Raw genomic sequence first — 40,957 nt, 5'->3', positions numbered from 1 at the left:
CGGCACCGCGCTCTCGCCGGCGGCGGGCGGCGTGGGCGGCGCCGCGCCGCCCTCGGGCCGCTCGAGCGCGGCGACGCTCTTCCCGGTTTCGGGCGCGGGGGCGGCGGGTGCGCCGGCGTCGGGACGCGCGGGCGTTGCTTCCAGCGTGGGGGCGGCCGGGGCCGCTCGCCCATCGGCGCCGGGTGCGCGTGTCACGGCGGGGTTGCTCCCGGTCGAGGCGGGCGCGGGTGCGCCTGCCTCGGCACGGCCCGTCTCGCCAGCGGTGTCCGGCGACACCGCGTCGAGCCCGGCGGCGTCCGAGGGCTGCGGCGGGGTGGGCAGGGCCGTCTCGGCCGGGACGCCGGTCTCGGGCTGGGCGGGGCCGCGGCGCGCCGTTTCGTCCAACAGGGCCGGGGCGTCCGGCGGCGGGGTCGCGGCGCGCGGCGCCGGCCCCTCCGCCGGCGCCTCCGGCGACGCGAGCGCCTCGGGCAGCCGGGCCGGACGGTCCTCCCGCGCGCGGTCGAAGCGCGAGCCCGTCTCCGGCGGGGCGCCCGCGGCGGGCCGGGCCTCGGCCGCGCGCTCGGTCTCGGCGGAGGGCGCCGTCGCCGCGGGCTCCGTCGCCGTCCCGCCTGCCGCCTCGGGGCGCGCGGGGGCGCTGTCGGCGGAGGGCGNCCCGCGGCGGGCCGGGCCTCGGCCGCGCGCTCGGTCTCGGCGGAGGGCGCCGTCGCCGCGGGCTCCGTCGCCGTCCCGCCTGCCGCCTCGGGGCGCGCGGGGGCGCTGTCGGCGGAGGGCGCCTCTTGCGTCGCGTCCTGCTCGGCGGTCTGCGGCGCCTGATCGGCGCCGGTCGCCTCGGTGTCTCCTGTCGCGCCGTCCGTCGCCTCCGCCGCCGGGGCTTGTTCCGCCGCCGTCCCGTCCGCCGCTGGGCGCGCCGGGTCGCTGTCGGCGGCGGGCGGATCCTGCGTCGCGTTCTGCTCGGCGACCTGCGGCGCCTGATCGGCGGAAGGTGCCTCGGTGTCTCCTGTCGCGCCGTCCGTCGCCTCGGCCGCCGGGGCTTGATCCGCCGCTGTCCCGTCCGCCTCCGGGAGCGCCGGATCGCTCTCGGCGGCGGGCGGCGCGCCCTGCCCCGCGTCGCCTCCGTCCGCTGCGCCGGACGCGGGATCACGGTCGCCGTCCCGGGCCCCCGCGTCCTCCTCCGCCTGCGCCGCCTGATCCGCGCGGGTCGCCTGCGTGTCGCCTTCGGCCGGGTCCGCCACGCCATCCGCGCGCGCGTTCGACGGCGCGGCCTCCGGCGGGGCGGTGGCCGTCTCGTCGGGGGCCTCGCCCTGCGGTGCCGCGTCGCCCGGTCCGGGCGCTGCCTCCTGCGAGGGGGCGCCGCCCTGCGCGGTCTCGGCCGGGACGACGCGATCCGGCGGGCCGGCGAGATAGGCGACCACGATGAGCGCGAGCGCAAAGGCCAATGCGCCCCAGATGAAGCCCGAGAGGGTGCGGCGTGCCACGCGCGTCGTCCTTTCTGCCGTCCTGCCTGTCTGCCGCTCCGCCGGAGCGTCGCCGGGCGGGGCCTGCCCCCTTGACGCTCTCCGGCAAGCCTGAGCATGTATAGCGCGATCGGGGCGCGCCCCTCCACCCCTTCGGCCACGGCCCGCGGATGCTGCTGCTCATCGACAACTACGACAGCTTCACCTGGAACCTCGTCCATTATCTGGGCGAGCTCGGGGCCGACGTGGCGGTGCGGCGCAACGATGCGCTGACGCCGGCGGAGGCGCTCGCGATGCGCCCGGCGGGGATCGTGCTCTCGCCCGGGCCCTGCGACCCGGACCGCGCGGGCATCTGCCTCGACCTGACGCGCGCGGCGGCGGAGGCGGGGCTGCCACTTCTCGGCGTCTGCCTCGGGCATCAGACGATCGGGCAGGCTTTCGGCGGGCGCGTCACCGGCGCGGGGCGCATCATGCACGGCAAGACCGACCGCGTGTCGCACGACGGCACGGGGCTCTTCGCCGGGCTCCCCTCCCCGCTCACGGCGACGCGCTATCACTCGCTCGTCGTCGCGCGCGAGGGGCTGCCCGAGGCGCTGCGCGTCACCGCCGAGACCGGGGACGGCACGATCATGGGCCTCGCGCACCGCAGCCTTCCGATCCACGGGGTGCAGTTCCACCCGGAATCCATCGCCTCCGAACACGGCAAGCGGATGCTCGGCGCCTTCCTCGCCGAGACGCGCGAAGCGGCATGAGCGACGGTCTGAAACCGCTGATCGGGCGCGCCGCCGAGGGGCCGCTCAGCGTGGCCGAGGCCGAGGCGGCCTTCCGCGCGCTCTTCGAGGGCGCGGCGACGCCGGCGCAGATGGGCGGCTTTCTCATGGCGCTGCGCACCCGCGGCGAGAGCGTCGACGAATACGCCGCCGCCGCCGCCGTGATGCGCGCCAAGTGCCAGCACGTCGCAGCGCCCCACGGCGCGATGGACATCGTCGGCACCGGCGGCGACGGCAAGGGCACGCTGAATATCTCGACCGCGGCGGCCTTCGTCGTGGCGGGCGCCGGCGTGCCGGTGGCCAAGCACGGCAACCGCAACCTCAGCTCGAAGTCCGGGGCGGCGGACGCGCTCGCGCAGATGGGCGTCAACGTCATGGTGCACGCGCCGGTGGTGGAGCGCGCGCTCGCCGAGGCGGGCATCGGCTTCATGATGGCGCCGATGCACCACCCCGCGATGGCGCATGTCGGCCCCGTGCGCGCCGAGCTCGGCACGCGCACGATCTTCAACATCCTCGGGCCGCTGACGAACCCCGCCGGCGTCACGCGCCAGCTCACCGGCGCGTTTTCGGCCGCGCTGCTCAGGCCCATGGCCGAGACGCTGAAGCGCCTCGGCACCGAGCGCGCGTGGCTCGTGCACGGCGCCGACGGCACCGACGAGATTTCCATCGCCGGGCCTACCCATCTCGTCGCGCTGGAGGAGGACGGCACCATCGCCGAGCGCGACATCCACCCCGAGGACTTCGGCCTCGCCCCCCACCCGTTCGAGGCGATCCTCGGCGGCACGCCGGAGGAGAACGCTCGCGCCTTCCGCGATCTCCTGAACGGCGCGCGCTCGGCCTACCGCGACGCGGTGGTGCTGAACGCCGCCGCCGCGCTGATCGTCGCGGGGCGCGCGGCGGACGCGTCCGAGGGGGTCGCCATGGCCGCCGAAAGCCTCGACAGCGGCGCGGCGCGCGGCAAGGTCGAGGCGCTGGCCCGCATCACGAAGGACGCGCAATGACCGAGACCGTGCTCGACCGGATCACCGCCTACAAGCTCGAGGAAATCGCCGCCTGCAAGGCCGCCAAGCCGCTCGAGGAGGTCGAGGAGGAGGCGCGCGCCGCGCCGGCCGTGCGCCCCTTCGCCGAGGCGCTGCTTCAGGCCTCCAAGACGGGATACGGCCTGATCGCCGAGATCAAGAAGGCCTCCCCCTCCAAGGGGCTGATCCGCGACCCCTTCGATCCGCCCGCGCTCGCCGCCGCCTACGCGGCGGGCGGCGCGACCTGCCTGTCCGTGCTCACCGACGCGCCGAGCTTTCAGGGGCAGAAATCCGATCTGACCGACGCCCGCGCGGCCTGTTCGCTGCCCGTCCTGCGCAAGGATTTCCTCTACGATCCCTATCAGGTGATCGAGGCGCGCGCGCTCGGCGCGGACTGCGTGCTCGTGATCATGGCCGCCGTCTCGGACGCGCAGGCCGCGGAGATCGAGGCCGCCGCCGAGGCCTGGGGCATGGACGTGCTGATCGAGGTGCACGACGCCGACGACCTCGCGCGGGCGGCGAAGCTCTCCTCGCGGCTCGTCGGCATCAACAACCGCGACCTGCACACCTTCGAGACCTCGCTCGACGTCACGCGCAAGCTGATCCGCCGGGTGCCGCCCGACCGGATCGTCGTCTCGGAAAGCGGGCTGTCCACGCCCGACGACCTGTCCGATCTGGCGCGCTACGGCGCGCGCTGCTTCCTCATCGGCGAGAGCCTGATGCGCGAGGCGGACGTCGCGCAGGCGACGCGCGACCTGCTCGCGCGCCCGCTCACCCCCGGCGGCATGTGAGGCGCGCGATGGCCGATCTCACGCATTTCGACGAGAGCGGCGCGGCGCGCATGGTCGACGTCTCGGAAAAGGCCGAGACCGCGCGCATCGCCCGCGCCTGCGCCTGGGTCCGCATGGCGCCCGAGACGCTCGCGCTCGTGGAGGCGGGCGAGGCGAAGAAGGGCGACGTCGAAGGCGTCGCGCGGCTCGCCGGGATCATGGGGGCGAAGCGCACGGCGGACCTCATCCCGCTCTGCCATCCGCTGCCGCTGTCCTCGGTGACGCTCGATATCGAGGCGGACCGGGATCTGCCGGGCCTGCGCCTCACCGCGACGGTCAGGACGACAGGGCGCACCGGCGTCGAGATGGAGGCGCTGACCGCGGCCTCGGTCGCCGCGCTCACGGTCTACGACATGCTCAAGGCCGCCGACCGCGCGATGGAGATCGGCGGGCTGCGCGTGCTTCTGAAGGACGGCGGCAAGTCCGGCCGCTTCGAAGCCGAATGATCCCGGTCGCGGAGGCGCTCGATCAGCTCTTCGCGCTCGTCGGCCCGCTCGGGGCGGAGCGCGTCGCCCTGCGCGACGCCGCCGGCCGGGTGCTCGCCGCCGATGCGGTCGCCACGCGGGATCAGCCGCCCTTTCCGGCCGCGGCGATGGACGGCTACGCCCTGCGCGGCGCCGAGGTCGCGCCCGGCGCGCGCTTCCGCGTCGTGGGCGAGGCGCCGGCCGGCCGCCGCCACCCGGGCGCGGTGGGCCCGGGCGAGGCCGTGCGCATCTTCACCGGCGCGCCCATGCCCGAGGGCGCCGACCGCGTCGTGATCCAGGAGGACACCGCGCGCGAGGGCGACACCATGACCGTGACCGGCACGCCCGGCCCCGGCCCGCACGTCCGCCCCGCCGGCGCCGATTTCAGCCGGGGCGCGCGGCTCGAGGCGCCGCGGCGGCTCTCGGCGGCGGATGTCGCGCTGATCGCCGCGATGAACCTGCCGGAGGTGCAGGTCACCCGCCGGCCCGAGGTCGCGATCCTCTCGACCGGCGACGAGCTGGTGATGCCCGGCGAGGCCGCGGGCGAAGATCAGATCGTCGCCTCCAACGCCTTCGGGCTGAAGGCGCTGCTCGAGGCCGAGGGCGCGACGGCGCGTCTCCTGCCCGTCGCGCGCGACACGGAGGCCTCGCTCCGCGCGGGCTTCGAACTCGCCGCGGGGGCCGACCTGATCCTGACGGTGGGCGGCGCCTCGGTCGGCGATCACGACCTCGTCGCGCCGGTGGCGCAGGCATTGGGGATGGAGACGGCCTTCTACAAGGTGGCCATGCGGCCCGGGAAGCCGCTGATGGCGGGCCGTCTGGGCGAGGCGGCGATGATCGGGCTGCCGGGCAGCCCGGTCTCGGCCATCGTCTGCGGCACGGTCTTCGTCGCCCCGGTTATCCGCAAGATGCTGGGCCTCGGGGCGGCGCCCGCGCAGCGCGCCCGCGCGCCGCTCGCCCGGGGCGTGGGCGCGAACGGCCCGCGCCAGCACTACATGCGCGCGCGGCTGACCGAGGCAGGGCTCGACCCCTTCGACAGCCAGGACAGCGCGCTTCTCTCGCTTTTGGCGGAGGCCGACGCGCTCCTCGTGCGCCCGCCCGACGACGGACCCCGCGCCGCGGGCGAGGTCATGGATTACGTGCCCCTGCCCCGGCCCTGAGCCCGCCGGCGCGCGGGCTTGACACAAAACGGGAACAGGCGTAGAACACCGGCGAGTGACCAGCCGGAGTGCCCCGCGATGCTGACCCGCAAACAGATGGATCTTCTGCGTTTCATCAACGACCGGGTCACGCGCGACGGCGTGCCGCCCAGCTTCGACGAGATGAAGGCGGCGCTGGATCTGCGCTCCAAGTCCGGCATTCACCGCCTGATCACCGCGCTGGAGGAGCGGGGCTTCATCCGCCGCCTCGCCCACCGCGCCCGCGCGATCGAGATCCTGCGCCTGCCCGACAACCTCGACGCCGCCCCGCGCGATGGGCTGCGCGTGATCGACGGCGACCGCGCCGATCCGCCCGCGGGCGCGCGCCCGGTCTCGGAGGCCGAGCCGCGGGGCGAGGTGACCGATCTGCCGCTGCTGGGCCGCATCGCGGCCGGGGAACCGATCGAGGCCATCGCCGACGAGGCGCCCGAGGTGGCGGTGCCCGGCGCGATGCTCTCGGCGCAGGGCCGGCACTACGCGCTCGAGGTCAAGGGCGACTCCATGATCGAGGCCGGGATCAACGACGGCGACATCGTGGTGATCCGCGAAACCGCCGAGGCGCGCGAGGGCGACATCGTCGTCGCGCAGGTCGAGGGCTACGAGGCCACGCTGAAGCGCTTCCGCAGCAAGGGCGACATGATCCTGCTCGAGGCCGCGAACCCGGCGTATGAAACCCGCGTCCTGCCCCGCGGCAGCGTCAGCGTGCAGGGCCGCCTCGTCGGGCTCATCCGCATGTACTGACGCGGGCCGCGCGCAGGGTGTGCCGCGCCTCGGGGGGCGCTCGGCCGGCGTGAGTTCGCGGGGTGATCGTAGGTGAGCGCAGGCCCGCCTTGGTTTCGGGGCCCCGTTACGAAAACACGACTGGCGACGGTCGCTGTCGTCACCAGCACCAGCGGCAGACGTTCGGACGTCGCGCCCGCACCAGCGGCGCAAGACTCTCCCGGAATATCCGGAGAACTTCGGCCGCCGCCCGCGCGCCACGGCGACCGCAGAGCGCCAAGTGCCGACCTCCCCCGCCTCGCCTACCGCGACAGCGCGGCGAGGCTGGCCGAGACCTCGCGCGCGCCCGTCGGGCTCCAGAGGCGGCGGCCCGCGTCGAGGGTCGCGCTTTTGATCCGCACGGCTGCGTCGGAGCGATACAGCGCGAGGCTCCCGGCGGCGCGCAGCCGCGCGCCGTCGAGCAGCACGCAGGGCTGCGGCGGCCCGGCGTAAGGCTCGGTCAGCACGACGATTTCGCCGGGCGCGCAGCCCTCGAACCGCGCCGCGCCGCGCTTGCCCCAGAGGTGGCGCACCGGCCCGTCCTCGGGCCAGCGCGCCACCGCCGCGGCGCGGCCCGCCCCGTCTCCGTCGTTCTCCAGCCAGACGCGCGCCGCGAAGCCCGCGCCGCGCCGCTTGCTCAGCGCGCGGCCCTCCTCGGTCATCACGCCCACGAGCGCGCCGCCCTGCGCGATCAGGATCGGCGGGCGCTCCGCACCGCCCCAGAGGGCGAGCGCCGCGGCCACCGGGGCGAGGCCGGCCCACCGCGTCCGCCCCTGCCAGAGCGCGACGACGAGCGCCCCCGCCGCGAGGAGCGGCAGCACCACGTGCGGCGGCGCCGGCACCGGGCGCACCGCCCCCGGCAGCCCCGTGGCCCAGCTCGCCACGCTGAGGATCCAGTCGAGCCCGAGCCCCATGACCGCGAGCGGCGCGCCCTCCAGCTCGAACGGCATGGCGAGCACCGCGACGAGCCCCGCCGGGATGACGACGGTCCCCATCAGCGGCACCGAGGCGAGGTTCGCGATCAGCCCGTAATGCGCGATCTGGTTGAAATGCGCCGCCGCCACGGGGGCGGTCGCGGCGCCCGCGACGGCGGAGGAGATCACCACCGCCGCCACCGGGCGCGTCCAGCGCGGCAGGGGCGGCGCCTCGAGCTCGCGCAGCGCCCCGAAGACGGCGACGAGCGCCGTGGTCGCGGCGAAGGACATCTGGAAGCCGGGGCCGAGCAGCGACTCGGGCTGCCAGACGAGGATGATCGTCGCGGCGAGCGCGACGGCCCGCAGCGACAGCGCGCGCCGGTCCAGCATCACGGCGACGAGCACGACCGCCGACATGACGAAGGCCCGCTCGGTCGCCACGTTGCCGCCCGAGAGCGCGAGATACCCCGCCGCCGCGGCGAGCGCGCCGCCGGCGGCCAGCTTCTTCGCCGGCAGGTGCGGCCCGGCGCGCGGCAGCATCACGAGCGCGAGGCGGAGCGTCGCGAAGACGACCCCCGCGAGGAGCCCCATGTGCAGCCCCGAGATCGCGAGGAGATGCGCGAGGTTCGCGTCGCGCAGCGCCTCCAGCGTGGGAAAGCCGATGCCGGAGCGGTCGCCCGAGAGCACCGCCGCGGCGAAGCCCCCGGCCTCGTCCGGGAGCGCGGCGCGCACCCGTTCCGAGAGCGCCATGCGCGCCCGCGTCACCATGAGCGCGCGCGGCGCGGGCGGCGCGAGCAGCAGGACCGGCGTGCGCGTGTAGCCCACCGCGCCCAGCCCCTGGAACCAGGCGTGGCGGCGGAAATCGAAGCCGCCGGGCTCCACGGGCCCCTGCGGCGGCGAGAGCCACGCGGTCAGGATCACGCGTGCGCCGACGGGTGGCACGCGGGGCGTCTCCGCCCCGTGCAGCGAGACGCGCACCCGCCCGGGCCGGCGCGCCGGATCGGTGCGTTCCAGCACCACGCGGTCGAGCGTCAGCCGCACCGCGTCCGAGGCGGAGCGGTCGATGCCGACGACGCGCCCCTCCACCGCGCCGTAGTAGCGAAACTCCAACACCGGCGCGGCCTTGAGATGCGCGCGCCCGCCGGCGAGCGCGAGCCCCATCGCCACGAGCGCGGGCGCCCAGAGAAGCGGCGCGCGGCCCGGACCGAGGCGCAGCGCCCCCGCCCCCAGCGCGAGCGCGCCCGCCGCGCAGGCGGCGAGCGCCGCGACCGGCGGCTCCACCTCCAGCGCGAAGTAGATCCCGATCCCGCAGGCGAGCGCCACCGGCACCCACGGAAAGAGATGCCCGAGCTGGCCGAGCCACACCCGTGCGAGCGCGCCGCCGCCCATCGTCCACGCCTCCGCCGGACCGCCCGGCCCGCCCCTCCCATCAGCTCGCAGTTAACACAGGGTTAAGCGCCGCGGGCCCCGCGCCTGCGCCTTGTCCCGGGCAGGCGCCGCGGCTAGACAGGCGCCGCTTTCGATCCGCCCCCAAGGAGACCCTGCGCCGCATGACAGACGAGGTCGTCACCCGCTTCGCCCCCTCGCCCACGGGCTTCCTGCACATCGGGGGCGCGCGCACCGCGCTCTTCAACTGGCTCTTCGCGTGCGGGCGCGGCGGGCGGTTCCTGCTGCGGATCGAGGACACGGACCGCGCGCGCTCCACGCCGGAGGCGACGCGGGCGATCCTCGACGGCATGGCGTGGCTCGGGCTCGACCACGACGGCGAGGCGGTGAGCCAGGCGGCGCGCGCCGAGCGCCACGCCGAGGTGGCGCAGCAGATGCTGGCCGAGGGTGCCGCCTACAAGTGCTTCGCCACGCAGGAGGAGATCGACGCCTTCCGCGAGGCGGCGCGCGCCGAGGGCCGCTCCACCCTCTACCGCAGCCCCTGGCGCGACGCGGACCCGGCCACGCATCCGGACGCGGCGTACGTGATCCGCCTGAAGGCCCCGCGCGAGGGCGCCACGGTGATCGAGGACGCGGTGCAGGGCCCCGTCACCATCGGCAACGATCAGCTCGACGACATGGTGCTGCTGCGCTCGGACGGCACGCCGGTCTACATGCTCGCCGTGGTGGTGGACGATCACGACATGGGCGTGACCCACGTCATCCGCGGCGACGACCACCTGAACAACGCCGCGCGGCAGATGCAGATCTATCGCGCGATGGGCTGGGACGTCCCCGTCTGGGGGCATATCCCGCTCATCCACGGGCCGGACGGCAAGAAGCTCTCGAAGCGCCACGGCGCGGTCTCGCTCACCGAGTACCGCGACATGGGCTATCCGGCGGCGGCGATGCGCAACTACCTCGCCCGCCTCGGCTGGAGCCACGGCGACACCGAAGTGTTCTCGGACGCGGAGCTCCGCGCGCTCTTCTCGCTCGAGGGAATCAACAAGGCCCCCGCGCGCCTCGACATGAAGAAGCTCGACAGCATCTCGGGGCGCCACATCGCCGCGATGGACGACGCGGCGCTTCTGGCCGAGCTCGAGGGCTTTCTCGACGTCACCGGGCGCGCGCCTCTTTCCGCGGTGCAGCGGACGCGGCTCGCGGCGGCCATGCCGCACCTCAAGGAACGCGCCAAGACCTTCATCGACCTGTTGGAAAAGGCGAATTTCGCGCTGGCCGAGCGCCCCGTCGCGCGCGACGAGAAGGCGGACAAGGCGCTCGACGCTGTATCCCGTCGTATACTGAGCGAATTGACGCCGCAGCTGCGAAATGCTAGCTGGACCCGCGACGCGCTCGAAGCGGTCGCGACCCGGGCCGCGGAGGAGAACGGCCTCAAATTCGGCAAGCTGGCGGGGCCGATGCGCGCCGCGCTCGCGGGCCGGACGGTCAGCCCGAGCGTCTTCGACATGATGCTGGTGCTCGGCCGCGACGAAAGCCTGGCGCGGCTCGAGGAGGCCGCGGCGGGCGGCGAATGAACGGACCGGCGCGCCGGCCGTCTCGAGGGATCAACCGCCCGGAGCCCGGGCCCGAGGACGAGGGTGTGCACATGCCTGACAGCACCAAGACCGCCAAGCTGACGATCGACGGCGAGAGCCACGATCTGCCGATGTTCAGCCCGACGGCCGGGCCCGACGTGGTGGATATCCGCAAGCTCTACCAGCAGGCGGGCGTCTTCACCTACGATCCCGGCTACACCTCGACGGCCTCCTGCGACTCAACCATCACCTTCATCGACGGCGACAAGGGCGAGCTCCTGCACCGCGGCTACCCGATCGGCCAACTCGCGGAGAAGAGCCACTTCCTCGAGGTGTGCTACCTGTTGCTCTATGGCGAACTGCCCTCGGCCGCGGAACTCGAGGACTTCGAGAGCCGTGTGACCATGCACACGATGCTCCACGAGCAGATGCAGAACTTCTTCCGCGGCTTCCGCCGCGACGCGCATCCGATGGCGATCATGGTGGGCGTCGTGGGCGCGATGTCGGCCTTCTACCACGACAGCACCGACATCTCGGACCCGTGGCAGCGCGAGGTCGCCTCGATCCGGCTCATCGCCAAGATGCCGACCATCGCCGCCTGGGCCTACAAGTACTCGGTGGGCCAGCCCTTCGTCTATCCGCGGAACGACCTCGACTACGCCTCGAACTTCCTGCGCATGTGCTTCGCCGTGCCGGCGGAGGAATACAGCGTGAACCCGATCCTCTCGCGCGCGATGGACCGGATCTTCACGCTGCACGCCGACCACGAGCAGAACGCCTCCACCTCGACGGTGCGGCTGGCGTCGTCCTCGGGCGCCAATCCCTTCGCCTGCATCGCCGCCGGCATCGCCTGCCTCTGGGGCCCGGCGCACGGCGGCGCGAACCAAGCCTGCCTCGAGATGCTCAAGGAGATCGGCTCGCCCGAGCGCATCCCCGAGTACCTCGAGCGCGCGAAGGACAAGGACGATCCCTTCCGCCTGATGGGCTTCGGCCACCGCGTCTACAAGAACTTCGACCCGCGCGCGACGGTGATGAAGCAGTCCGCCGACGAGGTGCTGGAACTGCTCGGCGTCGAGAACAACAAGACGCTGCAGGTCGCCAAGGAACTCGAAAAGATCGCGCTCGAGGACCCCTATTTCCGCGAGAAGAAGCTCTTCCCGAACGTCGATTTCTACTCCGGCATCATCCTCGAGGCGATGGGCTTCCCGATGTCGATGTTCACGCCGATCTTCGCCGTCTCGCGCACCGTCGGCTGGATCAGCCAGTGGAAGGAGATGATCGCGGACCCGCAGATGAAGATCGGCCGCCCGCGCCAGCTCTACCTCGGCGAGACGAAGCGCGACTACGTCGACATCGAGAACCGGTAAGGCGGCTTGGCGCGGCGCCGCGGGAGGGGGCGCTGCCCCCTCTTGGCCTGACGGCCAATTCACCCCCGGAGTATTTGGGCCAAGATGATGGTTGAGGCCGCCCTGCCCCATCATCTTGGCGAAAATACTCCGGGGAGCGCGAGGGGCAGCGCCCCTCGCACCCTAGCCACACGCGCCGGCGTTAGCGGCCCTCGTAGCGCGCCGGCCGCTTCTCGAGGAAGGCGAGCACTCCTTCCTGAAAATCGCGGGTCTTGCCGCAGTGTCCCTGAAGGCGCGCCTCGAGAAGGAGCTGCTCCTCGAAATCCGCCTCGAAGGCGCCGCGGAGGGCCTCCCGCGCGGCGTTGTAGGCCTGCGTCGGCCCGGCGGCGAGATGCGCGGCGCGGGCGCGCCAGCGCTCCTCGAAGGCGTCGTCCTCCACCGCTTCCCAGATCATGCCCCAGTCGTCGGCCTGCCGCGCGCTGATCTTCTCGGCGAAGAGCGCCGCGCCCATCGCCTTGGCGAGACCCATCTGCCGCGGCAGCGCCCAGGTGCCGCCCGCGTCGGGGATCAGGCCGATCCGGCTGAAGGCCTGCATGAAATAGGCGCTCTCCGTCGCGATCACCACGTCCGCCGCCAGGGCGAGGTTGGCGCCCGCGCCCGCCGCCGCGCCGTTGACCGCGGCGATGACCGGCACCGGGCAGTCGCGGATCGCGCGCAGCATCGGCACGTATTCGTCGCGCAGGATGCGCTCGAGGTCCAGATCGGCGGCGTTGCCCTCGGTCCCGAGGTCCTGCCCGGAACAGAAGGCGCGGCCGTTGCCGGTGATCACGACGACGCGCGCCTCCGCGCCGCCGGCGGCGACCGCGTGGGTGACCTCGGCGCGCATCTGGCTGTTCATGGCGTTCATCACGTCCGGCCGATCGAGCCGCAGCACCGCGATGTCGTCGGCCACGTCGAGCGTGATGGTCTGATACTGCATTGCGTCCCCTCCTCTGCGCCGCTGCGCTTCTATCGCATGCGCCCGCGGAGAAAAGGGGTCACTCCTCTAGGAGCGTCCGCAGCCGCGCCGCCTCTTCGGGGGAGAGATCGTCGTCCGCCACGGCCTTCGCGCGGGCGCGCGAGCGCAGGTAGAGCGCCGCGATCCCGCCGCCGATCAGCAGCATGCCCGGCCCGGCCAGCCAGAGGATCCAGTTCGCCCCGGTCGCGCGCGGATTGAGCAGCGCGTATTCGCCGTAGCGATCGACGATGTACTGCACGACCTCCTCGTCCGTGTCGCCGGCGACGAGCCGCTCGCGCACCATAAGCCGCATGTCGCGCGCCAGCGGCGCGTTCGACTCGTCGATCGCCTCGTTCCGGCAGACCATGCAGCGCAGGCCCGAGGAGATCTCCCGCGCGCGTTCCTCGAGCGCGGGATCGTCGAGCACCTCGTCCGGTTGCAGCGCCGCGAGCGGCGCCGCCGCGAGCAGCGCGAGGATCAGGACAAGGCGCCTCATTCCGCGGGCACTCCGCCGGTGGCCGGGGTCGCGGCCGATTTGCGCGCGCCGGCGGCGACCCGGTAGCGCCGGTCCGACAGGCTGATGAAGCCGCCGAGCGCCATCAGCGCCGAGCCGGCCCAGATCCAGTTGGCGAGCGGCTTCAGGTAGGTGCGCACCGCCCAGCCGCCGTTGTCCTGCGGATCGCCGAGGACGACGTAGACGTCGCGCAGCACGCGGTAGTCGATGCCCGCCTCGGTCGTGGGCATGCGCGCGACGGGGTAGTTGCGCTTCTCGGGGCGCAGCGTCGCGATCTCGCGCCCGTCGCGGGCGAGCGTGACGATCCCCATGAGCGAGTCGTAGTTGCGGCCCTCGGACGGGCTGTAGGGCAGCTCGCGCACCTCGTTCAGGGTCAGGGTGAAGCCCGCCATCTGCCAGCTCTCGCCCTCCTGGACGACGCGGATGTCCTCCTTCTCCCAGGCCATGAGGCCGGCGATGCCGATCATGATCACGCCGAAGCCCGAGTGCGCCACGGCGCGGCCCCAGTCGGCGCGCGGCAGGCGGCGCAGGCGATCCGGCGTGCGCCCGGCGCGCAGCCAGAGGTCCGTCGCCGCGCCCGACACGAGCCACGCGCCGAGGAAGAGCCCCACCGGCCCGAGGAGCGAATTGCCCGTCTGCATCGCCCAGGCGAGCCCGCCGATGGCAAGCGCCAGCACGAGGCCGAACCGGAGCGTGTGCAGCGCCCGGCCAATGCGTGCGCGTTTCCACGGCATGATCGCGCCCACCGGCAGGATCAGGCCGAGCGCCACCATGAAGGGCGTGAAGGCCGCGTTGAAGAAGGGTGCGCCGACCGAGAGCTTCCGGTCGAGGAACATCTCGGCCACCATCGGCCACATCGTGCCCACGAAGACCACGAAGCAGGACACCGCGAGCAGCACGTTGTTCGCCACGAGCGCCGACTCGCGGCTGGCCACGCCGAAGACGCCGCGCGCCTGCATGACGTTGGCCCGCGCCGCGAAGAGCGTGAGCGCGCCGCCCATGAAGACCGCGAGGATCAGCAGGATGAAGACCCCGCGCTCCGGGTCGTTGGCGAAGGCGTGCACGCTGGTCAGGAGGCCCGAGCGCACGATGAAGGTGCCGATCAGCGAGAAGCCGAAGGCGAGGATGGCGAGCAGGATCGTCCAGCTCTTCAGCGCCTCGCGCTTCTCGACCACGATCGCCGAGTGCAGGAGCGCCACCGCCAGCAGCCACGGCATGAAGGAGGCGTTCTCGACCGGGTCCCAGAACCAGAAGCCGCCCCAGCCGAGCTCGTAATAGGCCCACCACGAGCCGAGGGCGATGCCGATCGTCAGGAAGACCCAGGCCGCCAGCGTCCAGGGCCGCACCCAGCGGCCCCAGGCGGCGTCGACGCGGCCCTCGAGCAGCGCGCCGACGGCGAAGCTGAAGCAGATCGAGAGCCCGACGTAGCCGAGATAGAGGAACGGCGGATGCAGCGCGAGCCCCGGGTCCTGCAGGAGCGGGTTGAGGTCCTGCCCGTCGAAGGGCGGCACGGCGAGCCGCGTGAAGGGGTTGGACGTGAAGAGGATGAAGGCGAGGAAGGCCACCCCGATCATCCCCTGCACGGCCAGCACCCGCGCCCGCAGCGTCGGCGGCAGGTTGCCCCCGAACCAGGCCGCCATCGCCCCGAAGAGCGCGAGGATCAGCACCCAGAGCAGCATCGAGCCCTCGTGGTTCCCCCAGACGCCGGTGATCTTGTAGATCATCGGCTTGTCGGAGTGCGAGTTCGAGGTGACGAGCTGCAGGCTGAAGTCCGAGGTCACGAAGGCCCAGGTCAGCGCGACGAAGGAGAAGCCGAGCAGCAGAAGCTGCGTCGTCGCCGCCGGTTCGCCCACGGCGATCCATCCGGGCCAGCGGTAGTGCGCGCCGATGAGCGGCACGACCGACTGCACGAGCGCGACGATGAAGGCGAGGACGAGGGCGAAGTGGCCGAGTTCGGTAATCATGGGCCGAATATAATCGCCCCGCGCCCGCGCGCCAATCGGATTCGGCACGCCGGTTCACCGTGTCGCGCCCTGCGCCCGCGCCGCGCGCCACTCCTCGAGCGCGGGGTTCCCCGCGCCCTCCCACGCGGGCGGCGCACGCCGCGTCAGCCCGGCGGCGAGTGCGCGCTGCATCTCCTGCGCCTTGGCCTGATGGCGCGCGCCGAAATAGAAGCTCACCACCGCGCCGAGGAGCCACCAGAGCGGCTCGGGCACATGAGCGAGCGCGCCCATGCGCGCGGCGAACCACTCGGGCGCCGCCATCGCCGCGGCGAAGAGCGCCAGCGTGCCGAGCGCCATCGCCGGGCGCGGCAGCCGGTTGAGCGCGTCCACCGCCCGGTCGAAGCGCCCCCGGCGGGGATGCGCGAACTCCGCGGCGAACTGCGCGAGCGCGGCGGCGCGCGCCTCGGCGTCGCGGGTCGCCTCCGCCTCGGCGTTGACGCGGAAGACCTCGGCCGTCTCCGCGATGACGTTGCGCTCGCCCCCGAAAAGCGCGTCGAGCAGGCGTCCGATCAGCCCCATGCCGCCACCCGCTTGCGGAACTCGGCCTCGGTCAGGTGGTAGCGCGGCGACAGGAACGCCTCCGCCCGCCGGATCCAGCCGCCCTTGCCGCCCGCGCGGGTGCGCACGTACTTGCGGCTCTCGGGCCGGCGGTCGGCGAGGCGGAAGTAGAAGTTGCGCCGCGCGATGGCGTAGGCGTCGGCGAGGTGATCGGGCGCGAGCGCCGCGGCCTCCTCCGCCGCGCCGGCGGTCTCGGGGCCGATGATCCCGTCCACCGCCACGCGCAGCCCCATGTCGCCGAGCAGCCGCTGCAGGATCTTCACCGCCTCCGCGCCCGCGTTCACGTACATGTCGAAGACGCTCGGCCGCAGCGCCTCCGGCAGGCGCGCGATGCCCGGCGCGGCGTAATAGTGGCGCAGCAGGATCTCCACCGCCGCGTCGCGGTCGAGCGCGCGCACGTCGTCCTCGGTCACGGCGCCGTCGCCGTCCACGTCGCGGCCGAGCCGGCGCAGGGTGTGGATGGTCACGCCGTGGTTGGTGGCGCCGCCCGGATCGTCCGGGTCGTCGACGTAGCCGCCTTCGCGGTCCACGATCTCTCTGGCGATCTGGCCTACGCTGCGCATGCTCTCTCCTCCGCCTCGGCTGGCGGGAGAGAGCGTGGCGCGGCTCGCTTAACGGCGGGCTGACGGAGCGCGCGTTGCGCGGATCAGCTTTCCGGCGCGCCCTCGTTGTGACGGTAGACGCCCTGTTCCTTCAGCGCGTCGGTCACTTCCTTGGGCATGTAGGTCTCGTCGTGCTTGGCGAGGATCTCGCTCGCCTCGAAGACGCCGTTCACGTAACGCCCGGTGCCGACCATGCCCTGGTTCTCCTCGAAGAGATCGGGCAGCACGCCGGTGAAGACCACCGGAATAGAGGCGCCCCCGTCGGTGACGGAGAAATGGATCGTCTCCCCCTGCCCGCGCTTGAGCGTGCCCTCCTCGACGAGGCCGCCGATGCGGAACGTCTCGTTCGGGGCGGGCGGTTCGGCGGCGATCTCGCTCGGCGCGCGGAAGAAGTTGATGCCGTCACGCATCGCGTAGCCCACGAAGCCGGTGGAAATGATGAGCGCCGCCGTGGCGACGACGATGACCTGGATGCGGCGTTTCTTCTTGAGACCCTTCATGGGTGTTCCTCACGGAAAACAGGGCGCGAGCATGAGCCCGGTATGCTCCGGTATATCTAACATCAGGTTGGCGTTCTGCAAAGCTTGTCCGGACGAGCCCTTGGTCAGGTTGTCGAGCGCGGCGACCACCATGGCGCGCCCCGGCAGCCGGTCGCCCACCACCCCGATATGGCAGAAATTCGAGCCCCGCACGTGCCTTGTGGAGGGAAGCTCACCTATGGGTAGAACTTCGAGGAAGCGCTCGCCCGCGTAGGCCTGCGACAGCGTGTCGTGCACGGCCTGCGCGGCCCCGGTGACGTAGGCGGTGGCGAGGATGCCGCGGTTCGCCGGCATCAGGTGCGGCGTGAAGCGCACGCGCACCTCCCGCCCGGCGAGCGCCGAGAATTCCTGATCGAACTCGCCCAGATGGCGATGCGTGCCGCCGGCGGAGTAGGCGTGGTAGCCCTCCGAAAGCTCGGCGTGGAGCAGGTTTTCCTTGAGCGAGCGGCCCGCGCCCGAGACGGCGCATTTCAGATCGAGGATGATGTCGTCCACGTCGATCACCCCCGCCGCGATCAGCGGGCGCAGCGCGTATTGCCCGGCCGCGGCGTTGCAGCCCGTCCCGGCGACGAGCCGCGCGGGGCGAATCGACTCCCGGTAGAACTCGGTCAGGCCATAGACGGCCTCCTTCTGAAGCTCCGGCGCAGCGTGTGGCTTGCCGTACCAGCGTTCGTAATCCGCCGGATCGCGCAGGCGGAAATCGGCGGAGAGGTCGACCACCTTCACGCCCCGGGGCAGCCCCGCGATCACCTGTTGCGAGGTGGCGTGCGGCAGCGCGCAGAACACGAGGTCGAGCCCGGCGAAATCGACGTCCTCGATCCGGGCGAGCCGCGGCAGGTCGAGATGGCGCAGATGCGGAAAAACCTCGCCCATGGTGCTGCCGGCCTTGCGGTCGGCGGTGAGCGCGGCGATCTCCATCTGCCCGTGCGTGGCGATCAGCCGGACGAGCTCCGCCCCGGTGTAGCCCGAGGCGCCGAGGATGGCGACTTTCGCTGTCATGGCAACGCCTTTCGTCGTTTCGTTCACGCGGGATCGAAGGCGATCTCGCGCTTGAGGAACTGCACCGCGCGGTCCGAAACCCGCGCCGGATCGCCCGTCGTGAGGAAGCCCGCCGCCGCGCCCGCGCCGCGCATCTCCGGCCGCCGGGCGAGGTAATCGGCGAGGCTTTCGGCGACGATCCGGGGCTGCGAATAGACGGCGACCCCCGGCCCGAGCGCGGCGCGGAAGACCTCCTCCATCAGCGGGTAATGCGTGCAGCCCAGCACCGCCGCCTCCGGGTGCGGCATCTTGCGCAGGAGCGCTTCGACATGGGAGCGCACCAGCGCCTCGGCGAGGATCAAATCGCCGTCCTCAATCGCGTCCACCACGCCGCCGCAGGCCTGCGCCTCCACGTCGACGCCGATGGCGCGGAAGGCGAGCTCGCGCTGAAAGGCGCGGGAGGCGACCGTCGCCGGCGTCGCGAAGAGCGCCACGTTCTTCACCGCCACCTCGCGCGGGGGGGAATTGTCGCCCCACTGCCGCTCGGTCAGCGCCTCGATCAGCGGCACGAAGACGCCGAGCACGCGCTTGTCCGTGGGCACCCATGTCTCCTGCAGGCGGCGAAGCGCGGCGGCCGAGGCGGTGTTGCAGGCGAGGATCACCAGATCGCAGCCCGCCTCCCAGAGCCGCTCGACCCCGCGCTTCGTCAGGTCGGTGACGTCGTCGGCGTCGCGCACGCCGTAGGGCGCATGGGCGTTGTCGCCGAGATAGACGAACGGAACATCCGGCAGCCGCCGCGTCACCGCGTCGAGCACCGTCAGCCCGCCGAGGCCGGAGTCGAAGATCCCAACCGCCATGTCGCTCCGCCCGCCCGCGCTCAGGCGCGGTGCCGTTCCTCGAACTCGAAGCCGTACTCGTAGCTGCCGAGCGGCTTCGGCGACAGCTCATAGGTCTTGCGGCGCAGGAAGTCCATCATCGCGCGGGCGTCGCCCGCATGGACGGCCAGATCCTCGGGCGGGATCGGCGCCCCGATCGCGACGCGCACCGGCGTGTTCACCCGCTTGCGGAACTCCGAGATCAGCAGCCCCATGCGCAGCGTCTGGTGCAGGTGACTGGCGAGCTGGAAGAGGCGCGAGTTGGCGCCCTCGAAATAGAGCGGCACCACCGTCGCCCCCGAGCGCGCGATCATCCGCGCGGTGAAGCTGCGCCAGCCCGGGTCCATCGGGCGCGAGAAGGGCCGCGCCGCGGTGGAGACGGTGCCGCCGGGAAAGACCCCGATGCAGCCGCCCGCGGCGAGGTAGTCGAGCGCGGCGCGCCGGGTCACGAGCGTCTCGCGCTGCGCCTCGCGGGTCTCGGCGAAGTTGACCGGCAGGATCACCCGCTCGAGGTCGCCCGCCTTGCGGAACACCTTGTGCGCGAGGATGCGGAAATCGCCCCGCACCACCGACAGGAGATGGCCCAGCATCAGCCCGTCGAGGATGCCGTAGGGGTGATTGGCGATCACCACCACGGGCCCCTCGCGCGGAATGCTCTCGATCGAGCCGCGCATCACCTCGAGCGACAGGCCGTAGCGCTCGACCATGACCTCCCAGAAGTCGCGGCCGGCGGCGACCTCGCGCTCGTAGCCGCGCGCGCGGCGAATGAGGCCGATGCGGCCCGTCGCGTTCTCCATCAGGCGGATCATGGCGCGCCCGCCCCGCGTGCGGGCGGAGCGGTAATAGCTGATGTCGCGCGCGGTGCGTCGCTCTGTCATCCGCGGACGTCTCCAGGTCGGGCCGTCGCCGTTTAGACCGGTCCGGCCCTCATGGCCAGAGCGTGTAACAGCGCCATGACGCGGCCGTGACGCCCTATTCCGCCGCGCGGGCGAGCGGCGCGCGGCCCTGACGGATAACGCTCAATAGCTCCTCGCGCCGCTTGGCGGCCGTTTCGGCGTTGGCCTCCTTCACCGGGCCGAAGCCCCGGATCGAGAGCGGCAGTTCGGCGAGCGCCACGATCGCGTCGCGCGTGGTGTCGTCGAGCTTCGCCAGCGCCTCGGCCATGTCGCGCTCGTACTCCCGGATCAGGCGGCGCTCCATCCGCCGCTCGGCGGTGTAGCCGAAGGGGTCGAGCGGCGTGCCGCGCAGCACCTTCATCGCGGCGAGCAGCTTCATCGGCCGTTCGAGCCACGCGCCCAAACGGCGCTTCTTCGGGCGGCCCTGCGCGTCCTTGCCGGGCAGCATCGGCGGCGCGAGGTGGAAGTTCATGCGGAAATCGCCGCCGAACTCCGCGCGCGCCTTCTCCCGCGTCGTGAGCAGGAGCCGCGCGACCTCGTATTCGTCCTTGTAGGCCAGGAGCTTGTGATAGCCCTTCGCCACGGCCTCCTTCACCGCGCGATCCGCGATGCCGTCGAGCATGCGGCGGTAGCGCCGGGCGAGGCGCTTGCCCTGGTAGGCGGTCAGGTGTTCCTCGCGGTAGGTGATCTTCTCGTCGAGGGTCTTCGGCAGCTCGTGCACCTTGTCCTCGAGCGTCGCGGCGGCCTCCTCGGGCGCGTGGGCGGCCCAGCGCCCGACCTCGAAGGCGCGGAGGTTCGCCTCCACCGCCGCGCCGTTGAGGCGGATCGCCTCCCGGATGGCGTCCCGGCTCACGGGGATCAACCCGCGCTGCCACGCGGCGCCCATGACCATCATGTTCGAATAGATCGAATCGCCCATCACCTTGCCCGCGAGCGCGGTGGCGTCGAAGGTCTGCAACCGGTCGCGCAGCCGCCGCTCCAGCGCGCGGGAGAGATCGGCGCTCGGGATGCGGAACTCCGGGTCGCGGGTGAAATCGCCGGTCATCGTCTCGTGGCTGTTGACCACGGCGCCGGTGCGCCCGGTGGCCGTCAGCCCCAGCGTCTTGGCCCCGGCGCTCACCACCAGATCGCCGCCGATCAGCGCGTCGGCCTCGCCGGTGGCGACCCGGATCGCGGCGATGTCCTCGGGCCGCTCGGCGAGGCGGCAGTGGATGTGTACCGCGCCCCCCTTCTGCGCGAGGCCCGCCATCTCGATCATCGCGGCGCCCTTGCCCTCGATCTGCGCGGCCTGCGCGAGCACGGCGCCCAGCGTGACGACGCCCGTGCCCCCAATGCCGGTGATCACGACGTTCCAGGTCCGGTCGATCGCGGGCAGCGCGGGCTCGGGCATGTCGGGCAGCGTGACCTCGGTCGCCGCCTCCTTGCGCGGCGTCGCGCCCTCGAGCGTGACGAAGCTCGGGCAGAAGCCCTTGAGACAGGAGAAGTCCTTGTTGCAGGCGGACTGGTCGATGGCGCGCTTGCGGCCGAGCTCGGTCTCGACCGGCGCGATGGCGACGCAGTTCGACTGCACGCCGCAATCGCCGCAGCCCTCGCAGACGTCGGTGTTGATGAAGACGCGCTGATCGGGGTCCGGGAAGGCGCCCTTCTTGCGGCGGCGGCGCTTCTCGGCGGCGCAGGTCTGAATGTAAAGGATCGCGGTGACGCCCTCGACCTCGCGCAAGCGTTTCTGCACGTCCTCCATCCCGGCGCGCTCGTGGCGCTCGATCTCCTTCGGGAAGGGGGTCCAGTCGGGCTCCTCCTTCTCGTCGTAGACCACCGCGACGCGGGCCACACCCATCGCCAGCAGCTCGCGCGCGATGCGGTCGGGCGGCAGGCTGCCGTCGTTGGGCTGCCCGCCGGTCATGGCGACCGCGTCGTTGTAGAGGATCTTGTAGGTGATGTTCACGCCCGCCGCGATCGCCGCGCGTATGGCGAGCGTGCCGGAGTGGTTGTAGGTGCCGTCGCCGAGATTCTGGAAAACGTGATCGCGGGTGGAGAACGGCGCCTCCCCGATCCAGTTGGCGCCCTCGGCCCCCATGTGCGTGAACCCCTCGGTCGAGCGGTCCATCCAGAGCGCCATCGTGTGACAACCGATCCCCGCGCCCGCGCGGCTGCCCTCGGGCACGCGGGTCGAGGTGTTGTGCGGGCAGCCGGCGCAGAAATACGGCAGCCGCGCCGCGAGCTCCTCGGCGTTGTCGGCGCGCCGCGCCGCCTCCAGCGTCTCGAGGCCGCTGCGGATGCTCTCGGTCTCGCGGCCCTCCTCGATCAGGATCGCGCCGAGCTTGGCGGCGATGTCGACCGGGTCGAGCGCGTAATGGGTGGGGAAGAGCACCTCGCCGTCCTTCATGCCGCCATACACGCGGCGGCCGCGACGGTCGTCGAAGATCGCCTCCTTGACCTGCACCTCGATGAGCTTGCGCTTCTCCTCGACGACGACGATCAGCTCCAGCCCCTCGGCCCAGTCCTTGAAGCCCGCCATGTCGAGCGGCCAGGTCTGGCCGACCTTGTAGGTGGTGATCCCAAGCCGCTCGGCCTCCGCCGCGTCGATGCCGAGCAGGTTGAGCGCATGCACCACGTCGAGCCAGTTCTTGCCCGCTGAGACGATGCCGATCTTCGCGCCGGGCCTGCCCCACATCCGCTTGTTGATGCCGTTGGCGCGGGCGAAGGCCTCCGCTGCGTAGCGCTTGTGGGCGAGCAGCCGCTCCTCCTGGGGCACCCAGTGGTCGCCGAGGCGGATGTTGAGCCCGCCGGGCGGCAGCTCGAAGTCCGGCGTGACGAGCTGCATCCGCTCCGGCCGGCCGTCCACCACGGCCGTCGCCTCCACCGTGTCCTTCACCGCCTTGAGGCCGACGCAGACGCCCGCGTAGCGCGAGAGCGCGTAGCCGTAGACGCCGTAGTCGAGGATTTCCTGCACGCCCGCGGGCGAGAGGACGGGCATGTGCGCGTCCACCATGGCCCAGTCGGACTGATGGCAGGTGGTGGAGGATTCGCCGGTGTGGTCGTCGCCCATCACCATGATCGCGCCGCCATTGCCGTCGGTGCCGGCCATGTTGAAGTGGCGCATCGCATCGCCGGAGCGGTCCACGCCCGGCCCCTTGCCGTACCAGAGCGCGAAGACGCCGTCGTGCGTCCCCTCGCCCCTGAGCCCCGCCTGCTGGCTGCCCCAGACCGCCGTCAGCGCGAGGTCCTCGTTCAGCCCCGGCTGGAACGTGATGTCGTTCTCGGCGAGCTGCTTCTGCGCGCGGGTCATCTGCATGTCCACCGCGCCGAGCGGCGAGCCGCGGTAGCCGGTGACGTAGCCCGCGGTGTCGAGCCCCGCGCGCCGGTCGCGCGCCTTCTGCATCAGCATCAGGCGCACCAGCGCCTGCGTGCCGTTCAGGAGAACGGGGGATTTCGTGATGTCGAGCCGGTCGCTCAGCGAGATCTTCTGGATCGTCATGCCGTGCCTCCCTGCTGTCGAGAAATGTAATCTGCCTTTGGCGCCCATGTTAGGTCTGAAAGGCTGACCTGTATAGTGGGCACTGCGACAACTTGCGCCGCTGACGGAACGTCCCGCGGGCCGCGGCGCTTTCAATGGCGGGCCGGTTCATGGCAAAAGAGCCCTGCCCGGACCCGCCGGGGAAAAGGATGCGCCGAAATGGATTGGGACAAGCTCAGGGTCTTTCACGCCGTCGCCGATGCCGGCTCGCTCACGCATGCCGGCGAGCGGCTGAACCTGTCGCAATCCGCCGTCAGCCGGCAGATCCGCGGGCTCGAGGAGAGCCTCGGCGCGACGCTCTTCCACCGCCACGCGCGGGGGCTGATCCTGACGGAACAGGGCGAACTCCTGTTCGACGCCACCCGCGCCATGTCGAAGCGCGTGGACGCCGCCGCCGCGCGCATCCGCGACAGCGAGGAGGAAGTCTTCGGCGAGCTTCGCGTCACGACGACCACCGGCTTCGGCTCGCTCTGGCTGGTGCCGAGGCTGGCGAAGTTCTACGCGCGCTATCCCGACCTCAAGATCGACCTGATGCTCGAGGAGCGCGTGCTCGACCTGCCGATGCGGGAAGCCGACGTGGCGATCCGCATGAAGGAGCCGAGCCAGGCCGACCTGATCCGCAAGCGCCTGATGAGCGTGCGCATGTGCCTCTACGCGACGCCCGACTACATCCGCGCGCACGGCGCGCCCGAGCGGCCCGAGGAACTGTCGGGCCATCGCCTGCTCTGCCAGAATCCGCGCGCGCCACAGGTCAGCGCGGGCGCGAGCCTCGTGGCGAAGCTGATGACCTATCAGCCCTATTCGACGCTGACGGTGAACAACTACTTCGGCGTGCTGCAGGGCGTGCTCGCCAGCCTCGGGATCGGCGTCCTGCCGCATTACCTGACGCAGGACTTTCCGGACCTGCAACGCGTGCTGCCGGAGGTCGAATCGAACGAGGTGCCGGTGTTCCTCGCCTATCCGGAGGAGCTGCGCCAGTCGCGCCGCATCGCCGCCTTCCGCGATTTCGTGCAGGGCGAGATCGTCGCGCAGCGCCGCCAGGCGCGCGGCACCGCGGCGGAATAGGCCCGCCGCGCCGGGTTGCGCGAAACGCATATCCGCCTTGTCTCGCTGCGCTGCCGAAACCGCTTGATCGATTCAGAAGCGCCGCCTATCTCGGCAATCGAAGGCGATGGCGCCTAGCAGCGCATCATCTTCATACCTCCCTGTTGGACTTCGGCCGAGACTTTGTCTCGGCCTTTTTTCGTCCGTGCTTGGGAGGTAACCGCCGCGACGCGCCGCCGGGAGGGACGCCGCTCCCCACGAATGTGCGCCGCGCCAGAGCCCACGGTCCGCGTCGCCTCGGGGTCTCGACGCGGGAGCGGACCGGCGGGGCCGCGGTCGCCCGCGCCCCGCCGCGCGGTCAGCGCCCGTCGAGAGCGGCGCGGCGCAGACGCTCCTCAGCGCCGTCGCGCGAGAGGGCCGACTTGCGGTGGCTGCCGTCGCGCATCTGCTTCTCCGTCGCCCGCGCGCTGATGTAGCCGAAGGCCGCCACGAAGCCGAGCGTGCCGAGGCAGAGAATGATCGGAAGCTGGTCCATCTCGAAGTCCTTTCCTGTCGCGCTGTTGTACCGGGGGTTACGCCGCGCAACGCCGCCCGGATCACGCGACCGTCGGAAAAATCTCGATTTTTCAATGGCATACAAGCGCATACTGCGGGAATGACAGCGAAAAGCGACGCAAGGTCAACCGATTGCACGCCGCGCTGCGGCACGCCGCCGCAGCGCCCGAAACGGATCACGAAACGGTGAGCACCACCGCCGCCCAGAAGAGCGCGAGCCCGAGGAGCCCGAACTGCGCGGCGAAGAGGCTGAGCAGGAACAGGAAGCCGAGCACGCCGCCCACCACCATCCGCTGCCGCGCCTCGGACAGGCGACCGACGGCGGCGTCGATCTCCTCGGCACGGCGCGTCCGCCACACCGCGGCGATCAGGGTGACCGCGACGAGCCGGCTCTGCCGGGCGATCGGGATCAGCACGGTGCGGCGCGGATCGGGCATGGCCTCCTCCCTCGGTATACAGTCGTATCACAGCGCGGGCGCGCCGCACAACGGGGCGCCCTTTCGCCCCGCCACGGCATGGCTTAAGAGGGCGGCGACCATCGCAGAGGGGATAGAACCGCCCGATGTCCGATCCCGAGATCACGCCGGAGCTCGTCGAGGCCCACGGCCTCAAGCCCGAGGAATACGCCCACATCCTGCGTCTCCTGAACCGGGAGCCCACCTTCACCGAGCTCGGCATCTTCTCGGCGATGTGGAACGAGCACTGTTCCTACAAGTCGTCAAAGGCATGGCTGCGCACGCTGCCGACCGAAGGGCGCCAAGTGATCTGCGGCCCCGGCGAGAACGCGGGCGTGGTGGACATCGGCGACGGGCAGGCGGTCGTCTTCAAGATGGAGAGCCACAACCACCCCTCCTACATCGAACCCTATCAGGGCGCGGCGACCGGCGTGGGCGGCATCCTGCGCGACGTCTTCACCATGGGCGCGCGGCCCATCGCGGCGCTGAACGCGCTCTCCTTCGGCCGCCCCGACCACCCGCGCACCCGCGCGCTTTTGCACGGCGTGGTGGCGGGCATCGGCGGCTACGGCAACGCCTTCGGCGTGCCCACCGTGGGCGGCGAGCTGCGCTTTCACCCGGCCTACGACGGCAACTGCCTCGTCAACGCCTTCGCCGCCGGGCTCGCGGAGGCCGATAAGATCTTCTATTCCGCGGCCTCCGGCGTGGGCCGCCCGGTCGTCTACCTCGGCGCCAAGACCGGCCGCGACGGCGTGGGCGGCGCGACCATGGCCAGCGCGGAGTTCGACGAGGGGATCGAGGAGAAGCGCCCCACTGTGCAGGTGGGCGACCCATTCACCGAGAAGCGGCTGATGGAGGCCTGCCTCGAGCTGATGGCGACCGGCGCGGTCGTCTCGATCCAGGACATGGGCGCGGCGGGGCTCACCTGTTCCGCCGTCGAGATGGGAGACAAGGGCGGCCTCGGCGTGCGCCTCGACCTCGACCGCGTCCCCTGCCGCGAGGCTGGGATGACGGCCTACGAGATGATGCTCTCGGAAAGCCAGGAGCGGATGCTCATGGTCCTCGACCCGGCGAAGGAGGCCCAGGCCCGCGCCGTCTTCGAGAAATGGGACCTCGACTTCGCCATCGTCGGCGAAACGATCCCCGAGGATCGCTTCCTGATCGTGCACAATGGCGAGACGATGGCCGATCTGCCGCTCCGCGCCCTCTCGGGCGAGGCGCCGGAATACGACCGTCCCTGGATCCCGGCCGAGGCGCCCGTGCCGCTCGATCCGGTCCCCGAGACCGACCCGATCGAGGGGCTGCGCGCGCTGATCGGTTCGCCCAACCACGCCTCGCGCCGCTGGGTCTGGGAGCAATACGACCACATGGTGATGGCCGACACGGTGCAGGGCCCGGGCCACGGCGCGGCGCTCGTGCGGGTGCACGGCACCGAGAAGGCGCTCGCCTTCACCGCCGACGTCACGCCCCGCTACGTGGAGGCCGACCCGGTCGAGGGCGGCAAGCAGGCGGTGGCCGAGGCCTACCGCAACATCGTCGCCACCGGCGCGCGCCCGCTCGCGGCGACCGACAACCTCAACTTCGGCAACCCGGAGAAAGAGCGCATCATGGGCCAGCTCGTCGGCGCGATCCAGGGGATCGGCGCCGCCTGCCGCGCGCTCGACATGCCGATCGTCTCGGGCAACGTCTCGCTCTACAACGAAACCGACGGCCAGCCGATCCAGCCCACGCCCACCATCGGCGCGGTGGGTCTCGTCGAGACCCTCGAGGAGGCGATCACCGGCCGCGCCCGCGAGGGCCACGTCGCCGTCCTCCTCGGCGAGGGCGCGGGGCATCTCGGCCGCTCGGCGCTCCTCTGGGAGATGTACGACCGCGCCGACGGCGCCGCGCCGCCGGTCGATCTCGAGGCCGAGCGCCGCGCGGGCGAGTTCATCCTCGAGAACCGCACGATGATCCGCGCCTGCACCGATCTGTCCGACGGCGGCCTCGCGCTCGCCGCCTTCGAACTCGCCGCCGGCGGCGGGGTCGGCGTGACGCTCGACGAGGCCGACACGGGCGCCCTCTTCGGCGAGGACCAGGGCCGCTACCTGATCGCCTGCAACTTCGATCAGGCCGAGGCGCTGATGATCGCCGCCGGCCGCGCCGGCGTGCCGATCCGGACGGTGGGCCGCTTCACCGGCGACACGGTGCGCTTCGGTGCCGCCGAGGCGCCCCTCGCCGACCTCGTCGCGCTCTGGGACGGCGCGCTCGCGGCGCGCCTCGGCTGAGCGCCGCCGGCGACGCGCGGCCCACCGCCGACAGCCCGCACGCGTGCCCGCGATGCGCGGCCGCCCTCAGCGGCGCCGCGAACGCCACCCCGCGCCCGCCACGTCGCGCCACCGGCGGCCCATCATCTTGGCCCAAATACTCTCGGGGGTGAATGCCGCGCGCCCGCGCGGCAGAGGGGGCTGAAAGCCCCCTCGCCCAAGCGGTTTCGAAACCGCTTGGGCGCTCACTCGGGCGAGAGCGCCCGGAGACGGCGGATGAGCGACGAGGTGTCCCAGCGCCCGCCGCCCATCGCCTGCACGTCCTTGTAGAACTGGTCCACCAGCGCGGTCACGGGCAGCGCCGCGCCGATCTCGTCGCCCGTGTCGAGGCAGATGCCGAGGTCCTTGCGCATCCACTCCACCGCGAAGCCGAAGTCGAACTCGTCGGCCAGCATCGTGGCCGAGCGGTTCTCCATCTGCCACGACCCCGCCGCGCCCTTCGAGATCACCTCGACGAGCGCCGCGCCGTCGAGGCCCGCGCGGTCGGCGAAGTTGAGCGCCTCCGACAGCCCCTGCACGAGGCCGGCGATGGCGATCTGGTTGCACATCTTGGCCAGTTGCCCCGCGCCCGAGGGGCCGAGGCGGCGGCAGGTCGCGGCATAGGCGGCGATCACGGGCTCCACGCGCGCGAAGGCCGCCTCGAGGCCCCCGCACATCACCGAGAGCCGGCCGTTCTCCGCGCCCGCCTGCCCGCCCGAGACGGGCGCGTCCACGAAATCGACGCCCTGCGCGGCGGCGGTCGCGCAGAGCTCGTCGGTGACCTTTTTCGAGACCGTCGTGTGATCGACGAAGATCGTGCCCGCGCCCATGCCGGCGAAGGCGCCGTCGTCGCCGAGGCAGACGGCGCGCAGGTCGTCGTCGTTGCCCACGCAGGCCATGACGACCTCCGCGCCCTCGGCCGCCCCGCGCGGCGTCGCCGCGCGCGCGCCGCCGTGCTCGGTGACCCAGCGCTCCGCCTTTTCCCCTGTGCGGTTGTAGACCGTCACGTCGTGTCCGGCCGCCGCCAGATGCCCGGCCATCGGATAGCCCATCACGCCGAGCCCGATGAACGCCACTTTCGCCATCACGCGCCCCCCTGTTCCTCTTGCCTTTCGTCGCTCGCCGCGTTTGTCTCGCGCCGTGCGCCCCTTGGCAAGGGCGCCATCCGCGAGGGGACGGCGCGATGGGCAAGGCGATCCGATGGCTCTTCCGCATCGCCGCGGCGCTCGTCGCGCTCGCGGCGGCGGCGGTGGCGGTGGTCGCCTATCTCGCCGGGCGCTCGCTGCCGGACTACGACCAGACGCAGGCCGTCGCCGGGCTCTCGGCGCCCGTCGAGATCGTGCGCGACACGGCGAACGTGCCCCACATCTTCGGCGAGGCCGACGCGGACGTGTTCTTCGGCCTCGGCTACGCCCATGCGCAGGACCGCCTCTGGCAGATGGTCGTGCTGCGCCGCACGGCGCAGGGGCGGCTTTCGGAGATCTTCGGGCGGCGCACCCTCGAGATCGACACGCTGATGCGGCGCTTCGGCCTCTACCTGGCGGCGCAGGCCTCGGTGGCGGCGCAGGACGACCGCACGCGCGCCGCGCTCGAGGCCTACGCCGAGGGCGTGAACGCGCGCCTCGCCGAGATCAACGCCGAGAGCCTCGGGCGCGGCGCGCCGGAGTTCTTCATCTTCGACGCGGCGATCGCGCCGTGGCGGCCGGCGGATTCGCTCGCGCTCGTCAAGGTGATGGCGCTGCAGCTCTCGGGCCACCTGAGCGCGGAGGTGCGCCGCGCGCGGCTCTCGCTCGCGCTCGAGGACCGGCCCGGCGCGGTCGCCGACCTCCTGCCCGAGGCGCCGGGGCCGGGCGTCGCCGCGCTGCCCGAGTATGCCGACCTGCTGCCCGAGCGTCCCGCGCCCCGGCGGGTCGCCGCGGCGCCCGACGATCCGCTCTGGCCGGTGCCGCGGCCGGAGCTCGCCGGCGCCTCCAACGCCTGGGCGGCCGCGCCCGCGCGCGCGGCGGCGGGCGGCACGCTTCTGGCGAACGACCCGCACCTCGGGCTCTCGGCGCCCGCGATCTGGTATCTGGCGCGGCTGGAGCTGTCGGCGGGCGGCGTGATCGGCGCGACGATCCCGGGCATCCCCGCGGTGCTCTCGGGGCGGAGCGACCGGCTCGGCTGGGGGCTGACCTCCTCCTATCTCGACGATCAGGACGTGTTTCTCGAGGAGGTGAACCCGGACGCGCCGGGGGAATACCGAACGCCCGACGGCTGGGCGCCCTTCGAGACGCGGCGCAGCATCGTCGAGATCGAGGGCGAGGCGCCGGTGACGGTGACGCTCCGGCGCACGGAAAACGGCCCCGTCCTGCCGCCCGGGCGCTTCGGGCTGGGGGCGGTCACGCCGCCGGGCCATGTCGCCGCCGTCTCCTGGACCGCGCTCTCGGAGGAGGACACCTCGCTCGGCGCGGCGATCGGGCTGATGTACGCCGACACCGTGGAGGAGGCGCTCGACGCCGCCGCGCTCTACGTTGCGCCCTCTCAGATGCTGACGGTCGTCGACGGGGAGCGCATCGCGATGAAGCTCATCGGCGCGATGCCGCGCCGCGACGCCGCGCACCAGACGCAGGGGCGGATGCCCGCCTTCGGCTACCGGCCCGAGAACCGCTGGCAGGGGACGCTGCCCTACGCCGCGAACCCCGGTTTCACCGATCCACCGGGCGCGATCGTCGGCAACACCAACAACAAGGTGGTGGACCGGCCCTTTCCGCTCCATGTCTCGCACCGCTGGGGCGACACGCAACGCGTCGAGCGCTGGCGCCGCCTGATGCAGGGGCGCGAGATCCACACCCGCGACAGCTTCGTGGAGGCGCAGCTCGACACGGTGAGCTACACCGCGCGGACGCTCCTGCCGCTCGTGGGGGCCGATCTCTGGTACACGGGCGAGGCCGCGCCCGCCGGAACGCCCGAGCGTCGCCGCCAGCGCGCGCTCGATCTGCTGGCCGAGTGGAACGGCGAGATGAACGAGCACCGGCCCGAGCCGCTGATCTACGCCGCGTGGATGCGCGCGCTGCAGGACCGGCTCATCCGCGACGACCTCGGCCCGCTCGCCGACGACTTCACGCACCTGCGCCCGCTCTTCATCGAGCGGGTCTTCCGCGACGTGGACGGCGCGGGCGCCTGGTGCGACATCCGCCGCTCCGCGGCCGAGGAAAGCTGCACCGACATCGCGCGCCTCGCCCTCGACGACGCGCTGGTCTGGATCGCGGAGACCCATGGCGACGACCTCGAGAGCCTGCGCTGGGGCGACGCGCATCAGGCCACGCACGACCACCAGGCGCTCGGCAAGGTGCCGCTGCTGCGCTACTTCGTCAACATCCGGCAATCGACCTCCGGCGGCGACAACACGCTGATGCGCGGGCGGACCGCCGGCGAGGGGCCCGCCCCCTTCCGCAACGTGCACGCCGCCGGTTACCGCGGCGTCTACGATTTCGCCGATCCGGACAGTTCGCTCTTCGTGATCTCCACCGGGCAGTCGGGGCATTTCCTGTCGCGCCACTACGACGACCTCGGCCAGCTCTGGCGGCGCGGCGACTACGTGCGCATGTCGCTCGACCCGGAGCTCGCGCGGGCGGGCGCGCTCGGCGTCACGCGGCTGGTGCCCGACGGCTCATAGCCCGAAGAAGCGCTTGCGCCCGACGAGGCCCGCACGCCCCGGTCGCACCGCCGGCGCGACGAGGATCGCGGCGAGCACCAGCGCCGCCGCCACCGCCTCGCGCAGGCCGACGCTCTCGCCGAAGGCCACCGCCCCGACCGCGATCATGGTGGGCAGTTCCACGCTCCCCGCCGCCGCGGCGCGACCCGGTCCGACGTGGGGCACCGCCGCCGTATAGACGAGTTGCGGCAGGAGCGCGGTGATCGCCGCCATCCCCCCGATCAGGAGCCAGGTCGCGCCGCTTTCGGGCAGGAAGCCCACGACCGGCGTCGCGGCGAGGAGCGGCGTCATCCCGATCACCGAGCCGAGCGCGGCGCAGAACAGCCGCTCCGGCACCGTGAGGCCGTGCACGAAGTTGGTCAGGATCACGATGGCGAAGCCGAAGGTCGCGGGGGCCGCGAGCGCCTTGGCGAGCGCGCCCCATCCCGCGCCGCCGAGCCCGCCGCCCTCGGCGAGCGCCGCGGCGCCGGCGAGGATCATCGCGCCTGCCAGCCAGCCGCGCCAGCCGCTGCGCACGCCCGCGAGGACCCAGCCCACGAGCAGCGCGAAGAGCGGGTAGCTCATGTAGATCACGCCGGCCGAGGCCACCGGGAGCGTGCGCAGCGCGTCGAGGTAGCCGAGCCAGCCGAGGCTCAGCGCCACGCCCGTCGCCGTCATCACCACCGCCGGGCGGCGCTTCTCCGGCGCGCGCGGCAGGAACGGCGCCAGCACCACCACCGAGAAGGCGAAGCGGTAGAAGCCGATCGCCGGGTCCGCCACGCCCGCCTCCTGCAACGCGCGGGCGAAGAGCGGCACGAGCCCGAAGCAGACGGAGGCCGCCACCACGGCGAGGGTGGCCACGCGCGGCGCGGCGAAGGGGGAGCGGGGGACGAGCGTGTCGGTCATGCCCCTCCCCTAGGCCCGGACGCGCCCGCAGAGAAGTTCGCAATTCTCAGTCGTCACATGAAATGATTTAATGACGCGCATGCTGCCCCGGCTGAACCTCCATCACCTCGCCGTGCTCGACGCCCTCGCCGAGACCGGCACGCTCACCGCCTCGGCCGCGCGGCTCGGGGTGACGCAGTCCGCCGTCAGCCACCGCCTGCGCGAGGCCGAGCGCCGCCTCGGCGCGCGCCTCACCCGGCGCGCGGCGGGCGGGCGGCTGCGCCTGACGCCCGAGGGCGAGCGGCTGCGCGATTTCGCGGCGCGCAGCCTCGGCGAACTCGCCCGGATCGAGCGCGAGATCGAGGCGCAGCAGGCGGGCGACCGCCGCCTCGTCCGCCTCGGGCAGGCGACCTACAGCCGCTGGCACTGGCTGCCCGATTTCCTCTCCCATCTCGAGGCGCGCGCGCCCGATCTGGAGGTGGACCTCTCGGGCGAGGCGACGGCCCGCCCGATCACCACGCTGGCCGAGGGCGCGGTGGACGTCGTCACCGTCTACGGCCGGCCGGCCGCCCTGCCCCGCCTGCGCTGGCGCCGCCTCGGGACCGATCCGCTGGTCGCGGCGATGGCGCCCGCGCATCGCCTCGCCGCCGAGCGCATCGTCGACAGCCACGCGATCGGGGACGAGCGGCTCTTCACCTATCCCATCGCGGCCGAGCCCGGCTTCGAGTGGGAGGCGCTCGTGGGCCGGCCGAACGCGCCCCTGCGCAACATCCGCCCGATGCCCACGCCCGAGGCGGTGATCGATCTGATCCGCGCGGGCTTCGGCGTGGGGCTCTTCAGCCGCTGGGCGGTCGAGCCCGAGGTCGCCGACGGCACGCTCGTCACCCGCCCGGTGGACGAAGACCCCTTCGGCCTGGACTGGTGGGTGGCCACCCGCGAGAGCGACGGCGAGGACAGCCCGGCCGGCCGCCTCGCCACCGAGCTTTTCACCTGGTCCACGCGCCGGCGCGAACCCCTGCGCACGCTCGGCTTCGAGGGCGCGGCCGGCGAGGACGCGGGCTGAACGGCGGGCCGATCGCCGGCGCAGTCCGCCGAAACGCGCCCCGCGCGGCGGATCGCGAAGCGAAGAGGCCCGGCAGGGCCGATGAGCCGACGCGCTCAAGCGTCATGCGACCGCCCGGGACGCGGGCGCGATTTCGGCCACGGGAGACGACCCCGCGCGAAGAGGCCCGTCAGGGCCGATGTGCGCGCTCAGCCCGACATCGCGCGGAACTGCGCGGCGTGCTTGGGCGACCAGCGTACGCGCAGGTGATAGCCCGCCTCGTCCTGCGTCTCGTCGAGGACCACGCCCTTCTCGAAGAGCCACGCGCGGCGCCGCCCGTCGTCGAAGCCGAGGTCCAGCCGTTCCTCGCGCCGCTCGCCCTCGAGCGCGCCGGCCATGGCCTGCGTCAGATCGGCCATGCCCTCGCCCTCCCAGGCCGAGAGCGCGAGCACGTCGTCGCGCCGCGCCGCGGTGGCGCGCGCCGCGGCGGCCTCCTCGGGCGCGAGCAGGTCGAGCTTGTTCCAGACCTCGAGCCGCGGCGTGGTCTCCGCGACGCCGAGGTCCTCGAGGATCGCCTCCACGTCGCGCTTCTGCGCCTCCGTCTCTGGATGGGAGATGTCGCGCACGTGCAGGATCAGCGCGGCCTCGAGCACCTCCTCGAGCGTCGCGCGGAAGGCGGCGACGAGCTCCGTCGGCAGGTGCGAGATGAACCCCACCGTGTCCGAGAGGATCACCTCCGGCCCCTCGGGCAGGCGGATCGCCCGCATCGTCGGGTCGAGCGTGGCGAAGAGCATGTCCTTCGCCATCACTTCCGCGCCGGTCAGGCGGTTGAAGAGCGTGGATTTGCCCGCGTTCGTGTAGCCCACGAGCGCGACCACCGGATAGGGCACCTTCGCGCGCGCGGCGCGGTGGAGGCTGCGCGTCCGCACGACCTTGTCGAGCTGGCGGCGCAGGCGCACGAGCTGTTCGTCGATGGCGCGGCGGTCGGCCTCGATCTGCGTTTCGCCCGGCCCGCCCACGAAGCCGAGCCCGCCGCGCTGGCGCTCGAGGTGGGTCCAGGCGCGCACGAGGCGCGTGCGCTGGTAGCTGAGCGCGGCCATCTCGACCTGCAGCACGCCCTCCCGCGTCGCGGCGCGGTCCGAGAAGATCTCGAGGATGAGCCCCGTCCGGTCGAGGAGCTTCACCTTCCACGCGCGCTCGAGGTTGCGCTGCTGCACCGGGGTCACCGGCCCGTCGATCAGGACGAGGCCGATGTCCTCGGCCCGGAGCCGCGCGCCGATCTCCTCGATCTTGCCGGAGCCGAAGAAGGTGCCGGGGTTGGCCTTGGGCAGCCGCACGCTTTCCGACCACACGACCTCGAGCCCCGGCAGCGCCCGGGCGAGGGCTACCGCCTCGGCGAGCGCGTAGCCGGGATCGCGCCGGTCGGGCGCAGTCCGGATGTCGGGGTGCAGGACCGCCGCGCGGGTCGCGGGGGTATCGCCGGTGTCAGCTATTGTCGTCGCCGTCGTAGAGGTTGATCGTCTGCGAGGGCATCACGGTCGAGATCGCGTGCTTGTAGACGAGTTGCGACTGCCCGTCGCGGCGCAGCAGCACGCAGAAGTTGTCGAACCAGGTGATGACGCCCTGCAGCTTGACGCCGTTGATCAGGAAGACCGTCACCGGCACCTTCGTCTTGCGCACGTGGTTGAGGAAGGTGTCCTGAAGGTTCTGGCGGTCCGAGGCCATCCAATGTCCCTTTTTTGCTTCTGATCCCTGCGGGACGCCGTCGGCGCTGCCGGGAGTTTTGACTGTCGTTGCGCGACGCGCGGGCGCCGCGGTGCGGCATCGTGTCCGGCCTTTGAGTATGGGTTCTGTGGCCTGCGAATTCCAGACCCGATTTGGCGGTTTTCGCGCCCCTCAGCGCCGCCAGAGCGCCGGCGAGAGGAGCGCGACGATCGCCAGAAGCTCGAAGCGGCCGAGCACCATGGTCCCCGCGAAGGCGAGGCGCGCGCCGCCTGCGAGGTCGGCGAGCGCGACGGGCGCCTCGGTCGCCCAGACGACGAGCGGCCCCGTGGTGGTCAGCCCCGCCACGGCGAGCACCATCGCCTCCTCGAAGCCGCTGCCGAAGGCGGCGAAGACGAGGCTCGCCACCATGAGGCTGAGCGCGAAGAGCATGAAGAAGACGAAGGCGATGAAGGCGCCCTGCCGGCGCAGACGGCGCGAGAAGCCCCCGGCGCGGCCCACCGAGGAGGGGTGCACCAGCTTTTCCATCTCGCGCAGCCCGTGCAGGTAGAGCGCGTAGATGCGCAGAAGCTTCACGCCGCCGGCGGTCGTCGCCACGCCGCCGCCCAGAATGGCGAGCCCCATCAGCACGAGCCCCGGCGTGCCGAGTCCCGACCAGAGCTGCGCGGCCTGCCAGTCGGCGCTGACGAAGCCGGTGGTGGTCAGGAAGGACGCGACGGTGAAGCTCGCGCCCCAGAGCGCGCGCGCCGCCTCCGCGAGGCTGTCGTCCTGCCCGACCTCGTAGGCGCCCGCCCAGTGGCGCAGGAAGAGCACGAGCGGCACGGCGACGACGATCACGAGGCCGAGGCGGAACTCCGGGTCCTGCCGGAGCCCGGTGCGCACCGTGGCCAGCGTGTCCGAGGAGAAGGTGAGCCGCGACAGGGCGAGAAACAGGAAGGCGAAGACCGCGATCTCGGGCAGGAGCCCCGCGCGCGCGCCCACGACCCCCTCGCCCTCCGAGATGCCGGAGGTGGAGATCGTCGACATCGCGTGGATCGCCGCCGCCATCGGCGCCTCGCCGAAGGCCATCAGCAGGAGCCAGAGCACCAGCGTGAGCACCGCGTAGACCGGCGCGAGCCGGCCCGCCGCGCGGGCGAGGCGCATCTGCGGCGTGGCGATCGCCGAGGCCGGTTGCCGCGCGTCGGCGCGCCCCGGTTCGCCCGAGGCGGTGACCTCGAAGCCGCCGAGCGAGAGCGGCGCGAGGATCGCCGCCGCCGCCGTCCAGATCAACAGCCCCCCGAGCCAGGCCACCTGCGCGCGCCAGAGATGCAGCGCGGGCGACAGGCGCTCGGGCTCGAAGAGCGTCGCGCCCGTCGTCGTCAGGCAGGAGACCATCTCGACGTAGGCGTTGAGAAAGCTCGTCGTGCGCACCGCCTCGTGGAAGGGCACGGCGAGCCCCGCGGGCAGCGCGAGGAACACGACGAGAAGCGCCAGGAGCTGGCGCACCGAATCGCGCTCCGGCGGCCGGCCGCCGCGCGCCACGGCGACGAGCACGACGAAGAGCGTGCCGAGAAGCCCCGCGTAGAAGAAGGCGCGCGCCGTCGCGTACTCCTCCGCCGCGAGCGCGACGGCGGCCGGCACCACCATCGAGACGCAGAACACCCCCGCGAGCAGCAGGACGAGCGGAAGCTGCCAGAGCCGGGCCATGGCGCGCGCTCAGAAATAGTCGATCGAGACCTGCAGCAGGCGCTCGACCTCGGGGACGTCCTTGGCGAGCGCGAAGATCACGATCACGTCGCCCTCCTCGATGCGCGTGCCGGCGTCCGGGCGGACGATCCTGTCGCCCTTCTGCAGCGCGCCGACGAGCGCGCCCTCGGGGAAGTCCGTGTCGCGGATGCGCTGGCCCGCGATGGGCGAGGTGGAGAGCACCTCCGCCTCGATCACCTCGGCCTCGGCGTCGCCGATGGAATAGACCTCGCGCACGCGGCCGTGCCGGATGTGGCGCAGGATCGAGCTCACGGTGGTGGCGCGCGGGTTGATGTAGGCGTCGATGCCGAGCGGGTCCATCAGCGGCTCGAGCGTCGGGTCGTTGACGAGCGCGATCGCCATCGGACAGCCCAGCGACTTCGCGCGCACCGCGGCGAGCATGTTGGTCTTATCGTCGTCGGTGACGCAGAGCACGGCGTCGGAGCGCGCGATGTTGGCCTCGGTCAGGAGCCCGACGTCGAGGCCGTCGCCGTTGAGCACGATGGTCCGCTCGAGCGCGTCGGCGGCGCGCTCAGCGGCGGCGCGGTCGCGCTCGATCACCTTGGCGCGGATGCGCTCCGAGCGCCCCTCGAGCGCGCGCGCGACCGTCAGGCCGACGTTGCCGCCGCCCACGAGGACCACCCGCTCGGTGCGCTTGGCCGACTTGCCGAAGATCTCGAGCGTGCGGCCCACGTCCTCGGCGTGGGAGACGACGTAGCAGGCGTCGCCCGGAAAGAGCTGATCGCGCGGCTCGGGCGCGAAGAGCGTGCCCTCCCGGCGCACGCCGACCACCACCGCCCGCAGGGTCGAGAACAGGTCGGACAGCTGGCGCAGCGGCGTGTTCACCACCGGGCAGGCCTCGGTGAGCCGGAGCCCCAGAAGCTGCGCGCCGCCGCCGAGGAAGCTCTCGGCGTCGAAGGTCGAGGGCGCCGAAAGCCGGCGCAGCGCGGCGTCGGCGACCTCGCGCTCGGGGCTGATGACCACGTCGATCGGCATGTGGTCGCGCCGGTAGAGGTCCGAGTAGATCGCCGTCAGGTAGCTCTGCGCCCGCAGCCGCGCGATCTTGCGCGGGACCGAGAACACCGAATGCGCCACCTGACAGGTCACCATGTTGACCTCGTCGGAATAGGTGGCGGCGATGATCATGTCCGCGTCGCGCGCCCCCGCGCGGTCAAGCACGTCCGGATAGGAGGCGTGCCCGGCGAGCCCCTGCACGTCGAGCGCGTCGGTCGCGCGGCGCACGAGATCGGCGTTGTTGTCCACGACGGTGACGTCGTTCTTCTCGCCCGAGAGATGCCGCGCGATCTGCCAGCCGACCTGGCCCGCGCCGCAGATGATGACCTTCATCGGCCGGTCTCTCCCGCCATTGCAGACAGCCCTGACTGGCACGCGCCCGCGCGCCGGTCAATCGCGCAGCCCGCGGGCGCGCGCCCCTCCCTCCGATCGCTCCTCGCGTGCGCGGCGCGGCCCGTCAGGGCCGAGGAGCGCGCCTCAGCTCGATCGCGCAGCCCGCGGGCGCGCGCCCCTCCCTCCGATCGCTCCTCGCGTGCGCGGCGCGGCCCGTCAGGGCCGAGGAGCGCGCCTCAGCTCGATCGCGCAGCCCGCGGGCGCGCGCCCCTCCCTCCGATCGCTCCTCGCGTGCGCGGCGCGGCCCGTCAGGGCCGAGGAGCGCGCCTCAGCTCGATCGCGCAGCCCGCGGGCGCGCGCCCCTCCCTCCGATCGCTCCTCGCGTGCGCGGCGCGGCCCGTCAGGGCCGAGGAGCGCGCCTCAGCTCGATCGCGCAGCCCGCGGGCGCGCGCCCCTCCCTCCGATCGCTCCTCGCGTGCGCGGCGCGGCCCGTCAGGGCCGAGGAGCGCGCCTCAGCTCGATCGCGCAGCCCGCGGGCGCGCGCCCCTCCCTCCGATCGCTCCTCGCGTGCGCGGCGCGGCCCGTCAGGGCCGAGGAGCGCGCCTCAGCTCGATCGCGCAGCCCGCGGGCGCGCGCCCCTCCCTCCGATCGCTCCTCGCGTGCGCGGCGCGGCCCGTCAGGGCCGAGGAGCGCGCCTCAGCTCGATCGCGCAGCCCGCGGGCGCGCGTCACTCCCTCCGGTCGCTCCTCGCGCGCGCGACGCGGCCCGTCAGGGCCGAGGAGCGCGCCTCAGCCCCGCGCGGGCGGGATCGAATAGGTCATGCTCGCGCGCGCCACCGGCTCGTCCATACCCTCGGAGTATAAGAGCACGTCGCCCACGGCGAGCACGCGGCCGAGCTTCAGGAGCCGGCAGCGCGCGATCATGTCGGTGCCGGCGGCGGGCTTGCGCATGAAATCCATCGAGCAGCCCGTCGTCACCGCCAGCGCCTCGGGCCCGATCATCGCCAGCACCGCGAGATAGACCGAGACGTCGGCCAGCGCGAACATCGAGGGCCCCGAGACGGTGCCGCCCGGACGCAGGTGTCGCTCGTCCACCCGGAGGCGCACGTCGATCTCGCGCGGGGCCACCCGCTCGATCGCGAAATCCGCCGCCACCTGCGGAAACTCGCGTGCCATGAAGGCCGCGAGCGCCTCCGCCCCCATCGCGAGCCCGTCGTCGCCTGTCGCCATGCTTTCCTCCCGTCCTCACGGCGCCTAGAGTTGGCGCGAACAGGAGAGGAGGACAAGATGACGCTCTTGGACCGCGCGGACACGGGCGCCGTCGCCCGGCTGACCATGAACGCCCCCGACCGGCTGAACGCGCTCTCGGACGGGATGCTCGCCGAGCTGAAGGCCGCCTTCGACGCGCTGAGGGAGGACACCGCGATTCGCGCCGTGATCCTCGCCGGGCGCGGCAAGGCCTTCTGCGCCGGTCACGACCTCAAGGAGATGCAGGCGGGCCGGCAGTCCGAGGACGCCGGCGCGAGCTACTTCGACGACCTCTTCCGGCGCTGCTCCACCATGATGCAGACGATCCGCGAGATGCCGCAGCCCGTGATCGCCGAGACGCACGGCATCGCCACCGCCGCGGGCTGCCAGCTCGTCGCCTCCTGCGATCTCGCCGTGGCCGCAGAGGGCACGCGCTTCGGCGTGAACGGCGTGAACATCGGTCTCTTCTGCTCGACGCCGATGGTCGCGCTCTCGCGCAACGTCCCCCTGAAGCACGCCTTCGAGATGCTGGTCACCGGCGAGTTCGTGGACGCCACCCGCGCCCGCGAGCTCGGCCTCGTCAACCGCGTCGTGCCGCCCGAGGCGCTCGAGGCCGAGACCCAGGCCCTCGCCGAGACGATCGCGGGCAAGCTCGGCACCGCCGTGAAGATCGGCAAGCAGGCCTTCTACCGCCAGGCCGAGATGCCGCTCGATCAGGCCTACGACTTCACCGGCGCGGCCATGGTCGAGAACATGCTCGACCGCGACACGAACGAGGGGATATCGGCCTTCCTCGAGAAGCGCGCGCCAGACTGGCGCCAGTGACCCCGTGACACGCCCCGGCGAGGAGCCTAGATAGCGCGCATGACGGAAAAACTGCATATCGTGGGCGGCGGCATGGCCGGCTCGGAAGCCGCATGGCAGGCCGCGCAAATGGGCGTCGACGTGGTGCTGCACGAGATGCGGCCGAAGGTCGGCACCTTCGCGCACCGCACCGGCCATCTCGCCGAGATGGTCTGTTCCAACTCCTTCCGCTCCGACGACGACGCGGAGAACGCCGTGGGCCAGCTCCACTGGGAGATGCGCGCGGCGCAGGGTCTCGTGATGACCACCGCCGACCGTCACCGCCTGCCGGCCGGCGGCGCGCTCGCCGTGGACCGCGACCCCTTCGCCGAGGAAGTGACCGCGACGCTCCGGGCGCACCCGCGGGTGACGGTGCAGGAGTCCGAGATCACGGAGCTTCCCGGGGAGAGCCGCTGGATCTTCGCCACCGGCCCGCTCACCTCGCCCGCGCTCGGCGAGGCGATCGCGCGGGCCACCGGCGCCGATCAGCTCGCCTTCTTCGACGCCATCGCGCCCATCGTCTACGCCGAGAGCATCGACATGGGCACCGCCTGGCGCCAGTCGCGCTACGACAAGGGCGAGACGGAGGCGGAGCGGCAGGCCTACATCAACTGCCCGATGACGAAGGACCAGTACGAGGCCTTCATCGACGCGCTGCTCGCCGCCGACAAGACCGAGTTCCACGAGGGCGAGACGGCCGATTACTTCGACGGCTGCCTGCCGATCGAGGTCATGGCCGCCCGCGGGCGCGAGACGCTGCGCCACGGCCCGATGAAGCCCGTGGGGCTGACCAACCCGCACAAGCCCGACGAGAAGCCCCACGCCGTGGTGCAGCTGCGCCGCGACAACGCGCTCGGCACGCTCTACAACATCGTCGGATTCCAGACGAAGATGAAGTACGGCGCGCAAACGGATGTTTTCCGGATGATTCCCGGGCTGG

Annotated in this window: 34 protein-coding genes and 1 pseudogene (1 of these 35 only partly in view); 14 read left to right on the top strand and 21 right to left on the bottom strand. The window is 72.5% G+C overall.

The genetic code is table 11. The features are described 5' to 3' along the window. A pseudogene (locus DRV84_RS15855) lies at positions 1 to 195 on the bottom strand (hypothetical protein); the annotation flags it as partial. 1,429 nt (positions 196 to 1,624) lie between these two features. Here DRV84_RS15855 and DRV84_RS07445 point away from each other — a divergent pair. The 6 genes from DRV84_RS07445 (at position 1,625) to lexA (ending at position 6,477) form a co-directional block, all read left to right on the top strand. Further along, positions 1,625 to 2,206 carry an anthranilate synthase component II gene (locus DRV84_RS07445; RefSeq protein ID WP_115979258.1) on the top strand — a complete coding sequence of 194 codons (582 nt, stop codon included), beginning with the start codon at positions 1,625 to 1,627 and terminating at the stop codon, positions 2,204 to 2,206. Beyond that, positions 2,203 to 3,225: an anthranilate phosphoribosyltransferase gene (gene trpD / locus DRV84_RS07440; protein ID WP_115979257.1), complete on the top strand. Its 1,023-nt coding sequence runs from the start codon at positions 2,203 to 2,205 to the stop codon at positions 3,223 to 3,225. The genes DRV84_RS07445 and trpD overlap by 4 nt, the downstream gene beginning before the upstream one ends. Next, positions 3,222 to 4,034 carry an indole-3-glycerol phosphate synthase TrpC gene (trpC, locus tag DRV84_RS07435; protein WP_115979256.1) on the top strand — a complete coding sequence of 271 codons (813 nt, stop codon included), beginning with the start codon at positions 3,222 to 3,224 and terminating at the stop codon, positions 4,032 to 4,034. The genes trpD and trpC overlap by 4 nt, the downstream gene beginning before the upstream one ends. Positions 4,035 to 4,042: 8 nt before the next feature. After that, on the top strand, positions 4,043 to 4,519 hold the full coding sequence (moaC, locus tag DRV84_RS07430) for a cyclic pyranopterin monophosphate synthase MoaC (protein WP_115979255.1): 477 nt from the start codon (positions 4,043 to 4,045) through the stop codon (positions 4,517 to 4,519). Then, the gene (locus DRV84_RS07425) at positions 4,516 to 5,697 is read left to right on the top strand and encodes a molybdopterin molybdotransferase MoeA (RefSeq protein ID WP_115979254.1); all 1,182 of its coding nucleotides are present in this window, start codon (positions 4,516 to 4,518) and stop codon (positions 5,695 to 5,697) included. Before moaC ends, DRV84_RS07425 begins: the two co-directional genes overlap by 4 nt. Before the next feature lie 78 nt (positions 5,698 to 5,775). Further along, complete coding sequence (gene lexA, locus DRV84_RS07420; RefSeq protein WP_115979253.1) at positions 5,776 to 6,477, top strand: transcriptional repressor LexA; 702 nt, start codon at positions 5,776 to 5,778, stop codon at positions 6,475 to 6,477. 281 nt (positions 6,478 to 6,758) lie between these two features. Here the strand turns inward: lexA and DRV84_RS07415 are convergent, their stop codons facing one another. Continuing rightward, entirely contained in the window at positions 6,759 to 8,798 is a 2,040-nt protein-coding gene (locus DRV84_RS07415) for a ComEC/Rec2 family competence protein (RefSeq protein WP_115979252.1), read from the bottom strand. 161 nt (positions 8,799 to 8,959) lie between these two features. Here DRV84_RS07415 and gltX point away from each other — a divergent pair, with 161 nt between their 5' ends. Next, positions 8,960 to 10,369 carry a glutamate--tRNA ligase gene (gene gltX, locus DRV84_RS07410; protein ID WP_115979251.1) on the top strand — a complete coding sequence of 470 codons (1,410 nt, stop codon included), beginning with the start codon at positions 8,960 to 8,962 and terminating at the stop codon, positions 10,367 to 10,369. Positions 10,370 to 10,440: 71 nt separating this feature from the next. Continuing rightward, positions 10,441 to 11,736, top strand: coding sequence for a citrate synthase (gltA, locus tag DRV84_RS07405; protein WP_115979250.1), 1,296 nt, complete (start codon positions 10,441 to 10,443; stop codon positions 11,734 to 11,736). A gap of 181 nt (positions 11,737 to 11,917) precedes the next feature. On the opposite strand, the gene DRV84_RS07400 is transcribed toward gltA, so the two are convergent. From DRV84_RS07400 to DRV84_RS07355, 10 genes are all read right to left on the bottom strand, one after another. Beyond that, the gene (locus DRV84_RS07400) at positions 11,918 to 12,694 is read right to left on the bottom strand and encodes an enoyl-CoA hydratase-related protein (protein ID WP_115979249.1); all 777 of its coding nucleotides are present in this window, start codon (positions 12,692 to 12,694) and stop codon (positions 11,918 to 11,920) included. A gap of 58 nt (positions 12,695 to 12,752) precedes the next feature. Continuing rightward, positions 12,753 to 13,208 carry a cytochrome c-type biogenesis protein gene (locus DRV84_RS07395; RefSeq protein WP_115979248.1) on the bottom strand — a complete coding sequence of 152 codons (456 nt, stop codon included), beginning with the start codon at positions 13,206 to 13,208 and terminating at the stop codon, positions 12,753 to 12,755. Further along, positions 13,205 to 15,190 (bottom strand): heme lyase CcmF/NrfE family subunit, encoded by a 1,986-nt coding sequence (locus DRV84_RS07390; protein WP_115979247.1) that lies wholly within the window; start codon positions 15,188 to 15,190, stop codon positions 13,205 to 13,207. Before DRV84_RS07390 ends, DRV84_RS07395 begins: the two co-directional genes overlap by 4 nt. Positions 15,191 to 15,244: 54 nt before the next feature. Then, complete coding sequence (locus DRV84_RS07385) at positions 15,245 to 15,748, bottom strand: 3TM-type holin (RefSeq protein WP_115979246.1); 504 nt, start codon at positions 15,746 to 15,748, stop codon at positions 15,245 to 15,247. Next, positions 15,739 to 16,350: a holin-associated N-acetylmuramidase gene (locus tag DRV84_RS07380; RefSeq protein WP_115979245.1), complete on the bottom strand. Its 612-nt coding sequence runs from the start codon at positions 16,348 to 16,350 to the stop codon at positions 15,739 to 15,741. Before DRV84_RS07380 ends, DRV84_RS07385 begins: the two co-directional genes overlap by 10 nt. A gap of 83 nt (positions 16,351 to 16,433) precedes the next feature. Then, positions 16,434 to 16,889 (bottom strand): cytochrome c maturation protein CcmE, encoded by a 456-nt coding sequence (gene ccmE / locus DRV84_RS07375; protein ID WP_115979244.1) that lies wholly within the window; start codon positions 16,887 to 16,889, stop codon positions 16,434 to 16,436. A 9-nt stretch (positions 16,890 to 16,898) separates the two neighbouring features. Continuing rightward, the gene (gene argC / locus DRV84_RS07370) at positions 16,899 to 17,927 is read right to left on the bottom strand and encodes an N-acetyl-gamma-glutamyl-phosphate reductase (RefSeq protein ID WP_115979243.1); all 1,029 of its coding nucleotides are present in this window, start codon (positions 17,925 to 17,927) and stop codon (positions 16,899 to 16,901) included. A gap of 23 nt (positions 17,928 to 17,950) precedes the next feature. Further along, positions 17,951 to 18,763, bottom strand: a complete 813-nt coding sequence (locus DRV84_RS07365; protein ID WP_115979242.1) for a glutamate racemase — start codon at positions 18,761 to 18,763, stop codon at positions 17,951 to 17,953. Positions 18,764 to 18,783: 20 nt separating this feature from the next. Then, on the bottom strand, positions 18,784 to 19,659 hold the full coding sequence (locus tag DRV84_RS07360; protein ID WP_115979241.1) for a lysophospholipid acyltransferase family protein: 876 nt from the start codon (positions 19,657 to 19,659) through the stop codon (positions 18,784 to 18,786). 94 nt (positions 19,660 to 19,753) lie between these two features. Continuing rightward, entirely contained in the window at positions 19,754 to 23,155 is a 3,402-nt protein-coding gene (locus DRV84_RS07355; protein WP_115979240.1) for an indolepyruvate ferredoxin oxidoreductase family protein, read from the bottom strand. Positions 23,156 to 23,353: 198 nt separating this feature from the next. On the opposite strand from DRV84_RS07355, the gene DRV84_RS07350 reads away from it, so the two are divergent. Then, positions 23,354 to 24,259, top strand: coding sequence for a LysR family transcriptional regulator (locus tag DRV84_RS07350; RefSeq protein ID WP_115979239.1), 906 nt, complete (start codon positions 23,354 to 23,356; stop codon positions 24,257 to 24,259). A gap of 337 nt (positions 24,260 to 24,596) precedes the next feature. Here DRV84_RS07350 and DRV84_RS15585 read toward each other — a convergent pair whose 3' ends face one another. Continuing rightward, positions 24,597 to 24,773 carry a hypothetical protein gene (locus DRV84_RS15585; RefSeq protein ID WP_158547768.1) on the bottom strand — a complete coding sequence of 59 codons (177 nt, stop codon included), beginning with the start codon at positions 24,771 to 24,773 and terminating at the stop codon, positions 24,597 to 24,599. 196 nt (positions 24,774 to 24,969) lie between these two features. Then, on the bottom strand, positions 24,970 to 25,230 hold the full coding sequence (locus DRV84_RS07345) for a hypothetical protein (RefSeq protein WP_115979238.1): 261 nt from the start codon (positions 25,228 to 25,230) through the stop codon (positions 24,970 to 24,972). 125 nt (positions 25,231 to 25,355) lie between these two features. Here DRV84_RS07345 and purL point away from each other — a divergent pair, with 125 nt between their 5' ends. Continuing rightward, on the top strand, positions 25,356 to 27,515 hold the full coding sequence (purL, locus tag DRV84_RS07340; RefSeq protein WP_115979237.1) for a phosphoribosylformylglycinamidine synthase subunit PurL: 2,160 nt from the start codon (positions 25,356 to 25,358) through the stop codon (positions 27,513 to 27,515). A 224-nt stretch (positions 27,516 to 27,739) separates the two neighbouring features. Here purL and DRV84_RS07335 read toward each other — a convergent pair whose 3' ends face one another. Then, the gene (locus tag DRV84_RS07335) at positions 27,740 to 28,618 is read right to left on the bottom strand and encodes an NAD(P)-dependent oxidoreductase (RefSeq protein WP_115979236.1); all 879 of its coding nucleotides are present in this window, start codon (positions 28,616 to 28,618) and stop codon (positions 27,740 to 27,742) included. 98 nt (positions 28,619 to 28,716) lie between these two features. Here DRV84_RS07335 and DRV84_RS07330 point away from each other — a divergent pair, with 98 nt between their 5' ends. Next, positions 28,717 to 31,188: a penicillin acylase family protein gene (locus DRV84_RS07330; RefSeq protein ID WP_115979235.1), complete on the top strand. Its 2,472-nt coding sequence runs from the start codon at positions 28,717 to 28,719 to the stop codon at positions 31,186 to 31,188. Here DRV84_RS07330 and DRV84_RS07325 read toward each other — a convergent pair. Continuing rightward, a complete protein-coding gene (locus tag DRV84_RS07325) occupies positions 31,183 to 32,112 on the bottom strand; it encodes a DMT family transporter (protein WP_115979234.1) in 930 nt (309 codons plus the stop codon). The genes DRV84_RS07330 and DRV84_RS07325 overlap by 6 nt on opposite strands. Before the next feature lie 79 nt (positions 32,113 to 32,191). On the opposite strand from DRV84_RS07325, the gene DRV84_RS07320 reads away from it, so the two are divergent. Continuing rightward, entirely contained in the window at positions 32,192 to 33,154 is a 963-nt protein-coding gene (locus DRV84_RS07320) for a LysR family transcriptional regulator (RefSeq protein WP_158547767.1), read from the top strand. Positions 33,155 to 33,342: 188 nt separating this feature from the next. On the opposite strand, the gene hflX is transcribed toward DRV84_RS07320, so the two are convergent. The 5 genes from hflX to DRV84_RS07295 all read right to left on the bottom strand — a co-directional run bounded on the left by hflX (position 33,343) and on the right by DRV84_RS07295 (position 39,156). Next, complete coding sequence (gene hflX, locus DRV84_RS07315; RefSeq protein WP_115979232.1) at positions 33,343 to 34,626, bottom strand: GTPase HflX; 1,284 nt, start codon at positions 34,624 to 34,626, stop codon at positions 33,343 to 33,345. Beyond that, entirely contained in the window at positions 34,619 to 34,858 is a 240-nt protein-coding gene (gene hfq, locus DRV84_RS07310; protein WP_115979231.1) for an RNA chaperone Hfq, read from the bottom strand. Before hfq ends, hflX begins: the two co-directional genes overlap by 8 nt. Before the next feature lie 171 nt (positions 34,859 to 35,029). Next, positions 35,030 to 36,541, bottom strand: coding sequence for a potassium transporter TrkG (locus tag DRV84_RS07305; protein ID WP_115979230.1), 1,512 nt, complete (start codon positions 36,539 to 36,541; stop codon positions 35,030 to 35,032). Between the two features lie 9 nt (positions 36,542 to 36,550). After that, positions 36,551 to 37,927, bottom strand: a complete 1,377-nt coding sequence (trkA, locus tag DRV84_RS07300; RefSeq protein WP_115979229.1) for a Trk system potassium transporter TrkA — start codon at positions 37,925 to 37,927, stop codon at positions 36,551 to 36,553. A gap of 788 nt (positions 37,928 to 38,715) precedes the next feature. After that, the gene (locus tag DRV84_RS07295) at positions 38,716 to 39,156 is read right to left on the bottom strand and encodes a PaaI family thioesterase (protein WP_239995014.1); all 441 of its coding nucleotides are present in this window, start codon (positions 39,154 to 39,156) and stop codon (positions 38,716 to 38,718) included. 57 nt (positions 39,157 to 39,213) lie between these two features. On the opposite strand from DRV84_RS07295, the gene DRV84_RS07290 reads away from it, so the two are divergent. Then, complete coding sequence (locus DRV84_RS07290) at positions 39,214 to 39,999, top strand: enoyl-CoA hydratase (protein ID WP_115979228.1); 786 nt, start codon at positions 39,214 to 39,216, stop codon at positions 39,997 to 39,999. 39 nt (positions 40,000 to 40,038) lie between these two features. After that, positions 40,039 to 40,957, top strand: partial view of a methylenetetrahydrofolate--tRNA-(uracil(54)-C(5))-methyltransferase (FADH(2)-oxidizing) TrmFO gene (gene trmFO, locus DRV84_RS07285; RefSeq protein WP_115979227.1) — the 5' portion only. The gene runs 437 nt beyond the window's last position; the window shows 919 of its 1,356 coding nt (coding positions 1–919); it begins with the start codon at positions 40,039 to 40,041; its stop codon lies beyond the right edge, outside the window.

Origin of the sequence: Rhodosalinus sediminis, from assembly GCF_003385555.1 — a bacterium.
In the GTDB taxonomy this organism is placed as follows: Bacteria; Pseudomonadota; Alphaproteobacteria; order Rhodobacterales; family Rhodobacteraceae; genus Rhodosalinus; species Rhodosalinus sediminis.
Note: the sequence above shows the minus strand (reverse complement) of the source record. Positions and strands in the feature narration are given on the sequence as shown.

Excerpts from the sequence above, each read along its gene's own strand:
- moaC (WP_115979255.1), top strand. The coding sequence starts at position 4,043 with ATGGCCGATCTCACGCATTTCGACGAGAGCGGCGCGGCGCGCATGGTC.
- gltA (WP_115979250.1), top strand. The coding sequence starts at position 10,441 with ATGCCTGACAGCACCAAGACCGCCAAGCTGACGATCGACGGCGAGAGC.
- DRV84_RS07350 (WP_115979239.1), top strand. The coding sequence starts at position 23,354 with ATGGATTGGGACAAGCTCAGGGTCTTTCACGCCGTCGCCGATGCCGGC.
- ccmE (WP_115979244.1), bottom strand. The coding sequence starts at position 16,889 with ATGAAGGGTCTCAAGAAGAAACGCCGCATCCAGGTCATCGTCGTCGCC.
- DRV84_RS07365 (WP_115979242.1), bottom strand. The coding sequence starts at position 18,763 with ATGGCGGTTGGGATCTTCGACTCCGGCCTCGGCGGGCTGACGGTGCTC.
- DRV84_RS07360 (WP_115979241.1), bottom strand. The coding sequence starts at position 19,659 with ATGACAGAGCGACGCACCGCGCGCGACATCAGCTATTACCGCTCCGCC.
- hfq (WP_115979231.1), bottom strand. The coding sequence starts at position 34,858 with ATGGCCTCGGACCGCCAGAACCTTCAGGACACCTTCCTCAACCACGTG.
- DRV84_RS07320 (WP_158547767.1), top strand. The coding sequence starts at position 32,192 with ATGCTGCCCCGGCTGAACCTCCATCACCTCGCCGTGCTCGACGCCCTC.
- DRV84_RS07385 (WP_115979246.1), bottom strand. The coding sequence starts at position 15,748 with ATGGGGCTGATCGGACGCCTGCTCGACGCGCTTTTCGGGGGCGAGCGC.
- DRV84_RS07445 (WP_115979258.1), top strand. The coding sequence starts at position 1,625 with ATGCTGCTGCTCATCGACAACTACGACAGCTTCACCTGGAACCTCGTC.
- trpD (WP_115979257.1), top strand. The coding sequence starts at position 2,203 with ATGAGCGACGGTCTGAAACCGCTGATCGGGCGCGCCGCCGAGGGGCCG.
- DRV84_RS07380 (WP_115979245.1), bottom strand. The coding sequence starts at position 16,350 with ATGCGCAGCGTAGGCCAGATCGCCAGAGAGATCGTGGACCGCGAAGGC.
- trkA (WP_115979229.1), bottom strand. The coding sequence starts at position 37,927 with ATGAAGGTCATCATCTGCGGCGCGGGCCAGGTCGGCTGGCAGATCGCG.
- DRV84_RS07415 (WP_115979252.1), bottom strand. The coding sequence starts at position 8,798 with ATGGGCGGCGGCGCGCTCGCACGGGTGTGGCTCGGCCAGCTCGGGCAT.
- trpC (WP_115979256.1), top strand. The coding sequence starts at position 3,222 with ATGACCGAGACCGTGCTCGACCGGATCACCGCCTACAAGCTCGAGGAA.
- DRV84_RS07425 (WP_115979254.1), top strand. The coding sequence starts at position 4,516 with ATGATCCCGGTCGCGGAGGCGCTCGATCAGCTCTTCGCGCTCGTCGGC.
- DRV84_RS15585 (WP_158547768.1), bottom strand. The coding sequence starts at position 24,773 with ATGGACCAGCTTCCGATCATTCTCTGCCTCGGCACGCTCGGCTTCGTG.
- DRV84_RS07345 (WP_115979238.1), bottom strand. The coding sequence starts at position 25,230 with ATGCCCGATCCGCGCCGCACCGTGCTGATCCCGATCGCCCGGCAGAGC.
- DRV84_RS07400 (WP_115979249.1), bottom strand. The coding sequence starts at position 12,694 with ATGCAGTATCAGACCATCACGCTCGACGTGGCCGACGACATCGCGGTG.
- DRV84_RS07335 (WP_115979236.1), bottom strand. The coding sequence starts at position 28,618 with ATGGCGAAAGTGGCGTTCATCGGGCTCGGCGTGATGGGCTATCCGATG.
- DRV84_RS07390 (WP_115979247.1), bottom strand. The coding sequence starts at position 15,190 with ATGATTACCGAACTCGGCCACTTCGCCCTCGTCCTCGCCTTCATCGTC.
- DRV84_RS07395 (WP_115979248.1), bottom strand. The coding sequence starts at position 13,208 with ATGAGGCGCCTTGTCCTGATCCTCGCGCTGCTCGCGGCGGCGCCGCTC.
- DRV84_RS07305 (WP_115979230.1), bottom strand. The coding sequence starts at position 36,541 with ATGGCCCGGCTCTGGCAGCTTCCGCTCGTCCTGCTGCTCGCGGGGGTG.
- DRV84_RS07355 (WP_115979240.1), bottom strand. The coding sequence starts at position 23,155 with ATGACGATCCAGAAGATCTCGCTGAGCGACCGGCTCGACATCACGAAA.
- DRV84_RS07325 (WP_115979234.1), bottom strand. The coding sequence starts at position 32,112 with ATGACCGACACGCTCGTCCCCCGCTCCCCCTTCGCCGCGCCGCGCGTG.
- DRV84_RS07290 (WP_115979228.1), top strand. The coding sequence starts at position 39,214 with ATGACGCTCTTGGACCGCGCGGACACGGGCGCCGTCGCCCGGCTGACC.
- DRV84_RS07330 (WP_115979235.1), top strand. The coding sequence starts at position 28,717 with ATGGGCAAGGCGATCCGATGGCTCTTCCGCATCGCCGCGGCGCTCGTC.
- lexA (WP_115979253.1), top strand. The coding sequence starts at position 5,776 with ATGCTGACCCGCAAACAGATGGATCTTCTGCGTTTCATCAACGACCGG.
- purL (WP_115979237.1), top strand. The coding sequence starts at position 25,356 with ATGTCCGATCCCGAGATCACGCCGGAGCTCGTCGAGGCCCACGGCCTC.
- DRV84_RS07295 (WP_239995014.1), bottom strand. The coding sequence starts at position 39,156 with ATGGCGACAGGCGACGACGGGCTCGCGATGGGGGCGGAGGCGCTCGCG.
- argC (WP_115979243.1), bottom strand. The coding sequence starts at position 17,927 with ATGACAGCGAAAGTCGCCATCCTCGGCGCCTCGGGCTACACCGGGGCG.
- gltX (WP_115979251.1), top strand. The coding sequence starts at position 8,960 with ATGACAGACGAGGTCGTCACCCGCTTCGCCCCCTCGCCCACGGGCTTC.